General features: G+C 71.1%; 59 protein-coding genes, 2 tRNA genes and 1 other RNA gene (1 of these 62 cut by a window edge). 31 read left to right on the top strand and 31 right to left on the bottom strand.

What is annotated here, in order from left to right; genetic code table 11:
- On the top strand, positions 1–253 hold the 3' end of the coding sequence (locus KME80_RS23150) for a GNAT family N-acetyltransferase (protein WP_219508207.1). It extends 404 nt beyond the left edge of the window; 253 of the gene's 657 nt are visible here — the last part of the coding sequence; its start codon lies off the left edge, out of view; it ends in the stop codon at positions 251–253.
- Between the two features lie 171 nt (positions 254–424).
- Positions 425–3,394 carry an AfsR/SARP family transcriptional regulator gene (locus KME80_RS23145; RefSeq protein WP_219508206.1) on the top strand — a complete coding sequence of 990 codons (2,970 nt, stop codon included), beginning with the start codon at positions 425–427 and terminating at the stop codon, positions 3,392–3,394.
- 305 nt (positions 3,395–3,699) lie between these two features.
- Here KME80_RS23145 and KME80_RS23140 read toward each other — a convergent pair whose 3' ends face one another.
- Positions 3,700–5,097: a DUF7059 domain-containing protein gene (locus KME80_RS23140; protein WP_219508205.1), complete on the bottom strand. Its 1,398-nt coding sequence runs from the start codon at positions 5,095–5,097 to the stop codon at positions 3,700–3,702.
- 152 nt (positions 5,098–5,249) lie between these two features.
- On the opposite strand from KME80_RS23140, the gene KME80_RS23135 reads away from it, so the two are divergent.
- Positions 5,250–5,594 (top strand): hypothetical protein, encoded by a 345-nt coding sequence (locus tag KME80_RS23135; protein ID WP_308125894.1) that lies wholly within the window; start codon positions 5,250–5,252, stop codon positions 5,592–5,594.
- Here the strand turns inward: KME80_RS23135 and KME80_RS23130 are convergent.
- The gene (locus KME80_RS23130; protein WP_219508204.1) at positions 5,548–6,138 is read right to left on the bottom strand and encodes a TetR/AcrR family transcriptional regulator; all 591 of its coding nucleotides are present in this window, start codon (positions 6,136–6,138) and stop codon (positions 5,548–5,550) included. The genes KME80_RS23135 and KME80_RS23130 overlap by 47 nt on opposite strands.
- Entirely contained in the window at positions 6,135–6,656 is a 522-nt protein-coding gene (locus tag KME80_RS23125; protein WP_219508203.1) for a GNAT family N-acetyltransferase, read from the bottom strand. The genes KME80_RS23130 and KME80_RS23125 overlap by 4 nt, the downstream gene beginning before the upstream one ends.
- Positions 6,657–6,716: 60 nt before the next feature.
- Between KME80_RS23125 and KME80_RS23120 the strand changes: the two genes are divergently transcribed.
- From KME80_RS23120 to KME80_RS23105, 4 genes are all read left to right on the top strand, one after another.
- Positions 6,717–7,163 (top strand): winged helix-turn-helix transcriptional regulator, encoded by a 447-nt coding sequence (locus KME80_RS23120; protein WP_219508202.1) that lies wholly within the window; start codon positions 6,717–6,719, stop codon positions 7,161–7,163.
- Positions 7,164–7,192: 29 nt separating this feature from the next.
- Positions 7,193–7,990: an SURF1 family cytochrome oxidase biogenesis protein gene (locus KME80_RS23115; RefSeq protein ID WP_219508201.1), complete on the top strand. Its 798-nt coding sequence runs from the start codon at positions 7,193–7,195 to the stop codon at positions 7,988–7,990.
- Between the two features lie 10 nt (positions 7,991–8,000).
- A complete protein-coding gene (locus tag KME80_RS23110; RefSeq protein ID WP_219508200.1) occupies positions 8,001–8,744 on the top strand; it encodes a tyrosine-protein phosphatase in 744 nt (247 codons plus the stop codon).
- 134 nt (positions 8,745–8,878) lie between these two features.
- Positions 8,879–10,075 carry an amidohydrolase family protein gene (locus tag KME80_RS23105; protein ID WP_219508199.1) on the top strand — a complete coding sequence of 399 codons (1,197 nt, stop codon included), beginning with the start codon at positions 8,879–8,881 and terminating at the stop codon, positions 10,073–10,075.
- On the opposite strand, the gene KME80_RS23100 is transcribed toward KME80_RS23105, so the two are convergent.
- Genes KME80_RS23100 through KME80_RS23085 form a run of 4 tightly spaced genes read right to left on the bottom strand, consistent with a single transcriptional unit; the run spans position 10,072 to position 13,596 of the window.
- Positions 10,072–10,431: a YkvA family protein gene (locus tag KME80_RS23100; RefSeq protein WP_246645511.1), complete on the bottom strand. Its 360-nt coding sequence runs from the start codon at positions 10,429–10,431 to the stop codon at positions 10,072–10,074. The genes KME80_RS23105 and KME80_RS23100 overlap by 4 nt on opposite strands.
- A 58-nt stretch (positions 10,432–10,489) precedes the next feature.
- On the bottom strand, positions 10,490–11,905 hold the full coding sequence (locus KME80_RS23095) for an amidase (RefSeq protein ID WP_219508198.1): 1,416 nt from the start codon (positions 11,903–11,905) through the stop codon (positions 10,490–10,492).
- Positions 11,906–11,910: 5 nt separating this feature from the next.
- Positions 11,911–12,870, bottom strand: coding sequence for an LLM class F420-dependent oxidoreductase (locus KME80_RS23090; RefSeq protein ID WP_219508197.1), 960 nt, complete (start codon positions 12,868–12,870; stop codon positions 11,911–11,913).
- A 57-nt stretch (positions 12,871–12,927) separates the two neighbouring features.
- The gene (locus KME80_RS23085; RefSeq protein WP_308125893.1) at positions 12,928–13,596 is read right to left on the bottom strand and encodes a TetR/AcrR family transcriptional regulator; all 669 of its coding nucleotides are present in this window, start codon (positions 13,594–13,596) and stop codon (positions 12,928–12,930) included.
- A 224-nt stretch (positions 13,597–13,820) separates the two neighbouring features.
- Here KME80_RS23085 and KME80_RS23080 point away from each other — a divergent pair, with 224 nt between their 5' ends.
- Complete coding sequence (locus KME80_RS23080; RefSeq protein ID WP_219508196.1) at positions 13,821–14,837, top strand: hypothetical protein; 1,017 nt, start codon at positions 13,821–13,823, stop codon at positions 14,835–14,837.
- 54 nt (positions 14,838–14,891) lie between these two features.
- Here the strand turns inward: KME80_RS23080 and KME80_RS23075 are convergent, their stop codons facing one another.
- The 5 genes from KME80_RS23075 to KME80_RS23055 form a co-directional block, all read right to left on the bottom strand.
- Positions 14,892–15,950: an aspartate-semialdehyde dehydrogenase gene (locus KME80_RS23075; protein WP_219508195.1), complete on the bottom strand. Its 1,059-nt coding sequence runs from the start codon at positions 15,948–15,950 to the stop codon at positions 14,892–14,894.
- Positions 15,947–17,221 (bottom strand): aspartate kinase, encoded by a 1,275-nt coding sequence (locus KME80_RS23070; RefSeq protein WP_219508194.1) that lies wholly within the window; start codon positions 17,219–17,221, stop codon positions 15,947–15,949. Before KME80_RS23070 ends, KME80_RS23075 begins: the two co-directional genes overlap by 4 nt.
- An 86-nt stretch (positions 17,222–17,307) precedes the next feature.
- A complete protein-coding gene (locus tag KME80_RS23065; protein WP_219508193.1) occupies positions 17,308–17,838 on the bottom strand; it encodes a DUF5063 domain-containing protein in 531 nt (176 codons plus the stop codon).
- Positions 17,831–18,430 carry a recombination mediator RecR gene (gene recR / locus KME80_RS23060; protein WP_219508192.1) on the bottom strand — a complete coding sequence of 200 codons (600 nt, stop codon included), beginning with the start codon at positions 18,428–18,430 and terminating at the stop codon, positions 17,831–17,833. The genes KME80_RS23065 and recR overlap by 8 nt, the downstream gene beginning before the upstream one ends.
- 3 nt (positions 18,431–18,433) lie before the next feature.
- A complete protein-coding gene (locus tag KME80_RS23055; RefSeq protein WP_219508191.1) occupies positions 18,434–18,784 on the bottom strand; it encodes a YbaB/EbfC family nucleoid-associated protein in 351 nt (116 codons plus the stop codon).
- A gap of 326 nt (positions 18,785–19,110) precedes the next feature.
- On the opposite strand from KME80_RS23055, the gene KME80_RS23050 reads away from it, so the two are divergent.
- Positions 19,111–20,541 carry a GAF domain-containing protein gene (locus KME80_RS23050; RefSeq protein WP_219508190.1) on the top strand — a complete coding sequence of 477 codons (1,431 nt, stop codon included), beginning with the start codon at positions 19,111–19,113 and terminating at the stop codon, positions 20,539–20,541.
- 100 nt (positions 20,542–20,641) lie between these two features.
- Here the strand turns inward: KME80_RS23050 and KME80_RS23045 are convergent, their stop codons facing one another.
- The gene (locus KME80_RS23045) at positions 20,642–23,311 is read right to left on the bottom strand and encodes a DNA polymerase III subunit gamma and tau (protein WP_246645510.1); all 2,670 of its coding nucleotides are present in this window, start codon (positions 23,309–23,311) and stop codon (positions 20,642–20,644) included.
- Between the two features lie 31 nt (positions 23,312–23,342).
- An RNA gene (gene ffs / locus KME80_RS23040) (signal recognition particle sRNA small type) lies at positions 23,343–23,438 on the bottom strand.
- A 94-nt stretch (positions 23,439–23,532) separates the two neighbouring features.
- Here ffs and KME80_RS23035 point away from each other — a divergent pair.
- A tRNA-Ser gene (locus KME80_RS23035) sits at positions 23,533–23,620 on the top strand.
- Between the two features lie 145 nt (positions 23,621–23,765).
- Here KME80_RS23035 and KME80_RS23030 read toward each other — a convergent pair.
- Positions 23,766–24,365, bottom strand: a complete 600-nt coding sequence (locus KME80_RS23030) for a WD40 repeat domain-containing protein (RefSeq protein WP_219508189.1) — start codon at positions 24,363–24,365, stop codon at positions 23,766–23,768.
- 582 nt (positions 24,366–24,947) lie between these two features.
- On the opposite strand from KME80_RS23030, the gene KME80_RS23025 reads away from it, so the two are divergent.
- Complete coding sequence (locus tag KME80_RS23025; protein ID WP_219508188.1) at positions 24,948–25,301, top strand: cupin domain-containing protein; 354 nt, start codon at positions 24,948–24,950, stop codon at positions 25,299–25,301.
- Positions 25,302–25,304: 3 nt separating this feature from the next.
- Here KME80_RS23025 and KME80_RS23020 read toward each other — a convergent pair whose 3' ends face one another.
- Positions 25,305–26,351 carry a serine hydrolase domain-containing protein gene (locus KME80_RS23020; RefSeq protein WP_219508187.1) on the bottom strand — a complete coding sequence of 349 codons (1,047 nt, stop codon included), beginning with the start codon at positions 26,349–26,351 and terminating at the stop codon, positions 25,305–25,307.
- An 88-nt stretch (positions 26,352–26,439) separates the two neighbouring features.
- On the opposite strand from KME80_RS23020, the gene KME80_RS23015 reads away from it, so the two are divergent.
- Genes KME80_RS23015 through KME80_RS23005 form a run of 3 tightly spaced genes read left to right on the top strand, consistent with a single transcriptional unit; the run spans position 26,440 to position 28,106 of the window.
- Positions 26,440–26,976 carry a PadR family transcriptional regulator gene (locus tag KME80_RS23015; protein ID WP_219508186.1) on the top strand — a complete coding sequence of 179 codons (537 nt, stop codon included), beginning with the start codon at positions 26,440–26,442 and terminating at the stop codon, positions 26,974–26,976.
- A gap of 48 nt (positions 26,977–27,024) precedes the next feature.
- The gene (locus KME80_RS23010) at positions 27,025–27,516 is read left to right on the top strand and encodes a SigE family RNA polymerase sigma factor (RefSeq protein WP_219508185.1); all 492 of its coding nucleotides are present in this window, start codon (positions 27,025–27,027) and stop codon (positions 27,514–27,516) included.
- Complete coding sequence (locus tag KME80_RS23005; protein WP_219508184.1) at positions 27,450–28,106, top strand: hypothetical protein; 657 nt, start codon at positions 27,450–27,452, stop codon at positions 28,104–28,106. The genes KME80_RS23010 and KME80_RS23005 overlap by 67 nt, the downstream gene beginning before the upstream one ends.
- A gap of 15 nt (positions 28,107–28,121) precedes the next feature.
- On the opposite strand, the gene KME80_RS23000 is transcribed toward KME80_RS23005, so the two are convergent.
- On the bottom strand, positions 28,122–28,820 hold the full coding sequence (locus KME80_RS23000) for a DUF4097 family beta strand repeat-containing protein (RefSeq protein WP_219508183.1): 699 nt from the start codon (positions 28,818–28,820) through the stop codon (positions 28,122–28,124).
- Positions 28,821–28,889: 69 nt separating this feature from the next.
- Complete coding sequence (locus tag KME80_RS22995; protein ID WP_281427126.1) at positions 28,890–29,489, bottom strand: LysE family translocator; 600 nt, start codon at positions 29,487–29,489, stop codon at positions 28,890–28,892.
- Between the two features lie 103 nt (positions 29,490–29,592).
- Here KME80_RS22995 and ypfJ point away from each other — a divergent pair, with 103 nt between their 5' ends.
- Together ypfJ and KME80_RS22985 are read left to right on the top strand one after the other, a co-directional pair.
- Positions 29,593–30,429: a KPN_02809 family neutral zinc metallopeptidase gene (gene ypfJ / locus KME80_RS22990; protein ID WP_219508181.1), complete on the top strand. Its 837-nt coding sequence runs from the start codon at positions 29,593–29,595 to the stop codon at positions 30,427–30,429.
- A gap of 48 nt (positions 30,430–30,477) precedes the next feature.
- A complete protein-coding gene (locus KME80_RS22985; protein ID WP_219508180.1) occupies positions 30,478–30,774 on the top strand; it encodes a type II toxin-antitoxin system VapB family antitoxin in 297 nt (98 codons plus the stop codon).
- 80 nt (positions 30,775–30,854) lie between these two features.
- Here KME80_RS22985 and KME80_RS22980 read toward each other — a convergent pair.
- The 4 genes from KME80_RS22980 to KME80_RS22965 all read right to left on the bottom strand — a co-directional run bounded on the left by KME80_RS22980 (position 30,855) and on the right by KME80_RS22965 (position 32,411).
- Positions 30,855–30,941, bottom strand: a tRNA-Ser gene (locus KME80_RS22980).
- 10 nt (positions 30,942–30,951) lie between these two features.
- Entirely contained in the window at positions 30,952–31,407 is a 456-nt protein-coding gene (gene tadA, locus KME80_RS22975) for a tRNA adenosine(34) deaminase TadA (RefSeq protein WP_219508179.1), read from the bottom strand.
- Positions 31,404–31,880 carry a tRNA adenosine deaminase-associated protein gene (locus KME80_RS22970; protein WP_219508178.1) on the bottom strand — a complete coding sequence of 159 codons (477 nt, stop codon included), beginning with the start codon at positions 31,878–31,880 and terminating at the stop codon, positions 31,404–31,406. The genes tadA and KME80_RS22970 overlap by 4 nt, the downstream gene beginning before the upstream one ends.
- A gap of 15 nt (positions 31,881–31,895) precedes the next feature.
- Positions 31,896–32,411 (bottom strand): tRNA adenosine deaminase-associated protein, encoded by a 516-nt coding sequence (locus tag KME80_RS22965; protein ID WP_219508177.1) that lies wholly within the window; start codon positions 32,409–32,411, stop codon positions 31,896–31,898.
- Positions 32,412–32,569: 158 nt separating this feature from the next.
- On the opposite strand from KME80_RS22965, the gene upp reads away from it, so the two are divergent.
- The 5 genes from upp (at position 32,570) to KME80_RS22940 (ending at position 36,562) form a co-directional block, all read left to right on the top strand.
- Positions 32,570–33,208, top strand: coding sequence for a uracil phosphoribosyltransferase (gene upp / locus KME80_RS22960; RefSeq protein WP_219508176.1), 639 nt, complete (start codon positions 32,570–32,572; stop codon positions 33,206–33,208).
- A 126-nt stretch (positions 33,209–33,334) separates the two neighbouring features.
- Positions 33,335–33,553, top strand: coding sequence for a hypothetical protein (locus tag KME80_RS22955; protein WP_219508175.1), 219 nt, complete (start codon positions 33,335–33,337; stop codon positions 33,551–33,553).
- A gap of 253 nt (positions 33,554–33,806) precedes the next feature.
- Complete coding sequence (locus KME80_RS22950; RefSeq protein WP_219508174.1) at positions 33,807–34,340, top strand: PH domain-containing protein; 534 nt, start codon at positions 33,807–33,809, stop codon at positions 34,338–34,340.
- A 96-nt stretch (positions 34,341–34,436) separates the two neighbouring features.
- The gene (locus KME80_RS22945; RefSeq protein ID WP_219508173.1) at positions 34,437–35,780 is read left to right on the top strand and encodes a helix-turn-helix domain-containing protein; all 1,344 of its coding nucleotides are present in this window, start codon (positions 34,437–34,439) and stop codon (positions 35,778–35,780) included.
- A 101-nt stretch (positions 35,781–35,881) separates the two neighbouring features.
- A complete protein-coding gene (locus tag KME80_RS22940) occupies positions 35,882–36,562 on the top strand; it encodes a FadR/GntR family transcriptional regulator (RefSeq protein WP_219508172.1) in 681 nt (226 codons plus the stop codon).
- Between the two features lie 4 nt (positions 36,563–36,566).
- Here KME80_RS22940 and KME80_RS22935 read toward each other — a convergent pair whose 3' ends face one another.
- Positions 36,567–37,403, bottom strand: a complete 837-nt coding sequence (locus tag KME80_RS22935) for an SDR family oxidoreductase (RefSeq protein ID WP_219508171.1) — start codon at positions 37,401–37,403, stop codon at positions 36,567–36,569.
- Between the two features lie 106 nt (positions 37,404–37,509).
- Here KME80_RS22935 and KME80_RS22930 point away from each other — a divergent pair, with 106 nt between their 5' ends.
- Positions 37,510–37,950 (top strand): MarR family winged helix-turn-helix transcriptional regulator, encoded by a 441-nt coding sequence (locus KME80_RS22930; RefSeq protein ID WP_219508170.1) that lies wholly within the window; start codon positions 37,510–37,512, stop codon positions 37,948–37,950.
- On the opposite strand, the gene dnaN is transcribed toward KME80_RS22930, so the two are convergent.
- The 3 genes from dnaN to KME80_RS22915 form a co-directional block, all read right to left on the bottom strand.
- Positions 37,936–39,033 (bottom strand): DNA polymerase III subunit beta, encoded by a 1,098-nt coding sequence (gene dnaN / locus KME80_RS22925; RefSeq protein WP_219508169.1) that lies wholly within the window; start codon positions 39,031–39,033, stop codon positions 37,936–37,938. The genes KME80_RS22930 and dnaN overlap by 15 nt on opposite strands.
- Before the next feature lie 66 nt (positions 39,034–39,099).
- A complete protein-coding gene (locus KME80_RS22920) occupies positions 39,100–39,750 on the bottom strand; it encodes a response regulator (protein WP_219508168.1) in 651 nt (216 codons plus the stop codon).
- A 3-nt stretch (positions 39,751–39,753) separates the two neighbouring features.
- Positions 39,754–41,181: a sensor histidine kinase gene (locus KME80_RS22915; RefSeq protein ID WP_219508167.1), complete on the bottom strand. Its 1,428-nt coding sequence runs from the start codon at positions 41,179–41,181 to the stop codon at positions 39,754–39,756.
- A gap of 109 nt (positions 41,182–41,290) precedes the next feature.
- Here KME80_RS22915 and KME80_RS22910 point away from each other — a divergent pair, with 109 nt between their 5' ends.
- Positions 41,291–42,196 (top strand): ABC transporter ATP-binding protein, encoded by a 906-nt coding sequence (locus tag KME80_RS22910; protein WP_219508166.1) that lies wholly within the window; start codon positions 41,291–41,293, stop codon positions 42,194–42,196.
- Positions 42,193–42,927: an ABC transporter permease gene (locus KME80_RS22905; RefSeq protein ID WP_219508165.1), complete on the top strand. Its 735-nt coding sequence runs from the start codon at positions 42,193–42,195 to the stop codon at positions 42,925–42,927. The genes KME80_RS22910 and KME80_RS22905 overlap by 4 nt, the downstream gene beginning before the upstream one ends.
- A 2-nt stretch (positions 42,928–42,929) precedes the next feature.
- Here the strand turns inward: KME80_RS22905 and KME80_RS22900 are convergent, their stop codons facing one another.
- Entirely contained in the window at positions 42,930–43,823 is an 894-nt protein-coding gene (locus KME80_RS22900) for an SMP-30/gluconolactonase/LRE family protein (protein WP_219508164.1), read from the bottom strand.
- 49 nt (positions 43,824–43,872) lie between these two features.
- Here KME80_RS22900 and KME80_RS22895 point away from each other — a divergent pair, with 49 nt between their 5' ends.
- From KME80_RS22895 to KME80_RS22875, 5 genes are all read left to right on the top strand, one after another.
- Positions 43,873–44,310, top strand: coding sequence for an Lrp/AsnC family transcriptional regulator (locus tag KME80_RS22895; protein ID WP_219508163.1), 438 nt, complete (start codon positions 43,873–43,875; stop codon positions 44,308–44,310).
- A 9-nt stretch (positions 44,311–44,319) separates the two neighbouring features.
- On the top strand, positions 44,320–45,039 hold the full coding sequence (locus KME80_RS22890; RefSeq protein ID WP_219508162.1) for a metallophosphoesterase: 720 nt from the start codon (positions 44,320–44,322) through the stop codon (positions 45,037–45,039).
- A gap of 10 nt (positions 45,040–45,049) precedes the next feature.
- Entirely contained in the window at positions 45,050–45,529 is a 480-nt protein-coding gene (gene soxR, locus KME80_RS22885) for a redox-sensitive transcriptional activator SoxR (RefSeq protein WP_219508161.1), read from the top strand.
- Positions 45,530–45,644: 115 nt separating this feature from the next.
- Complete coding sequence (locus KME80_RS22880) at positions 45,645–46,148, top strand: SigE family RNA polymerase sigma factor (protein ID WP_219508160.1); 504 nt, start codon at positions 45,645–45,647, stop codon at positions 46,146–46,148.
- Positions 46,149–46,152: 4 nt separating this feature from the next.
- Entirely contained in the window at positions 46,153–47,184 is a 1,032-nt protein-coding gene (locus tag KME80_RS22875; RefSeq protein ID WP_219508159.1) for a hypothetical protein, read from the top strand.
- A 13-nt stretch (positions 47,185–47,197) separates the two neighbouring features.
- Here the strand turns inward: KME80_RS22875 and dnaB are convergent, their stop codons facing one another.
- On the bottom strand, positions 47,198–49,402 hold the full coding sequence (gene dnaB, locus KME80_RS22870) for a replicative DNA helicase (protein ID WP_219508158.1): 2,205 nt from the start codon (positions 49,400–49,402) through the stop codon (positions 47,198–47,200).
- A gap of 281 nt (positions 49,403–49,683) precedes the next feature.
- Here dnaB and KME80_RS22865 point away from each other — a divergent pair, with 281 nt between their 5' ends.
- Both KME80_RS22865 and KME80_RS22860 read left to right on the top strand, forming a co-directional pair.
- Entirely contained in the window at positions 49,684–50,985 is a 1,302-nt protein-coding gene (locus KME80_RS22865; RefSeq protein ID WP_219508157.1) for an MATE family efflux transporter, read from the top strand.
- 67 nt (positions 50,986–51,052) lie between these two features.
- The gene (locus tag KME80_RS22860; RefSeq protein WP_246645505.1) at positions 51,053–52,534 is read left to right on the top strand and encodes an APC family permease; all 1,482 of its coding nucleotides are present in this window, start codon (positions 51,053–51,055) and stop codon (positions 52,532–52,534) included.
- Here KME80_RS22860 and KME80_RS22855 read toward each other — a convergent pair.
- The 3 genes from KME80_RS22855 to KME80_RS22845 are packed head-to-tail and all read right to left on the bottom strand — an operon-like array spanning position 52,531 to position 54,982.
- Complete coding sequence (locus tag KME80_RS22855; RefSeq protein ID WP_219508155.1) at positions 52,531–53,274, bottom strand: amino acid ABC transporter ATP-binding protein; 744 nt, start codon at positions 53,272–53,274, stop codon at positions 52,531–52,533. The two genes, KME80_RS22860 and KME80_RS22855, sit on opposite strands and share 4 nt — an antisense overlap.
- On the bottom strand, positions 53,271–54,155 hold the full coding sequence (locus tag KME80_RS22850; protein ID WP_308125892.1) for an amino acid ABC transporter permease: 885 nt from the start codon (positions 54,153–54,155) through the stop codon (positions 53,271–53,273). The genes KME80_RS22855 and KME80_RS22850 overlap by 4 nt, the downstream gene beginning before the upstream one ends.
- The gene (locus KME80_RS22845; RefSeq protein ID WP_219508154.1) at positions 54,116–54,982 is read right to left on the bottom strand and encodes an ABC transporter substrate-binding protein; all 867 of its coding nucleotides are present in this window, start codon (positions 54,980–54,982) and stop codon (positions 54,116–54,118) included. The genes KME80_RS22850 and KME80_RS22845 overlap by 40 nt, the downstream gene beginning before the upstream one ends.
- Positions 54,983–55,129: the final 147 nt, after the last annotated feature.

Below are 55,129 nucleotides of genomic sequence, written 5' to 3'. Positions count from 1 at the left end.
CTCGCACGCCTTCGAGACCTGGCAGGTCCACCGCATCACGCTCAAGGCCGACGTGAGGAACGTCCGATCCCGGGCCGCCATCGAGGCCCTCGGCGCACACTTCGACGGGGTGCGGCGAGCGGAAAGCCGAGGCGCCGACGACACGGTCCGAGATACGGCGTTCTACTCGATCCTGATCTCCGAATGGCCGGCCGTGCGAGAACGGCTGCTCCACAGGCTCGGTCTGGTCGAGACGGCAGTCGAAGCAGCATAGGAAAATCCGTTGAAGGCCCCGCCCGGAATGGGCGGGGCCTGTGTCGTAAAGGCCGTGTCGTCAAAAGGCGGCCAACGCTTCGGTTAACGAATGCCCGCATTCCTAGGTGCTCGGCGTCATTGGATCTATCATTTGGTAACAAATCGTTCCATTGATGTGGGGACAGGCGGCATGGCTGGTCAGGACATCGAAGGCGGGCTGCGGTTCGCCGTACTGGGTCCCGTCCGCGCGTGGCGCGATGGTCAGGAGCTCGACCTCGGCACGCCGCTGCAGCGCTCCATTCTCGGCATGCTGCTCCTGCGGGAAGGCCGCGCGGTCACCCCGGCCGAGATGATCGACGCCGTGTGGGGCGAGGAAGCGCCGCCCAGGGCCCTCGGCGCGCTGCGCACGTACGTGTCCCGGCTGCGCACGGTGCTGGAGCCCGACAGGCCCGCCCGCTCACGTCCCGAGCTGCTCACCTCCGTCGGCAGGGGCTACGCGCTGCGACTGCCCGGCGACGCGCTGGACCTGACCCGGTTCGAGCGCGGCATGGCCGAGGCCGAGAGCGCCCGCAGGTCCGGCCGGCTGTCCGCCGCCGCCACCGGCCTGCGGGCCGCGCTCGCCCTGTTCGAGGGCGAACCGCTCGCCGGGGCCGTCGGCCCGTACGCCGAGCACCAGCGCGACCGGCTGATCGAGCGCCGCATCAGCGCCATCGAGACGCTCATGGACATGGACCTGGAGCTGGGCAACCACGCCGCGGTCGTGTCGGAGCTGATCGCGCTGACCGCCGACCACCCGCTGCGCGAGCGCCTGCGCGCCCAGCTCATGCTGGCCTACTACCGGTGCGGGCGGCAGGGTGACGCGCTGGCCGTGTTCACCGAGACGCGCGACGCGCTGGTCGAGGAGCTCGGCATCGAGCCCGGCCACGAGCTGACCTCGCTGCACCAGCGCATCCTGGCCGCCGACCCCACGCTCGCTGCCGCCGAGGTGGCCCCCGACGAGCCGCCCGCCGAGGAGGAGCACGCGCCCGAGCTGCCCCGCCCGGCGCAGCTCCCGGCCGCCGTGAACGACTTCACCGGCCGCAAGGAGATCGCCCGGCGGCTGCGTACGCTGCTGTCGGCCCAGTCGCCCGCCGAGGGCGTGCCCGTCGCCGCGATCTGCGGCATCGGCGGCGTCGGCAAGACCGCGCTGGCGGTGCACGTGGCGCACGCGACCGGCGACCTGTTCCCCGACGGCCAGCTCTACGCCGACCTGCGCGGCTACACCGACGAGGCGACCGCGCCCGAATCGGCGCTCGGCGCGTTCCTGCGCGCGCTCGGCATCCCGACCGACGTCATCCCCGAAGGACTGGCCGAACGCTCGGCGCTGTACCGGTCCATCCTCGCCGACCGGCGCATCCTCGTCCTGCTTGACAACGCCCGCGACGCCCGGCAGGTCAGCCCGCTGCTGCCCGGCTCGCCCGGCTGCGCGGCCATCGTCACCAGCCGGGTCAAGCTGGCCGACCTGCCGTCGGCCAAGCTCATCGACCTCGACGTGATGGAGCCGGACGAGGCGCTGTCGCTGTTCGCCTCGGTCGCCGGGCCGGAACGGGTCGCCGCCGAGCACGCCGCCGCCATGGACGTGGTCGCCGCCTGCGGCTTCCTGCCGCTCGCCGTGCGCATCGTGGCCGCCAGGCTCGCCGCCCGGCCCTCGTGGACCGTCGCCTCCCTGGTGCCCAGGCTGGCCGACGAGCAGCGCAGGCTCGACGAGCTGCGCGTCGGCGACCTGGCGGTCGAGGCCACCTTCGCGCTCGGCTACGGCCAGCTCGAAGCCGCCCAGGCCCGCGCCTTCCGGCTGCTGTCGCTGCCCAACGGGCCGGACATCTCGGCGGGCGCCGCAGCCGCCGTGCTCTCGACGACGGTGATCGAGGCCGAGGACGTGCTGGAGTCGCTGGTCGACGCCAGCCTGCTGGAGGCCCCGGCGCCCGGCCGCTACCGCTTCCACGACCTGCTCAAGCTGTTCGCCAGGCGGGCGCTGGAGAAGAGCGAACGCCCCCAAGCCCGCACGATGGCGCTGCGGCGGCTGCTCGGCTTCTACCTGGCCTCCGCCCAGTCGGCCCACCGGCTGGCCTACGAGGGCAGCATGATCTCCGACAACCTGGTGGTGGTCGGCAGCGGGCGCACGTTCGGCACCGCCGACGAGGCCGTCGCCTGGCTGATCGCCGAGGGCGACTCGCTGTTCGCCGCGATCAACCAGGCCGCCGCGTCCTCGCGCACCGGCGAGCAGCTCCTGCCCGCCGGCGACCTGCTCGTGGCCATGGAGCCGCTGCTGGAGTCGGGCACCCACACCCGCGAGTTCGACCTCGGCACCCGCGCCGTGCTCGCCACCGCGCTGCGGCTCGGCGACCAGGCCGGCGAGCTGCGCGCCCGCTACGTGCTCGGCCGCGTGCTGTTCGCCGGCAACCGGCTGCCGGAGGCGGAGGAGCAGTTCGAGATCGTCCACACGCTGTCGGTCGAGCGCAAGGAGAAGGTCGTCACCGGCGAGGTGCTGAACGCGCTCGCCGTCGTCGTCGGCCGGCAGCGCCGCCACACCGAGGCGCTCGCCTGGTTCGACGCCGCCATGCGCTTCTACCGGGAGAACGGCGTGCCCGCCGGCGAGGGGCTGGTGCTCAGCTACTCCGCCCGCGACCACCTCGGCCTGGGCCGCCCCGACGACGCGATCGCCGCGGCCGAGAAGGGCCTGGCCATCTTCACCGAGATCGGCAGCGGAGCCGGCACCGCCAGGGCCCGCTACCACCTCGGCATCGTGCTGTCGCGCGTCGGCAGGCTCACCGAGGCCGTGCACCACCACGCCGAGTGCCTGGCCTTCTTCCGCGCCAGCAAGCAGCGGGTGTGGGAGCAGCGAGTCTGCTCCCGGCTGGCCGAGACGTTCATCGCCGCCGAGCGCTACCCCGACGCCGTACGCCACGCCGAGCAGGCGCTGGTCGTGTCGCGGGAGATCGGCCACCCGTTCGGGGAGGCCCTGTCGCTGGCGGTGCTGGGCAAGGCGCTGCGCGGGCTGGGCAGCGTCTCCAGGAGCGTCGACTGCCTACGCCAGGCCTTCGCCATCTTCACCAGGCTGGGCGCGCCCGAGGCCGGGGACATCAAGGTCCTCCTCGACAGCGCTCAGGTCGTCGAGTCCTGAGTACAGCTCGTCGTCCAGACGTGTCATCCACACATGGTTAAACAAGGCTGTCCCTTTGGAGTCACGACCCCCGTGGCCGATGAGATACGCGGCCCGGCCGGCCATCTGACCGCCACGCGTCGCTAGGGGGCCCGGTTATCCGGATGCTCCGCGTAGCGGCTAGCCGCCTCACATCGACGACCGGCCGGACCCGACACGGTCCTCGAACCCCCCAGGTCCGTGTCGTAGTCAGAAGCTTCCACCGGCGGCGTCAACAACCGATCAACGGCGAATCAAAGGCGCTGAGCCTGGGCAACCGAAAAGGCCTAGAGCAGGAAGTAGCCCTCCGCGATGAGGGGGCGGATGGCGTCGGCGTCCGGGATCTCGCCGTCGCCGACCAGCTCGGCGATGACGTTGAGCAGCGGCCCCAGCGCCAGCTCCCCGTCGCAGACCCCGGCGAGCGCCGCCTCGACGGTGCCGACCTCCCTGCTGCGGCGCAGCCCGGTCGTCTGGCGGAGCACGATGCGCATCGGGTCCTCGGCCCCCGGCAGCCCCACCCGCTCGTCGAGCAGCCCGTCGGCGGTGCGCAGCAGCGCGGACCCGAGGTCGCGGACCCGGTGGGCGGCGCCGATCGCGTCGAGCACGTCGTCGACGTAGCCGCCGACGGGCAGCGTGACCTGGTGGGTGAGCTCCTCCAGGCGTACGACCGGGTCCAGGGTGCCGGAGCTGCGCATGCTGATCCAGCCGAACCCGATCCCCTCGACCTTGTGCTCCTCGAACCAGGCGAGCCACCGGTCGTAGTGCTCGGTGTAGCCGGGGGTGCCCTGCTCGGCGGCGTCCTTGAGCCACAGCTCCACGTATTCGGCGGGGTCCTGCGCGTCGCGCTGCACCACCCAGGCGTCGCACCCGGTCTCGCCGAGCCAGCCGCCGACGCGGTCGCGCCAGTCCTCGCCTTCGACGTGCAGCCAGCTGGCCAGGTAGTGGGCCTGGCCGCCGGGGTTGAGGTGCCGGGGCGTGTCCCGTACGAGATCGCGGCAGAAGCCGTCGCCGTCGCCGCCGGTCTCGCGGTAGGTCAGCCGGCCGCCGGGCGAGATGACGAACGGCGGGTTGGAGACGATCAGGTCGAACCGCTCGCCCGCCACGGGCTCGTACAGGGAGCCGGTGCGGGCCTCGACGCCGGTCAGGCCGGAGAGCTGCCAGCTCAGCCGGGCGAGCTCGACGGCGCGCGGGTTGACGTCGGTGGCGGTGACGTGGCCGGCCCGCCCGGCCAGCGAGAGCACCTGGACGCCGCAGCCGGTGCCGAGGTCGAGAGCGCGGCCGACGGGGCGGCGGGTGACGAGCTGGGCGAGGTTGGCGGAGGCGCCGCCCGCGCCGACCACGTGGTCGGGGCGCAGCGCCGGGTCGCCGGGCCGCACCTTGCGGTCGGAGACGACGTAGCCGCCGGTCTCCCAGGGCTGGAGGTGGACGGTCGCGCGGGCCTGCGAGCCGGAGACGGCGATCAGGCCGGACTCCAGCACGGACGGGTGCAGCGCGCTCGTCTCCACGGGGGCACCCAGCCACCACAGGCGGATCAGCGTGCCCAGCGGGTCGCCGGCGGCGGTGGCGCGCAGGGCCGGCACGAGCTCCTCGCGGGCCAGCGCCGTGGCCGCCATGTCGCCCAGCCGGTCGCGGACGCCGTCGATCGTGTAGCCGGTCTCCAGGAGGTGCTCACGCAGTCGTTCCACGAGACCATCCTTTCACCGCAGATCACAACGGAACCTCCGATACCGTCAGTGATCATACTGTTACCGAGACATCCAAGTTTTCCGCAAGCTGGGAACAAGTGGGGCGCGATACTTCTGGGGAGCCGCTGTGCCGTTCGACGAGGAGCGGATTCGTGCTGATCCCCTGCCTGACCTGCCAGTCCCGTTTCGCGCCGGACGAATACTTCGCGGCCTGCTCGGGCTACAACCGGTGGCTGGACCTGGTCTCGTGGACGTGCCCGCGCTGCGGCAACCACGACGACATGCGGGTGCTTCCCGGCGAGCTCGGCTTCGGCTACCGGCACCGGGGCCGGTTCGCGGTGCACGATCGCGTACGGGTGCCCGGCCTGCGCAGGCAGCGCGGTGAGCTGCGGCTGGACATCTCGCTCGACCGGTCGAGCTGGCGGGTGCCCGCCCGGCTGGGGCCGCCGGTCAGGGCTGGCGCAGGCTCTGCCAGGCGGCCTCGCCGAGCCCCCTGATCTCCTCGTCGGTGGGGGTGTGGGCGCCCGCGAACCACAGCCGGCACATCTCCTGCGCGGGCCCGAGCCACAGCACGTAGCACATGGTCGGGTGGACGGGCTGGAGCAGGCCGTTCTTCATGTGCGGCCGCCACCAGTCGGAGACCTGGCGGAAGAAGCCGCGCCTGGCCTCGGCGACCTCGGCGCCGCCCGGCTCGTGCTTGCGCGGCGGGCGCTCGCTGACCAGGATGCGGGCCCGTTCGGGGTGCTCTCCGGCCCAGCGCATGTGGAACGCGACGATCGCCTCGATCCCGGCACGGGCGTCGTCGTGCCCGACCAGCTCGGCGAGGAACTCGCTCTGGTAGGAGGCCAGGATCTCGCCGTAGAGCACGCCGAAGACGTGCTCTTTGCTGGCGAAGTGGTGGTAGAAGCTTCCGACGCTCACGCCGCTCTCCTCGCGGAGGCTGGCCAGGGTCGTGGCGGAGACGCCGTCCTGGCTGAAACGGCGGAGCGCGCCCTCGATGATCCGGGTCCGTCCGTCGCGTCCGTTCTTGACACTCTTCACGCTGTCAATGGTGAGCCACCAGAACGTTGTTCCGCAAATACTCCCGCCTGTTGGATCATAGCGGTCACTTCGACCGCGCCGGACGCGACCTTCATGCCGGCCTCCGGCCAGATCCTGCGGATCATCCGCAGCGCCCGCCTGTTCTCCCCCAGCACGTCCATGCCCACGGTGGTGGCGCCCCGCACGGCGGCTCTGATCAGGAGCGTGCCGAGGAGCCTGGGGCCGAGCCCGAAGCCCTGCCACTGGTCGGTGACGACCACGGCGATCTCCACGTCGGCGGTGCCTCCCCGGTAGCTCATGGCGTGGCCGACGATCTCGTCGCCGTGCAGCGCGACCAGGGCGTCACGGCGCTCGTCCACCTCGACCATCGTGCGCACGAGGCTCGCGGAGGGCCGGGTGACGCCGGTGAAGAAGCGCAGCGTCTGCGTCTGCGGCGACAGCCCGGCCAGGAAGCGCCGGACGCGCTCGTCGTCGTCGGCCCGCGCCGGGCGGATCAGCGGCTCCTGAGTTCGGATCACAGACCCAGCCTGCCCTCAACGATCTGAGTCTGTCAACTGAACTCAGGTATGATGTGCACCATGAACGTGCCTTTCCGGGTGGCCAACTGCTCCATCGAGCGGACCCTGGACATCGTCGGGGAGAAGTGGACCTTCCTGGTGCTGCGTGAGGCGTTCCGGGGCGTACGCCGCTTCGCCGACATGCAGGCGTTCACCGGCGCCCCCCGCCAGGTGCTCAGCGCCCGGCTGACCCGGCTGGTGGACGAGGGCCTGCTGCGCAAGGAGCCCTACCGCGAGCCCGGCCAGCGCCAGCGCGACGAGTACCGGCTCACCGACAAGGGGCGCGACCTCTATCCGCTGCTGGTCGCGCTCATGCACTGGGGCGACAAGTATCTGGCGGGCGAGGAGGGCCCGCCCGTCCTGCTGACCCACCGCGACTGCGGCGCACCCGTCGAGCAACACCTGCGCTGCGCCGACGGCCACGAGGTGGGCGGCCCGCGCGAGGTCACGGCGGTGCCGGGCGCCTGACCACCGGCATCGGTGCCTACCCTTGTAGCGTGTACCGGTTCCTGCTCACGCCCCGTTGGATCGCGCTCCACGTCGTCGTGCTGCTCGTGATCCCCGCTTTCGTGTTCCTGGGCCGGTGGCAGTTCGGGCGCTTCGAGGAGCGCTCGGCCAACAGCGACCTGGTCACCGCCAACATCGAGGCAGCCCCGGTGCCGCTCGGCACCCTGGCCCGGCCGGGCGAGCCGGTCAAGGAGTCCGACCGGTTCAGGAAGGTCGTGGTCAGCGGCACGTACGACGCCGGGCACGGCCTGGTCGTGCGCCGCAGGCCGCAGGACGGGCGCAACGGCTACTACGTCCTGACCCCGCTGGTGATCGGCCAGGGCCAGGCGGTGCTCGTCAACCGGGGCTGGGTGAAGGCCGGGGCGACCGCCGACACCCCGCCGGACGTGCCCCCGCCGCCGCCGGGTGAGGTAAGTGTCACCGGGCGGCTACGTACCGGCGAGACCGAGGCCAACAGCGGGATCCGCGAGCGCTCCGGGCTGCCGCCCGGCCAGGTCCTGCTCATCGACCCGGCCAAGATCGGCAAGGCGCTGCCGTACCGGCTCGTGGGCGGTTTCGTGGAGCTGGTCGAGCAGAAGCCCGCGCCCGCGGCGGCGCCCGAGCCGGTGCCGGCCCCCGACGTGGGCGCCGGAGGCGGCCTCAACCTGGCCTACGGCGTGCAGTGGTGGCTGTTCATCGGCATCGCGATCGGCGGCTGGGTGCTGCTGATCCGCCGCGAGCTGGCCGACCGCAAGGCGCAGGAGGCCCGCGCCGCCGATGACCAGCAGGCGGAAATGTCCGCGAACTAAGGTGGTGAGCGTGAGCCGCCACATCAAGTTCGCAAATATCCACAACTTCCGCGACATAGGTGGATATGCCACCAAGGACGGCCGGACCGTCCGCTGGCAGCGGCTCTACCGGGCCGACTCCCTCGGCTGGCTGGCCGGACCCGACCTGGAGACGTTCCGCGCGCTGGGCGTGCGCACCGTCATCGACCTGCGCCACCCCTTCGAGGTCGACAGGCACGGGCGCGTCCCCGACGAGCACGGCCTGGCCTACCACAACCTGCCGATCGAGGGCCGGCGCTGGCAGTTCGCCACCTTCGACGAGGCGGAGGGCGTCCCCCGCTTCCTGGCCGACCGCTACCTGGAGGTCACCGAGGACGGCGTGGACAACCTGCGCACCGCCCTGGAGACGGTCTGCCGCGCCGACAGCGCCCCCGCCGTGATCCACTGCGCCGCCGGCAAGGACCGCACCGGCCTGCTCACGGCGATGATCCTGGCCGTGGCGGGCGTGGCCGACGACGACATCGTGGCCGACTACGAGCTGACCGGCCTGGCCACCGAGCGGTTCATCGCCGACTGGCGGGCCCGCCACCCGGACGAGGAGCTGTGGCCCGGCTTCGGCCTGGCCCCCGCCGAGGCCATGCGGCTGTTCCTCGCCGACCTGGCGGACAGGCACGGCTCGGTGGAGTCGTACGTGACCGGCGTGGTCGGCCTCTCCCCCGACGCCGTCGGCGAACTACGCGCCCATCTCCTGACTGAACCCGGCCCGCGCGGGTAGCGGCGGGGCCCCGGGATCGCCAGCCGTCCCCCTCCCGGCGATCCCGGGTCCGAACGGCCCTCGGATATGCCCGGATACCCAACGGATACGTCGCAGCTTGTTCGACGTTATCCCGCCGTCGTACGGTTACCTGCGTGACTACGCCGCTGCTTCCCGATCCAGAGCCGAGGCGGCGCGACTACGTGATCATCTCCGCCGACGATCATCTGATCGAGCCCCCTGACCTTTTCGAGGACAGGCTGCCGGAGAAATACGCCGACGTCGCGCCCAAGGTCGTGGAGACCGAGGCCGGTCACCAGGTCTGGCGCTACGGCGGCGCCACCTACCCGTGCGCCGGCCTCGACGTGGGCGCCGGGCTGCCCCGCGAGCAGTGGACCCTGGACCCGGTCAGGTTCGAGACCATGCGCCCCGGCTGCCACGACATCGAGGCCCGCGTCCAGGACATGGACGTGGCCGGCGTCTGGGCCGCGCTGTGCTTCCCCGGCATGCTGGCCGGCCAGTCGGGCATGCCGTTCGCCAGGACGCGCGACCAGGAGCTCGGCCTCGCGCTGGTCAAGGCCTACAACGACTGGCACATCGACGTCTGGGCGGGCACCTACCCGGAGCGGATCATCGGCCTGCAGCTCCCCTGGCTGCCCGACCCCGACGTGGCCGCCAAGGAGATCCGCGCCAACGCCGCCCGGGGCTTCAAGGCGGTGGTGTTCCCCGAGTTCCCGACCCGGCTGCGGCTGCCGTCGATTCACACCGGCCACTGGGACCCGTTCTTCGCCGCCTGCGAGGAGACCGGCACGGTCGTCTGCCTCCACATAGGCGAGTCGAGCTGGTCGCCGGTGCCGTCGCCCGACACCCCCATCGAGGCGATCACCACGCTGCTGCCGACCAGCGCCATGTTCGCCTGCGCCGACTGGCTGTGGTCCGGGCTGCCGCTGCGCTTCCCCAACCTGCGCATCCTCATCGCCGAGGGCGGGGTGGGCTGGCTGCCGGTGCTCGCCGAGCGGGCCGACTACGCCCTCGACCACCCGGTGGCCGGCGAGGCGCAGTGGGACGGCGGGCTCAAGCCCAGCGAGGTGCTGCGCCGCAACTTCTTCTTCGGCACACTCGACGACCACGCGCTGTCGGGGGTGCGCCTCGCGGTCGGCCTCGACCACGTGCTGCAGGAGAGCGGCTATCCGCACTCCGACTCCACCTGGCCCGACACGCAGAAGTCGGTCGCGCGCAACCTCGGCGCGCTGCCGCCCGCCGACATCGCCAGGGTCGCCTACGGCAACGCGGCCCGGCTGTTCGGGCACCCGCTGCCGTCACGCGCGTGGCTGAGGATGGAGGAGATCTAGCCTTCCTGCGGGGCCGGCTCCACCCGGCCGGTGATGATCCGGCGCTCCCAGTCGACGTAGCGTCCGCTCTCGCCGAGCAGTGACGCCATCAGCCACAGGAACACGCCGAAGTCGTCGGCCACGCCGATCAGCATGAGGAAGTCGGGCACGACGTCGATCGGCGAGACCAGGTAGACGACGCCGAGCGCCATCATGGTGAGCCTGCCCTTGCCCAGCCCGTCGTACCGGCCCCGGAGCGCGGCGCCGAGCATGCGGGGGATCGCCCGCAGCCGCGGCATGAGGCCGGGCGTGCCGGGCTTGGTGACGTCCCGGTACGCCCGATAGGCCGCCGCGGCCTTCGCTGCTTTCGCCATCATGTGTTTCCCCTTACCCCGTCTCTCACGACATAACGTGTTACCGGGGGCAAGGAGTTCCTCACAGCGCGGGATGCTCGAACGGCCTGGCGGCCTCGATCTGCGCCGCGACCCTGATGAGCAGGTCCTCCCGCCCGGCCGCGGCCACGAGCTGGACGCCCACGGGCAGCCCGTCGCGGGTGCGGTGCAGCGGCAGCGAGACGGCCGGCTGGCCGGTGGCGTTGACGGGCGAGGTGAAGGCCACGACGTGCGCAGTCCTGCCGAACGCGGTGCTCAGGTCCTCCGGCGGGATCCAGCCGAGCGGGAACGGCGCCACGCCAACCGACGGCATGAGCAGCAAATCGTGCCCGGCGGCCCACCAGGCGGCCATCCGCCTGCGGAAGCCGTCGATCCACTGCGCGGCCAGCAGGTGGGCCGCCGCGCTGCGTCCCCGGGCCGTGGCCACCATGGCGGCGTTGCGCGGCTCCAGCTCGTCCAGCTCGACGGCCCTGCCCCTGGCCGGGCCCAGGCTCTCGACGAGCGCGGCCAGGTTGTCGGCCACGATGGCGCCGAAGTGCAGGGGGAAGTCCGGCTCGCCCAGCGCCTCGGGGCAGCCGGGCGCCACGTCGTGCCCGAGCGCCGACAGCAGCGCCGCCGCCCCCGTCACGGCCTCGACCAGCTCGGGGACCTCCGGCACGTCGCCTCTCGGGTGCGCGGTGACGTACCCGATCCGCAGCCGTCCCGGGTCGGCTCCGGCCTCCTCGGCGAGCGGGCGCGGCAGCGGCGGGGCGGCGTACGGGTCGCCGGGCACGTACCCGGAGACCAGGTCGAGCGCGGCGGCGGTGTCGCGCACGGTCCTGGTCACGAACCCCGGGCAGGAGAAGCCGTTCCAGCCCTCACCCTGCGCGGGCCCGAGGCTGACGCGCCCGCGCGTGGGCTTGAGGCCCACCAGGCCGCAGAACGAGGCGGGGATGCGGATCGACCCGCCGCCGTCGCTGGCCGTCGCGAGCGCGACCATCCCGGCCGCCACGGCCGCCGCCGAGCCGCCGCTCGACCCGCCCGCTGAGTACGCGGGGTCGTGCGGGTTGCGGGTGGGGCCGAACGCGACGGGCTCGGTGCTGATCGTGCTGCCGAACTCGGGCGTGTTCGTCCGGCCCAGGATCAGGAAGCCGGCCTCGCGTAACCGGGTCACGCCGTGCCCGTCCCGGTCGATCCGCAGGCCGTCGCAGACCCGCGAGCCTGCGCTGTACGGCTCGCCGGCCTGCTGCCAGCCCAGGTCCTTGAGCAGGATGGGGACGCCGCGGAAGGGCGCGTGCTCCGGCAGGTCGTCGGCCTCGGCGAGGGCCCGCTCGAAGCGCGGGTGCACGACCGCGTTCAGCTCGCCGTCGCGGGCCTCGATGCGGGCGATGGCGGCCTCGGCGAGCTCGCGCGGCGACACCAGCCGCTCGCGCACCGCCCGGGCCTGGCCGACCGCGTCCAGCCGCAGGATGTCGTCCATGCGCCTCAGCCCTTCGGAGCCAGGTCGCGGACGGCCTGGGTGATGGAGACCTCGCCGCCCGGGATCGGGGCGAGCACGGGTGTGTTGAGGCCGTTCGCGACGTACTCCTCGATCCGCGCCCGGCAGGTCGCCGCGTCGCCGTGCACGATCAGCGCGTCGACGACCTCGTCGGGGATGGCCTGGAGCGCGGACTTGCGGTCGCCCGCCGCCCACGCCTCGTGCAGCGGCCGCAGCACCTCGCCGCGTCCCAGCCAGTCGTGGAAGGCCGCGTACGCGGGCACCGTGAGGTAGGAGGCCAGCATCCACCGGGCCTGCTCGCGTACGCGGTCGGTGTCCTCGCTCACGCAGACGAACAGCCGGGCGATCAGCTCCGTCTCAGGCCCGATCTCGGCGCGCACCTTGCGCACGTCGTCGGGCGAGAGCCAGTTGGTGATCGCGCCGTCGGCCTCCTCGGCCGCCAGCTTCAGCATCCGCGGCCGCAGCGCGGCCAGCACGATCTTCGGCGGCGTCTTCGGCGCCCGCTCCAGCTTGAACCCCTTGACCTGGAACGTCTCGTACGTCTCCGACACCTTCTCGCCGGTCAGCGCCTGCTTCAGGAAGCGCAGCGTGTCGCGGGTGCGCGCGTAGGGCTTGGCGAACTCGACGGCGTTCCAGCGCTCCACGATCGCCGGGGACGACGAGCCGATGCCGAGCACGAACCGCTCCGGCGCCAGGTCCGCCAGCGTGGCCGCCGACATGGCCAGCAGCGCCGGGCCGCGGGTGGAGACGGGCACGATGGCGCTGCCCAGCCGCACCCCGGGCGCCCACTGCGAGGCCAGGGCCAGCGGCGTGAACCCGTCCGTGCCGTTGACCTCGGCCGACCACAGGTCGGTGTAGCCGAGCGCGGGCAGCTCCTCGATCAGCTCCCGCGAACGGGCCAGCGAACGGTCGTAGAAGGGGATGGTCATGCCCCAGTTCTGGGTCATCGCGCGCCTCCGGGATCCGGGTGTGCCCTGACCATACCAACCGGTCTGTAGCCTCGACTACGCCCTGAGCTCGTGCACCGCGGCGATGAAGTCCTTGGTGATCCCGCGCAGCCCCGGCAGGTGCGACAGCCCGACCAGCCGGTCCACCAGCGGCACCGTCACCTCGATCAGCCGATACGTGCGCGCGCACCCCGGCGAGGTGTCGTGCACCCAGAACAGCACCATGCCCATCGACAGCAGCCACAGCAGCTCGGGCAGCTCCTCGCGCAGCTCGGCGTTCATCCGGTCCCGCGCCCCCTCGACCACCTGCCGGTAGATCCCGATGGACGCCTCCCTGGCCGGCGAGGACTGCTCGCTGAACGGGCTCAGCGGGTTCGTCGGCTCGGCCGCGTGCTTGTAGAACTTCACCGCGAACTCGTGGTACGGCTCCGAGACGCGCACCCACTCGCGCAGCACCCCGCTCAGCCGCCCGGCCAGCGTGAACTCGGTGGCCAGCAGCTCACGGCAGGCCTGCTCGTGCTCGGCCTGGGCGCGGTCGTAGTACGCCTGGATCAACGCCTCCTTGCTGGCGAAGTAGTAGTAGGCGTTGCCCACGGACACCCCGGCCTCGGCGGCGATGGCGCGCATCGTCGTCGCTTCGAAGCCGCGCTCCCGGAACAGTCGCAAGGCCGTCTCGACGATGACCTCTCGAGTGCTCTCCGATCCTCGGTTTCGGGCTTCGGACACGTTCGTCACTTTACGGCTTATTTCCGGGTTAGGTCATGAAGCCGCACGGTGATCGCCGCCACAAGGCAAAGATCCCGGTGGGACAGGGGTTATCCGGTGTGAAGGGTGGGATTGATGATTCCAGCGGAAGGGCTATTCCGCGAAAAGGCATCGACATGTGGATACGTAGGACAGTGCGGCTCCTCGTGGTCGCGCTCTTTGGTATCGAGATCACCATCATCGCGATGGCGTCTGCGGCCTCGGCCGCCCCCAGGACGCCGGCGGACGAGCCACGCCAGGCTCCGGACCCGGTCATCCGGGTGTACGAAGCCGGTGACATGTACAACGCCCCTCGCTGGTACGCCATGCTCGAGAAGACCGCGACGAGCCTGGAACGGGCTTACCACGCCCAACTCGGCCCCGTCCACGGGCTGGCGGGGCTCCGCGCGCACCACCCGGAGACCCGCGAGCACGCCGATCCGGGCGCGCTCACCCATATGCGCGAACCCACCGACCCGCGCGAGCTCTCCCACCTGCGGGAGCACGAAGAACCGCGGGAGCACGGGGAATCGCGAGAGCTGCGGGACCCCGCAGAGCCGGGAGAGCACGGAGAGCTGCGGGAACCCCGCGAGCTCCGGCGGCCCGGCAGCCGGCCCGGCGACTTCCAGGAGCCCAGCGGCCACCCCGGCGACTTCCGGGAGCCGGGCGACGAGCGCGAGTTCCGCGAGCTCTACCTGAGGCGCTTCGACGCCGGCCAGGCCGAGCGGCCCGAATCACGGGCCCGCGAGAGCAAGGGCGGCAAGGCGGAGGCCAGGCGGCACCGCCGTCCCGCGGTGGACCTGCACCGGGCCCGGCCCAGGCACGCCACCGTGCACCTGTCGCACGCGCACGCCTCGGACTGGCTCAAGGACGCCGGCCTGCGCTGGAAGTCGACGGGCAACTGCACCAGCAAGCACCTGCGCCACTGCACGTCGCTCGACTCGGTGCGCACCCGGACCGTCGCCAAGGCCGTGGAGCTGAAGCGGCGCAGCCGGTGCCCGATCACGGTGACGGGCGGCACCGAGGCGGGCCACGCCTCGGGCCGGTTCAGCCACGGGAACGGCTACAAGCTCGACATCTCACACAACCAGTGCATCGACCGGTACATCACGAAGAATCATCACCGGACCGGTGTGCGGAGTGACGGCGCCACCCTCTACCGCTCCCCGTCGGGCGACATCTTCGCCGACGAAGGCGACCACTGGGACATCCTGTTCCGGTGACAGGGCCGGCTCCGTCCACCACCCGGTGGACGGAGCCCGGACTTCAGAAACCCGTCAGAACTCGGACGCGACCAGCTCGGCGATCTCCGCCGCGTTCAGCGCGGCGCCCTTGCGCAGGTTGTCACCGCACACGAACAGATCCAGCGTGTTGGGGAAGTCGACCGCCTGACGCACCCGGCCCACATAGGTCGGGTCGGTGCCCACCACGTCGGCGGGGGTCGGGTAGACCCCGTTGGCCGGGTCGTCCATGAGAACCACCGTCGGCGCGGCGCCCAGCACCCGGTGCGCGTCGGCGACCGTGATCTCGCGCGCGAACCGCGCGTGCACGGCCAGCGAGTGCGTGGTGATCACCGGCACCCTGACGCAGGTCGCCGAGACCTTGAGGTCGGGGATGCCGAGGATCTTGCGCGACTCGTTGCGCAGCTTGAGCTCCTCGGAGGCCCACCCGCCGTCCTTGTACGAGCCCGCCCACGGCACCACGTTGAACGCGATCGGCGCCGGGAACGGCGAGTCGTCGGGCAGCTTGTTGGCCAGCGCCTTGCGCACGTCACCGGCCGTCTGGCCGATCGACCGGTCGCCGGCCAGCGCCTCGACCTCGTCGTAGAGCCGGGCCGAGCCTGCCACGCCCGCGCCGGAGACCGCCTGGTAGGAGGCGACGACCAGCTCGGTCAGCGTGTATTCGGCGTGCAGCGCGCCCATGGCCGCCATCATCGACAGCGTCGTGCAGTTGGGCGTCGAGATGATGTTGCGCGGCCGCTCGCGCGCGTCGAGCGGGTTGACCTCGGGCACCACCAGCGGGACGTCCGGCTCCATGCGGAACGTGCCCGACTTGTCGATCGCGATCGCGCCGCGCTCGGCCGCGATCGGCACCCACACGGCCGACACCTCGTCGGGCACGTCGAAGATGGCGATGTCGATGCCGTCGAACACCTCGGGGGCCAGCGCCTGCACGACGACGTCCTCGCCGCGCACCTGGAGCACCTTGCCGGCCGAGCGCGGCGACGCCACCAGGCGCACCTCGCCCCAGATGTCGTCACGCGAGGAGACGATGTCCCGCATGACGGTGCCTACGGCTCCGGTGGCCCCGATCAGGGCGAGATTGGGCCTGCTCATCGTCCTGAACCTCCATACACAACGGCTTCGACCTGGTCGGAGTCGAGATCGAAGGCACGGTGGGCGGCCGCCACGGCCGCGTCGACACCGTCCTGCTCGACGATCACGGAAATGCGGATCTCCGACGTGGAGATCATCTCGATGTTGACCCCCGCGTCGGCGAGAGCCGCGAAGAACGTCGCCGTGACGCCGGGGTGCGAGCGCATGCCCGCGCCGATCAGCGACACCTTCCCGATCTGGTCGTCGAAGAGCAGCGACTCGTAGCCGATCTCACTCTGGATCTTCTTCAGCGCCGTCAGCGCCGTCTGGCTGTCGGCCGTGGGCAGCGTGAAGGAGATGTCGGTGCGACCGGTCGCAGCGGCCGAGACGTTCTGCACGATCATGTCGATGTTGATCTCGGCGTTGGCCAGAGTTTTGAAGATCGTGGCAGCCTCACCGACCTTGTCGGGCACCCCGACAACAGTGATCTTGGCCTCGCTCCGGTCGTGCGCGACGCCGGAGATGATCGGCTGCTCCATCTCGGTTCCTTCGTGGTAAGGGTCGGAGACGACCCACGTGCCTTCCCTGTTACTGAACGAGCTGCGTACGTGAATCGGCAGGTTGAAGCGGCGAGCATACTCGACGCAGCGCAGGTGCAGGATTTTCGCGCCGCAGGCCGCCATCTCCATCATCTCGTCGTAGGAGATCCTGGGGATCTGCCGCGCGGCCGGCACGATCCGCGGGTCGGCGGTGAAGATCCCGTCGACGTCGGTGTAGATCTCGCAGACGTCGGCCTCCAGGGCCGCCGCCAGCGCGACCGCCGTCGTGTCGGAGCCGCCGCGGCCCAGCGTCGTGATGTCCTTCGACTCCTGCGAGACACCCTGGAAACCGGCCACGATCGCGATGTGGCCCTGGTCGAGAGCCTCCTGTATGCGGCTCGGCGTCACGTCTATGATGCGCGCCTTGCCGTGCGTCGAGTCGGTGATCACACCCGCCTGCGAGCCCGTGAACGAGCGGGCCTCGTGCCCCAGGTTGGCGATCGCCATCGCCAGCAGCGCCATGGAGATGCGCTCGCCGGAGGTCAGCAGCATGTCGAGCTCGCGGCCCGGAGGCAGCGGCGACACCTGCTGAGCCAGGTCGAGCAGCTCGTCCGTCGTGTCACCCATGGCGGAGACGATGACGACCACGTTGTTGCCGGCTTTTTTCGTCGCGACGATCCGCTGCGCGACCCGCTTGATGCAGGACGCGTCGGCGACGGACGAACCACCGTACTTTTGCACAACGAGCGCCACGAGAGTCTCCCGGTCTGGACTGTGAGGTGCCAGTCTACTTGGGGGCTCTCATGCCACTGATGGCTCAACCACTATGTGGACACCCGTCAGACGGTGGTGGCCTCCTCCGCCACGTCGAGCCGCGAATGCGCGGCCAGAGCCTGCAACGCCCGCATGGCCGCGCCCGCGTGGTTGCCCCAGGTGTTGAAGTAGGAATACTGCCACCACCACAGCGCCTCGGCCGGCCGCCCGGCCTGATAGTGACGCAGCCCGTGGATGAGGTCGGCCGCCACCGCCGTCAGGTCGTCGGAGAGCCTGTACGGCGTGACCCCCGTGTCCTTGTACGGGTCGAACACCTCGGCGTAGTCGTCGACCGGGCCGAGCCTCTCGGCCAGCGCCGTGCGCACCCCGTCGATGTCGGGGTCCTCGCTCAGCGGCGGCTCGTAGTTGCCCGACAGGATCACGTCGCGGTTCGCGCCGAGCTTGGCCCCGGCCAGGCTCACCTGCGCGACCTCGACCAGCAGCAGCGACCAGATGGCGTCGCCGCCCTCGCCGCCCGCCACTCTCGCCAGGCCGTCCACATAGTTGCTCGCGTGTCCGGCGATCTCCTCCGCCAGGATGCTCCACTCGTCAGACATCCAGCAGCCTCCGTCCTTCGAACGCGCGGCCCAAGGTCACCTCGTCGGCGTACTCGAGGTCACCGCCCACAGGCAGACCGCTGGCCAGTCGTGTCACTTTCACACCCATCGGCTTCACCAGACGGGCGAGATAGGTCGCCGTCGCCTCACCCTCGAGATTGGGATCGGTGGCGAGGATGAGCTCGGTCACCCGGCCGTCGGCCAGCCGGGTCATGAGCTCACGGATGCGCAGGTCGTCGGGGCCGACGCCGTCGATCGGGCTGATCGCGCCGCCGAGCACGTGATAGGTGCCGCGGAACTCGCGCGTCTTCTCGATCGCGACGACGTCCTTCGACTCCTCGACCACGCAGATCACATGCGTGTCGCGGCGCGCGTCACGGCAGATGCGGCACTCCTCCTCGGAGGCCACGTTGCCGCACACCCGGCAGAACCGGACCTTCTCCTTGACCTCCAGGAGCGCGTGCGCCAGCCGCTTGACGTCGGCCGGATCGGCCGCCAGCAGGTGGAAGGCGATCCGCTGCGCGCTCTTGGGACCGACGCCAGGAAGCAGACCCAGCTCGTCGATCAGGTTCTGGACGACCCCTTCGTACATCGTCTAGAACCCCGGCAACTGGCCGAGGCCGCCGCCACCGAGCCCCTGGGCCAGCGGGCCCAGCTTCTCCTGCTGCAGGTCGGAGGCCGCCCTGATGGCGTCGCGCACGGCGGCGATCACCAGGTCGGCGATCGTGTCGGCCGTGTCCTGCGGGTCCGCGGCGTCGATCACGCTCGGATTGATCTTGAGCTCGAGCAGCTCGCCCGAGCCGTTGACGACGGCCGTGACCATCCCGCCACCGGCCGAGCCCTCGATCTGCGCATCGTTGAGCTCCTGCTGGGCGCTCACAAGCTGCTGCTGCATGAGCTGGGCCTGCTCCAGCAGCTGCTGCAGGTTGACATCCCCTGGGTTCACCGTCGTGCGCTCCTCGTGGCTCCGCGTTCTTGACTGCCACGAGCCTACGGTGTTTGGGCGCGGTCATGTACTGGCAGGCATGCAGGTGTTTCGCGCTCCGGCCTCATTCTGGCCGGATCCCGGCCCCCCTCCAGTGTCCGGGACCCGGCCATCACACCGGCCGGAGCGGCCGCACCATGCCGGTGCGTCGAGAGGAACGGTAGACGTCACCACGTTGCACACAGGTTGCGATCGTTCAATCACCCTAAGCAATCCCTCGAACGGGTTGCGCCGGAAGCCCTGTACAACGGATGCTCGCCTTGGGGGCCGATTACATGGAGTGGCCGATGAGTTACGCTCACTTGAACGCATACTCCCGCCGCCTGCGCGCGGCACACGACAGCCTCAGCGCCGACGAGGTGACCCCCGCCGAGCCCCGCGGCATGATCGGCGCCTCCTGGAGGCGCTCCCTCGACGCCGGCATCGACCTCGACGCCACCGCCGCCCCGCTGGCCTTCGACAGCGCCACCATCAAGGACGTGCGCGCCTCGCACCCGCTCCAGCCGCTGCTCTCGCTCCTCGCCCAGACCCTGGGCCGATCCGCCGACGAGAGCGAGAACATCGTCCTCGTCACCGACTCCGACGGCCGGGTGCTGTGGCGCGAGGGCCACGCCGCCACCCTGCGCCGCGCCGACCAGGTCGGCCTCGCCACCGGCCACCACTGGGGCGAGGGCATCGTCGGCACCAACGGCATCGGCACCGCCCTGGCCCTGCGCCGCCCCGTGCACGTCTACTCCGAGGAACACCTCATGCGCGTGCTGCACGTCTGGTCGTGCAGCGCCGCCCCGATCATCGACCCGGACTCCGGCCAGATCCTCGGCTGCGTCGACGTCAGCGGCACCGCGCCCAGCCTCCACCCCGCCACGGTCGCCCTCGTCGGCGCCGCGGCCAAGCTCGCCGAGACCCAGCTCGCGCTGCGCATGCACGAACGCGACGACGCGCTGCGCCGCCGCTACGAGGGCCTGCGCGCCCGCTCCACCATCCTGCTCTCCCCCACCGGCCGCGTCATCGCCGGCGACCCCTCCGGCCGCCTCGGCTCCCGCGTCCCGCTCCCCACCACCGGAGACCGCATGATCCTGCGCGACGGCCGCGTCGCCGTCCTGGAGCCCTTCTCGGGCGGCTACCTCCTGCGCGCCACCCCGACCGTCACCGCCTCCCCGCTCGGGCTCACCCTGCTCGGCGACGGCCCGCCGACCGCCGTCGTCAACGGCCGCAAGCTGCCGCTGTCCCTGCGGCACGCCGAGATCCTCGCCCTCCTCGCCCTCCACCCGCGCGGCCTCTCGGCCGACCAGCTCTCCTTCCACCTGTACGGGGACGCGGGCAACCCCGTCACCATCAGGGCCGAGGTGCACCGGCTGCGCGCCCAGCTCGGCGCCATCGTCGAGGCGAAGCCGTACCGGCTGACCTCGCCCGTCGACGCCGACTTCCTGGAGCTGCGCCGCCTGCTGTCGGCCGGCGACCCGGCGGCGCTAGCCCGCGCCTACGCCGGGCCGCTGCTGCCGCGCTCGGAGTCACCCGAGATCCGCCGCGCCCGCGACGAGCTGGAGGTCCAGGTCCGCACCACGCTGCTGCGCCACGGCACTCCCCAGGACCTGTGGGCCTACGCCCAGACGGAGAGCGGCCGTGACGACCACCAGGTCCTCGAACGCATCACCCGCGGCCTCCCGGCCTGCGATCCCCGCGCGGCCGCAGCCCACGCCCGCCTCCGCGCCCCCTGATCCTTCGCCACCCGCTACTGACAGGTAACCGCGACACCGTCAGAATCCGCGCCCGCCACCGGGTTCGCGCCCGCCGCGGACGGCGGCCTTCCGACGGGGGTCAGGTGTGGTCGATCTCGCCGATCACCTGGGCGCCGAGCTCGCGCTGGAGGAGCGCCATGCCCGAGACGGCGTCCACGTCGGCGTCCGCGTCGTTCAGCGGGTCGACGTCGTCCGTCTCCAGGCTCTTGTCCCGCCGGGGCACCGCGTCCGGCCACCCGGACGCCGCCCCCGCCCGGCCGCCGCCGGCACGAGCGCCGGTCCGGGGACCCGCCTGCGCGGCCGCCCTGGCCGCCGAACGGGCCGCCGCCAGCCCGGCGCCCACCGCGCCGCCCCCGGACCGTCCGGGAGCCGTCTGGGTGGGGTCGGGCGTGGGAGGCGAGCCGAGCCCCGGGTCGTCGGGCGCCGTCGGCCACGACTCGTCCGTCGTCTGAGGGCCGCCCGCCGCCCCGCCGGGCCCCTGCGCGCCGTCCTGTGCCGCCTGGGCGCCCGCCGCGTCGTGCGGACCGCCCGCGGCGCCTCCCCGGCCGTCCGCGTCCCCGTACGAGCTCGTGGCAGCCCCGTGCGGCCCCGCAGCGCCCGCGTGCGACCCTGCGGGGCCGCCGGGGCGTGATCCCGCGCCTCCCTCGGGACGCGCGCCCGCAGGCCCGGACGGCGGCCCGGAAGGGCCGCCCGTGCGCCCTTCGGCGCCGCCCACGTGGGAGCCGCCCTGCTGCCCGTCCGCCGCGTCACCGCCGGATGCGCCCTGCGCCCCGGACGGACCGCCGGGATGAGAACCCGATCCGCCCCCGGGATGCGACCCCGACGCCCCGCCGGGATGGGACCCGGAAGCGCCGCCCGGGTGCGACCCCGGCGCATGCCCCTGAGGCCCGCCGGAATGCGAGCCGCCCGGGTGGGAGCCGCCCGGCTGAGGACCGCGCGGGGCCGCCTGCGGGCCGCCGCCCACCACGGCCTCCACGCGCCAGGTGCCGCCCAGCACGTCGCCCAGCGCGCCGGCCACCACGGCGTCCTTGCCGCCGCCGGTGAAGTTCTTCATCGCGCCGACCTGGGTGAAGCCGAGAGTGACCAGGTTGCCCTCGACGCCGACCACCTGGGCGTTGGTGCTCACGTTCGCCCACACGACGATGCTGCGCTGCTTGAGCGCGGCCAGGACCGCGGGCCACTGCTGCTGTATCGCCCCCGCCCCGCCGGCGACGGGCCCCCCGGAAGCGCCGCCGGACACGGGCCCGGCGCCGCTCTGCGCGGGAGCCGCCGGTGCGGCAGCGGCCGGGGGCGCGGCGCCGGGGCGTACGGTCTCGGGCCAGTCGTCGCCGGAGGGCCGCGCCACGCGCCCCTCCCCCGGACCGGCCTCCTGCGCCGCCGCCTCGCCCGAGCCACTTCCCTGCGACGTGCCACCGGCAGGGGCGCCACCGCCGGGGCCGCCTGTCGTGTAGGACGCCGCGCCCTGGGCGGGAACCGCCACCCCGCCCTGCACGGCCTCACGCACCGGCCCACCGTGCCCCGCCGCGCCGTGACCCGTACCGTCGGATTGCGGGAGCGGAGGGGCGGACGCGCGGGCGGCCATCTGGGCGACGGCGCCGCCGCGTTCGAGGCGTTCGAGGCGGGCGAGCAGGGCGGTCTCGTCCTGCGAGACGGCCGGGAGCAGGACGCGGGCGCACATCAGCTCCAGCAGGAGCCGCGGCGAGGTCGCGCCGCGCATCTCCGTGAGCCCGGCGTTGAAGATCTCGGCGGCCCGGGTGAGCTCGGCGGGCCCCATGGACGCGGCCTGCTCGACGAGACGCTCCAGCTCGTCGGCGGGCCGGTCGAGCAGCCCGCTGGTGGCGGCCTCGGGGACGTTGGCCAGGATGACCAGGTCGCGGAAGCGCTCCAGCAGGTCGGAGGCGAAGCGGCGCGGGTCGTGGCCGCCCTCGATGACCCGGCTGACCGTCTGGAACACCCGGCCGCCGTCACGCTCGGCGAACGCGGCCACGACGTCGTCGAGCAGGTCGCCGTCGGTGTAGCCGAGCAGCGACACGGCCTTGGCGTACGTGATGCCGTCGTCCTCGGCCCCGGCGAGGAGCTGGTCGAGGATCGACAGCGAGTCACGCGCCGACCCGGCGCCGGCGCGGACGACGAGCGGCAACGCGGCCGGCTCGTACGGGACGCTCTCGGAGGTGAGGATCTCCTCCATCAGCGCGCGCAGCGTCGCGGGCGGCATCAGCCGGAACGGGTAGTGGTGGGTACGCGACTTGATGGTGCCGATGACCTTTTCCGGCTCGGTCGTCGCGAAGATGAACTTCAGGTGCGGCGGCGGCTCCTCGACGAGCTTGAGCAGCGCGTTGAAACCCTCGCGGGTCACCATGTGCGCCTCGTCGATGATGTAGATCTTGTAGCGCGCGGAGACCGGCGCGAAGAAGGCCCGCTCGCGCAGGTCGCGGGCGTCGTCGACGCCACCGTGGGAGGCCGCGTCGATCTCGATCACGTCGAGGTGACCGGGACCCGTCGGAGCCAGCGCGACACAGGACTCGCAGGTGCCGCACGGGTCGGGCGTCGGGCCCTTCTCGCAGTTGAGCGAGCGGGCCAGGATGCGGGCGCTGGAGGTCTTGCCGCAGCCGCGCGGGCCGCTGAAGAGGTAGGCGTGGTTGACTCGGCCGGTGCGCAGCGCCTGCCGCAGCGGGTCTGTGACGTGTTCCTGACCCTTGACCTCGGCGAAGGTCCCGGGCCGGTACTTGCGGTAAAGCGCAAGGCTCATGCGACCATCCCGCCTGCGAGGGGCTCCTAACGAAGAGAACCCCTCGCACACCCGCCAGAGCCCGCTTATCCTTGCTGCCTTCCGGCCCTGGGGAGGTTCACAGGATGACGCCGCGCGAGGGGTCCACCGACAGTCTAGCGGGATGCGGCAGTGCTCGCTCCACGCTCGCTCCGGGGAAATGGTGGTCTTCACACGTCCGGAAGTCCGGTAAGCTCGTCGGCGGAGGATTCGCCTAGTGGCCGAGGGCGCACGCTTGGAAAGCGTGTAAAGGGCAACCTTTCGGGGGTTCAAATCCCCCATCCTCCGCCAGCCCAGAAGGGGTGTGCCGTGATCACGGCACACCCCTTCTGGCTTTCCTGCAGCCATCAACCGGCTTTGGCCACCGATGCCGTCATTGACGTGCTGGTACCGGCATCAACAGGACAGTGGAGTCGACTGTCCCTGCGCGCTGACATCAAGACCCCAGGCTCCAGACGCGTATCGCCTTGTCCCGGCCACCGGTGATCAGGACAGGAGTCCCGTCGCTGCGCTTGCCCATCGCCACGGTGAAGATCGTGCCGGAATGAGCGGTGAAGGGCTCTCCCACCACACTTCCTGTGTCGAGATCCCAGACCGACACGTTGCCGGAGTCATCGCCGTAGCCGAGAACGGTGGAGCCGTCACGGCGCTGCCCCACCGCCATGCCGGCGAACGCGGTGGCAGGAATCCGGATGGACTTCCCGACAGACTTTCCCGTGTTCAGGTTGTACACCCAGATCTTGCCATCCGGCACGTCTTCATCCAGAAGGGGATAGTCGGTGTTCGCGGAGACGGCGACGGGTGTGCCGTCTCGGCGCTTCCCGATCGCCAAGGCTCGGGCCTGGCACTCGTGACAGCTGAAGAGGTACGTGCTGAGCTTCTTTCCCGTCTCCATACTCCAGATGCGCGTACGGCCCTCAGTGTTGCCGGTGACGACGACAGGGGTGCCGTCGCTGCGCCTTCCTGTCGCCAAGTTCGACGTGGTGGTGGGAAACGGCTCGGAGAACGACCTCTTGATGTGCTTGCCGGTGTTCAAGTTCCACAGGCCGACGACTGACCTGGCTCCCCCCTGCGGTGGCGGCTATGACGGGCGTGCCGTCCCGGAGTCTCTCCGTTGCCACGCCCCACATGATGTCGCGTGAGGACACGATGGGCTTCCCGAGCGTTTCCCGCTGTCCAGGTCCCAGATCCGTACGGTGCTGTCCTCTTCGCCGCCGGAGACGATGACCGGCGTGCCGTCGCTGCGCTTGTCGACGGCCAAGGCCAGCACAGGACCGGTGTGCCCCTTGAGGGTGTCACCGATCCGAGTGCCCAAGGGCGAGGCGCCGGCCGGACGGACGACCTCGGATGCCGCGCTTCCCGCCGTCAAGGGCAGCGAGCCAACGGTCAACAGCAAACCCAACCGACAACCAGGGGCCTGGCACCCACCGGACGTACCTCGTTCCATTCGATCAACGGCCGGGATCAGACTAGTGCCGCATACAGGAGGTTCAGCGAGGTCGGCGTCAGGGCTGACGCCGCAGCTAGAGGCTCCCCTCCAGTGGATTGGTCCGCCGAAAGGACCAATCTGCCTGGATTGGCTCTGTAGCCGGCCCGTCCTCACGGCGAGGATCGTGGCATGAGCACACGACATGACGCTGCGCCCCGGCTTGCCGCGGTCTCGGTGGCCGAGGCCGCCGCCGCGCTCCCCGGCCCCTTCGAGCAGCACCAGCTGGCCGCGGTGAACGACACCACGGTCGTCCGCCTGGCCCGGCTGGAGGGCGAGTTCCCGTGGCACCACCACGACGAGGACGAGCTCTTCCTGTGCTGGGACGGCAGCTTCGAGATCCAGTTGGAGGAGCAGGACCCGGTGGTGCTGAAGGCGGGCGAGCTGTTCGTCGTCCCCCGGGGCATGCGGCACCGTCCCGTCGCCGAGGAGACCGCCCACGTCCTGCTCGTCGAGCACCCGGACACCAAGCAGTACGGGAGCTGACGGTCAGGTTCGCCAGATGCTCAGGCAGCGGGCCATGATCCGGAACGGGACGGCCCTGCCTTCCAGCTGGTCGACGGTGCCGGCCAGGTGGAGGTCGAGCTCCGGGCAGTGGAAGAGCCAGGTGCCGGTGACCCCCGAATGGCCCACGAGCGTGGCGGGGTGGCGGCTCGGCGCGGCCAGGCGGCCCACTGTGAAGAACATGGTGCCCAGCCCGTACGTGAGCACGGGGACGTTGCGCAGGCGGTTGCGCCGCTCGGTGAGGAGGTCCACCGTGCGCGGGTCCTTGAAGAGCTCGCCCTTGAGCAGCGCCTGCTGGAAGGTGAGAAGGTCGCCGGTGGTGCTGGTCAGGTCGTTGGACGATCTCACCAGGCCGGGCAGATCCACGCGGCGGCGCCGGGCGTAGAGGGGCACGGGACGGTCCGGGAGCCCGGTGCTCGTCAGGCCCAGCGGTCCGGTGACGCGGTCGGCGAGCAGATCGGCGAACGACCGGCCGGTGACCGTCTCCACGATGCGGATGAGCAGCTGGAAGCCGGTGTCGGAGTAGCGGGCCTTCTGCCTGGGGGCGGTGAGGTCCTGGGGCGCGAAGTGCGGGCCCTGCCGCCGGGCCATCTCGATCGCCTCCTCGAACGTCCAGGAGACGTCCTCTCCGGCGGCCAGGTGCTTGAAGAGGCTGGGGCCGTCGCCTCGGTACTCGAAGAAGTCGGGCAGCCCGGAGGTGTGGCTGGCCAGGTGGCGCACGGTGATCTCAGGGGTGCGGTCGACGCCGTCGAGGACGTGGAGCCGGTCGGTGATCTCCGTGGGCAGGTAGGCGGTGATGGGCGCGTCCAGGGCGAGCTCGCCGCGTTCGTGGGCCTGGAGGACCAGCGTGATGATGAACCGCTTGGTCACGCTGGCGACGAAGAACGGCGTGTCGGGGCCCGGTAAGCCGGCGGCGCCGGACCAGCGCCGGTCCCCTCGGGCGACGGCGAGGTTGACGTGGTGGAGGCCGCGCCGGGCGGCGAGCTTGTCCAGCAGGCGGTTCATGCGGGCGTCGATGTCGGCGGGAACCATGAGCGCGACCCCTTATCTCTCGTAGACATCTCTCATAGACATATCTATTAGACATGTCTATGAGAGTCAACCGGGCTAGACTCGGCCGGTGGCCCACGTGATCCTCGGTCTGCTCCTGATCATCCCGATGAGCTTCTACGACCTCATCAAGGCGTTCGAGAGTGGAGTCGCGCTCTTCTACAGCGCCAGCTCAGGCAGCATCAAACGCGCCCTCGACGGCCTGCTCGCCCGGGGGCTCATCGAGGTGGCCAGCGTCGAGGGCGGCCGCGGGCGCAAGGTGTACCGCGTGACCGACGCCGGCCGCGAGGAGTTCCGCACCTGGATGACGGCGGACCCGGCAGGGCCGGACCTGGAGACCGCGGCGCTGGCCAGGCTCTACTTCCTCGGCCTGGTCGAGCAGCCCGAACGCCTGCCGGTGATGCGCCGCATCACGGCGCGCATCGAGGCGGAGCTCGCCACCCTCACGGACCTCGACGAGCGCCTCGACGCCCTCAACGTCCCCGATGAGCACCGCGACCTGGCCACCCACCAGCGCGCCGCGCTCTCCTACGGCATCGCCTCGGGCCGGTTCATGCTCGACTGGTTCCGCGACCACGCCGAACGACTGAGCCGCGACACGCCATAGATCCGCCGCCTCCGCCGCATCTATGCGGGTGAGACCAGAGGAGGCCTCTTGCATTCCGACCACCAGAGCGAGTTCGCCGAGTTCGTGTCGGCTCGCTCGGACAGCCTCATCCGGCTGGCCTATGTCGTGACCGGCAACCAGCACGCGGCCGAGGACCTGCTGCAGACCGCTCTCGCGAAGACCGCCGGCCGCTGGCGCAAGATCCGCTCCGCGCCCGAGGCGTACGTGCGGCGGGTGATGTACCACGAGCAGGTCAGCCGGTGGCGCAGTCCGCGCTGGGGCCGGGAGCACACGACGGCGGCCCTCCCCGACCGGCCGCAGACCGAGCGGCCCGACGAGATCGAGACCCGCATCACCATGCAGGAGGCGCTGCGCGCGCTGCCCGCGCGCAAACGCGCGGTGCTGGTGCTGCGTTACTACGAGGACCTGCCCGAGTCGGAGGTCGCCAAGATCATGGGCTGCTCGGTCGGGACGTGCGCAGCCAGACCCACCAGGCCGTCGCGAAGCTGCCGGCCAGCACCCCCGAGCAGGCGCGGATGATCCGCGACTGCATGCCCGAGGGCGGCCCGGTGCACGGCATGGACCCCGGCCGCCGGCTGCCCGAGCTGGGCGGCGTCGAGGACTTCCGGGTGCTGGCGCGCTTCACCGACGGCGAGGGGTCGACGGCGCTGCTCGGCAGCACGGCCGGGTTCGTCTTCTGCACGCCCGTGCCGAAGGGCGAACTGGGCGAGCCGGCGGCGTTCACGTACTGGGGTTACAAGGCTCCCGGCGGCCTGTCCGCCGGGCTGACGGGCGACCTCACCGTGGACGCGTACGTGGTGCAGACGGACGAACGCGCCATCCGCAGCGAACGGCCGCGGAGCGGGTACTTCCGGGTCGTGGCCGGTCGGGTCGGGCCGGGCGTGCGGCGGGTGGCGATCGAGTGGTCCCCCGGGCGGCAGGCCGACGCGGTGGTGGCGAACGGGTTCTTCGTCGGGCGCGTGCCCGCGACGCACCGCCCCGACCGGCGCGGCCGCCTGGACGCGCGGGGGAAGCCGCTCCAGGTCATCGACACCCCGCCCGTCACCGTGACCGCCTACGACGAGGCGGGCGCGACGGCCGGGCAGGTGCGGGACGTCACCCTCCAGTGAACGGGCCCTGACCGTTTACGCGGCCCGGACCTCGACGTCGCCGGAGTCGGTGACCATGCGGATCGTCCGGGCCGCCGACGGGTCGTGCGTGGCGCCGACGTCCTTGTTGCCGGAGTCGGACTTGGCGGTGATGTTGTACGACCCGTCCGGCACGCGGATCAGCGCGTTGCCGGAGTCGGACTTCGTCTCCACGCTGTCCGGGGCGCCGGCGAAGGCCAGGTCGATGCCGCCGGAGTCGGTCCTGGCCGCGACCTGCTTGCCGGTGAGCCCGGTGGCCTCGATGGCGCCGGAGTCGCTGGTCACCTCCACCTGCCCGGACAGGCCGCGCAGCGTCACCTCGCCCGAGTCGCTGCCGGCCTTGACGCGCAGCCCGCGCGGGATCTCGACCTTGTAGCCGACCTCGCAGCTCAGGTTGCCCACCCAGCCGCTCGGACAGGTGAACTTGAGCACGAGCGTGCCGTCGTGGACCCCGTGGGTGGGGGTGGGCTTGCTCTTGTTCCAGGTGAGGTGCTCGGTGACGTGCACGCCCTGCCGATCGGACTCGACCACCTCGATCTCGCCCGAGTCGGCCTCGACCTGAAGCGCGGTCACCGTGCCGGTGACGTCGTAGGACACCGTGTCCTCGTGCTGCGGGCCGCCCACGACCCCGCAGCCCACCGTCATCGCGGCCAGCCCCAGCAGGGCCGCGATCGCGCCCGTTCTCTTCAGGTTCATGACGTCGATTGTTCTCGATCGCGCCGGGGCGAACCTCCGGTGAGTCCCTGAGACTTCCCCTGAGTACGCCTAGGCGGCGGTCAGGGCCTTGGACCGGTCGGTGGCCATGCGGATGGCGATGATGCCCAGGACGGTGCCGGTCACGTACCTCTGCACGCGGACCCAGAGCGGGCGGCGGCCCAGGAACACGGCGAGGCTGCCCGCGGTGACCACGATCAGCGCGTTGACCAGGGTGCCGACGGCGATCTGGGCCGAGCCGAGCACGAGGCTCTGGAGCAGGATGTGGCCCTGGGCCGGGTCGATGAACTGCGGGAGCAGCGACAGGTAGAGGATCGCGATCTTGGGGTTGAGCAGGCAGGTGAACAGCCCCATCGCGAACAGCCGCCGCGGCGCCTCGACGGGCAGCTCGCGGGCCTCGAAGGCGGAGGTGCCGCCGGGCTTGACCGCGTTCCAGGCCAGCCAGAGCAGGTAGGCGGCGCCGGCGAGCTTCAGCGCGGTGTAGGCGGCGGGCACGTACGCGAAGACGGCGGTCAGGCCGAGGCAGGTGGCGGCCAGGTAGGTGGAGAACCCGACGAAGACGCCCCCGAGGGAGATGAGGCCGGCGCGGCGGCCTTGGGAGATCGACCGGGAGACCAGATAGATCATGTTCGGTCCCGGGGTCAGCACCATTCCCAGAGAAATCAGCGCGATTCCTACGATTCCGGTCGACATAGTCGCATGTTACCCAGGACGGCTTTCTGGGAAGCGGACCAGCCCCAGGAAAGGGGCGCGCATGGATTTCAGGGACGACGTCAACCTCGACGCCTCGCAGGTGCAGGACGCCGGCGGCCGAGGCGGCGGCGGCCGGTTCCCCGGCGGCCCCGGCGGCATGGTCATCGGCGGCGGCGGCATCGTCACGCTGATCGCGTTCGTCTTGTTCGCCCTGCTCGGCAACGTCGGCGGCGAGCCCGAGCCCGCCCAGCGGCAGCCGCCCGCCAACCTCGCCGAGCAGTGCCGCACCGGCAGGGACGCCGACCAGAGTGAGAAGTGCCAGGTCGTCGGCGTGGTCAACAGCATCCAGGACTACTGGAAGAAGGAGCTGCCCGAATACACGACGGCCAAGACCGTCCTCTACACGGGCGGCGTCCGCACGGCCTGCGGGGCGGCCGACTCCTCCGTCGGGCCGTTCTACTGCCCCGGCGACCAGCGCGTCTACCTGGACCTGAGCTTCTTCGACCAGCTGCGCACCCAGTTCGGCGCGCAGGGCGGCCCGTTCGCGCAGGCGTACGTGATCGCCCACGAGTACGGCCACCACGTGCAGAACCTGCTCGGCGCGCTGGAAGGCGGCGGTTCGGTGGCCACCGAGCTCCAGGCCGACTGCTACGCCGGCGTGTGGGCCAGGAACGCCTACGAGGGCGGCTTCTACGAGCAGCGGTTCACCGACGCCGACATCGCCCAGGCGCTCGACGCGGCGGCGGCCGTGGGCGACGACCGGATCCAGCGGCGCAGCGGCGGCCGGGTCGACCCGGAGTCGTTCACCCACGGCAGTTCGCAACAGCGCGTGGCGGCTTTCCAGGTCGGCTACAAGACCGGCCAGCCCGGCCGATGCGCCCCCTCCGACCTGCTGTGACGACCGTCGAGAGCGCATGTATTCGAAATCTCTCCTAAAATGAGGGGGGTGATCTTCAAGCTGGTCGGCGATGGACGGCCTTATCCCGAACATGGTTTGTCCAACCGCGAGTGGGCGCAGATACCGCCGCGGCAGGTCCGGCTCGACTCTTTGATCACCACGAAGGCCATGCTGGACCTGCATTCGCTGCTGGCCGCCGACTCCACCTTCTACGGCGACCTGTTCCCGCACGTGGTGCAGTGGCAGGGCGATCTCTATCTGGAGGACGGCCTGCACCGGGCGCTGCGCGCGGCGCTGCACCAGCGATCGATCCTGCACGCCAGGGTGCTCGAACTGCCGAGCTGAAAAAGGGCCGCGAATCCGCGGCCCTTTTTCGTGTGCGCAAATGCGAAGAGCCTCCCCGCGGGGAGGCTCTTCGTCGTGAGCGGTGGTGGTGGGATTTGAACCCACGGATGAGTTGCCCCATCACACGCTTTCGAGGCGTGCGCCCTCGGCCACTAGGCGACACCACCGCCGACGAGCTTACCGGATCCGCCGAGTGCCGAAGAACTTCTTAAGGATCTCGGAGCTCTCCCCGGCCAGGACTCCCATGACGACCTCGGGCCGATGGTTGAGCCGGCGGTCGCGGACCACGTCCCAGAGGGACCCGGCGGCCCCGCCCTTCTCGTCGACGGCCCCGTACACGATCCTGTCGACGCGGGACAGGACGGCGGCGCCGGCGCACATCGTGCAGGGTTCGAGCGTGACGACGAGCGTGCAGCCGGTCAGGCGCCAGCTCCCGAGCAGGCGGCCGGCGGCGCGCAGCGCGAGCACCTCGGCGTGCGCGGTGGGGTCGGCGCTCGCCTCGCGGTCGTTGCCGGCCTCGGCGAGGACCTCGCCCCGCGGGCCGAGCACGACGGCGCCGACGGGGACCTCGCCGCGGGCGCCGGCCGCGGCGGCCTGGGCGAGGGCCAGGCGCATCGCGGCCTCGTGGCTCATCTCAGCCGGTCGAGCTCGTCGGCGAACGACAGCTTCTCGGCGAGCACGGAGAGGATGTCGGCGGGCAGCATGCCCTCCTCCATGCTCAGCTCCAGCAGCTCCTCGGAGCTGACGCCGAGGTCGGACAGGAGCTCGAAGTCGCCGGCGGGGCGGACGCCGAGCTCGTTGCCCTCCTTGTCGGGCACGACGCCGGCGAACTCGGCGAACAGCTCGCCCAGGTGGTCGGCGGGCACCGCGTGGGCGTCGGAGAGGAAGACCCGGGGCTCGTCGTCGTCGCGGTAGCGGACGATGGCGAACCACTCGTCCTCCACCTCGACACAGAGCAGCGCCAGCTCGTCGCCGGCCAGGCCGAGCGCCTCGGTCACGGCGTCGCCCAGGTCGTCGACGATCTCGGCGTCACGCAGGTCGACCTCGGCGCCACTCCAGCCGCCGGCGGTCTTGACGAAGGCCGCAGAGAAGGTGTTGGCCGCCATGTGCGCTCCAGGGGGTCAGTCGAAGACCGATTCGATGGCACGCTCGAACGGCTCGGAGAAGCCCAGCCGTGCGGCGACGCTCGACAGCACCTCGTCGGGCAGCAGGTCGACGTCGCCGGACAGGATGCCCAGCTCCATCTCGTCGAGCCCGAGGTCGGCGAAGATCGACAGGTCACCGGCGGGCAGCGCGGTGTCCTCGTCCTGCAGGATCTCGTCGAGCTCCTCCTCGTCGGGCACGGGCACGTCGAGGTAGTCGAGAACCTGCCTGGCCAGCGGGAAGTCCCAGGACGCGGCGATGTCGGAGAGGAAGACATCGACCCGATCGCCGAGCACGCGCAGCGCCACGAAGAACTCATCCCCCACGGCGACCAGGCCAATCGTGCCGCTCTCGCTCGGCTGCTGGCGCAGGGCCTTGATCAGGCCCTGGAGGTCGGACGTGAGCGCGACCGGCAGCAGCTCGGCGTCCCAGCACTCGTCCTCGCGGTAGACCACGATGGCGAAATCGAGCGCGTCTTCGTCTGTCATCGCCATCGCCATCCCCCACAGCCGGCCCTGTCGGACCATAGCCTCTAGCCGGTTTCCAATCGTTCCAGAACCGGCCTGCCGTCGTGTGCCGCTCCGACCAAATTGTGATCAAAACCAAGACCACAACGTGCCGGTACGTGTCACACAAGATAGCGTTGTCCCTTATGGAAACCCTCGTCGTCGACCATCCGCTCGTGGCGCACAAGCTCACCACGCTGCGCGATGTCCGCACCGACTCTCCCACCTTCCGCAGGCTCGCGGACGAGCTGGTGACGCTGCTCGCGTACGAGGCCACCCGCGACGTCCGCGTCACCGACGTGACCGTCCAGACCCCGGTAGCCACGGCCAAGGGCGTCCGGCTGGCCAAGCCGGCGCCGCTCGTCGTCCCGATCCTGCGTGCCGGGCTCGGCATGCTGGAGGGCATGACGCGGCTGCTGCCGACGGCCGAGGTCGGCTTCCTCGGCATGATCCGCAACGAGTCGACGCTGCAGGCCGAGACGTACGCGACGCGGCTGCCCGACGACCTGTCCGGGCGGCAGTGCTACGTGGTCGACCCGATGCTGGCCACGGGCGGCACGCTGGCCGCCGCGGTGCAGTTCCTGTTCGACCGGGGGGCCGTGGACGTCACGGCGCTGTGCCTGCTGGCCGCCCCCGAGGGCCTGGCGTACATGGACAAGGTGTTCGCCAGCTCCGGCAAGCCCGTCCGGGTCGTCACGGCAGCGCTCGACGAGCGGCTGAACGAGAACGGCTACATCGTCCCCGGACTGGGTGACGCGGGCGACCGCCTCTACGGAGTCGTCTGAACGACCCACGCGCCGCGACCTCTTCGTTACATACTGTACTTGTGTGGGTACGTAGAGTGAGGAAGGCAACTTCCGCAGGGCGTGGGGGAGCACGATGAGCGTTATTCAGACCGCCGGGGTGGCGTCGTGAGCACCGAGGCGGATCCGAGCCCGTACTCGGAGGTGGAGACGGCCCTGTGCGAGGAGTTCGCGGGCGTCCACTCCTCCGCGACGGTGACGCGCTGCGTCGAGGCCGCTCATTACGGGGCGCTGGAGGTCACCGGCTATGCCCACCCCAGCCTCGTCGAGCGGATCGCCCGCAAACACCTCCACGTCCTCGCTCTGGTGGCCAGTGACCGAGGCTAGGCAAGATCATAACTAGCTCGCCAAGAGCACCTTTACCCCGGCAACAGGGTGGGTAATGTATACGGCGGGTGTAGTGGGTAAGTGGTACGGAGGCGACAGTGCAGGTCAAAAAAGTCCTCACATACGGTGGTATCGCGTTTGTCGCGTACTACCTGTTCGCGCGACCAGCGGACGCCGCTGACGCGGTCAGAGGGGCGTTCGACACCGTGTTCAACGCGGCCGACTCGCTGGCTCAATTCGTGAACAACCTCGCATGAGACTTGTGACCCACGGGGACTCTGCTCCGTCGTCGGTCAACCGTTACCTACTCCCCCACGAACAACAGGTCATCATGGTGCGGCGTCACCCAGCCGTGCTGCTCCGTCCGGTCGCCGAGGTCTTCGGCGGCCTGATCATCGCCGGACTGCTCAGCCGATTCTTCGGCGGCGGCGAGGGGGGCGGCACGGCCCTCGTCGTCGTGTGGTGGCTCTGGCTGCTGCTGCTGATCCGTTTCGTATGGAAAGTCGCGGAGTGGTCGGTCGATTACTTTGTGGTGACCTCGAAACGGATGCTCTTGACCACCGGCCTGATCACGCGCAAAGTGGCGATGATGCCGTTGGCGAAAGTCACCGACATGAGCTTCCAGCGATCTCTGCTTGGGCGCATGCTCGGCTACGGAGAGTTCATCCTGGAGTCCGCCGGCCAGGACCAGGCACTGTCCAACGTGGAGTACATTCCGTATCCGGAGACCTTGTACCTGGAGGTCTGCCAGATGCTATTTCCCGGCAAGGATGACGGAGACGATTAATCTCCAGGTGGGGAATTCTTCACCCGGGGATACCAGATTCGGCTACTTCGTGCAATCATTGCGTGTTGTTGACCCTTCCCCGCCTTGAGAGATGAGATGCCGAGTCAGGGAACCATCGGTGACCGCGTCCGAGGATTGCGGCTGAACAGGCGGATGTCGCAGGCCCAGCTGGCCGGACCCGACCTGTCGGACAGTTACGTCTCGCTGATCGAGTCGGGCAAGCGCACGCCGACTCCCGTCGTCGCCCGTCTCCTGGCCGAGAGGCTGGGATGCACCACCGAGTTCCTCCTGCATGGGATCGAGCCTCGGCAACGGATCGACACCGAGCTCGGGCTCCGTCATGCCGAGCTGGAGCTGCAGCACGGTGACCCGGTGGTGGCCGCCGAGCGCTACACGGAGATCGTCAAAGCGGCCGACGAGGAAAACGCCATGCTCACGGCGCAGGCCCGCTTCGGCAGGGCCCGTGCGCTGGAGGCGCAGGGCCGGCTCGGGCAGGCCGTCGAGGCCTTCGAGCGGCTGCGCCGGGAGGCCGCCGCGCATCCCGAGCGCCTGGCCGACCTGCCGCTGACGATCGCGCTGAGCCGCTGCTACCAGCGGGCCGGCGACCGGCTGCGCGCCCGTGACCTGGCCGTCCGCGCGCTGGAGCAGGCCGAGCGCATGTCCATCACGCAGGGCGAGATCGCCGTCGACCTGGCCGCCGTGCTGGTCGAGGCGCGCGGCGACCGCGAAGGCCACTCCGCCGAGCTGGATTACGTCAAGAAGGTGCTCGATCTCAGCGAGGCGCCCGATGATGTGGACCGTTCCGGAGAGGTGCGCTCGCTCTGGCAGGCGAGCAACGCGGCGGCCGCGGGCGAGGACTCCGCGCTGGCCGTCCGGCTCGCCGACGACGCCATCAACGCCGGCCGTCAGCGACGGCTCGCGCTGCAGCTCGCCCGTACGGCGATGCACTGGGCGCGGCTGGCCACGGCGCCGATCGACGAGGCCGAGCGCCTGGTCGAGCAGGCGGCGCGGACGTTCGGCGCCCACCCGGGCAACGAGCGCGAGCACGGCGAGAGCCTGATCGCGCACGCGCGGGTCCGGCTGCGGGCCAACGACCTGGTGCGGGCCGGCGAGCTCGCGTCGCAGGCGCTCGGCCTGCTGCGTGACGTCCCGGGCACGGCCACGGCGGAGGCGCACCTGCTGCACGCCACGGTCGCGATCGGTCTGGGCGGCGACCCGTCGGCGCACCTGGGGGCGGCCCACACGCTGCTCGCCGGGCGCAACCGGCAGCCGTTCGGCTCCGACCGGCCCGCCGCGCGCTGCTGGCGTGAGCTGGGCGACCTTTACGGCCAGGTGGCGGACCGAGCACAGCAGACCGCCGCTTATCGTAAGGCGCTGGAAGCCGCCGGGGTCCGTTCCATGCTGGCCGGGCTGACCGCCGATTCCACAGTTTCCCGCTGAACCTACCCTCCGGGGGCTCCAGCATTTAGCGGCTGGAATACACTAGGGTTTCCCAGTCATTGACTCATAGGATGATTGGTTTCCCCCGGAGGAGGCGGACTGTGAGTCTGCGTACGGCGCAGCGGGCTTCGCTCGTCGACCAGGTGATCGACCAGCTCAAGGAACAGATCACCTCAGGGTCGTGGCCGATGAACGGCAAGATCCCGACCGAGACCGTGCTCGCCGAGCAACTCGGAGTCGGGCGCAACACCGTTCGGGAGGCCGTACGCGCGCTCACCCACGCCGGTCTCCTGGAGTGCCGGCAGGGCGACGGCACCTACGTACGGGCGACCAGCGAGCTCTCGGGGGCCATGCTCAGGCGCCTGCGGCAGGCCGAGCAGCTGGAGATCTTCGAGGTGCGCCGCGCGCTGGAGGTCGAGTCGGCCCGGCTGGCCGCCACCCGCCGCACCGACGAGGACATCCGGCTCATCGAGGCCGCGCTGGCCGAGCGTGACCGGGCCTGGGAGCTGGACGACCCCGACCGGTTCGTCGAGGCCGACCTGGCCTTCCACATGGCGGTCGCGCACGCCACCCACAACCTGGTGCTCATCGACCTCTACGAGGACTTCTCCGCGGCGCTGCGGGCCAGCATCACCGCGGCGGGCACCTCGCTCAACAAGAGCTACATCCCGCATGACGCGATCGCCCGCGCCATCGCCGCCGGCGACGTCAGCGCCGCCGAGCGGGCCGGGCACGCCTGCATGGAGCACATCCTCATCGCCCTGACGGAGTCGGAGCCGTAGGAGCTCAGGGCCTGAGCCTGTCGGCGTGGTCGGCGGCGAACTCCTCGAAGGAGCGCGCCGGACGGCCGACGACGCCGGCGAAGTCCTCGGTGGTGTAGTCGCCCCAGCCGCTCGCGTAGGCGCGAGCGTATTCGGTGTTGACCGCCGCGTCCCATTCGCGCAGCCCGGCGCCCAGCATCGCCTCGTAGGCGCCTTCCGGGGTGACCGGCTCGTAGCCGATGGGCGTGCCGTAGACGGGGGTCAGCCGGGAGGCGGCCTCGCGCAGCGAGATGCTCTCCGGCCCGGTGAGCGTGTAGGTCCTGCCCCGGTGCGCCGACGGGTCCGCCAGCACGCGGGCGCCGAACTCGGCGATGTCGCGCACGTCGATCAGGCCAATTCTGCCCTCGCCGGTGGACCCGTACAGGGTCGTGCCGTTGATCGAGCCGAAGAGGTTCTGCATGAAGAACGCCGGGCGGATGATCGTCCAGTCGAGCCCGGAGGCGGTCAGCTCCACGTCGGACAGGGCGTGCAGGCGGCCGTTGCGGGTGGGGGCGTCATGGGAGGCGCCGATGGCCGACATGCGGACCACGTGGCGCACGCCCGCCTGACGGGCGGCCCAGACGGCGTTCATGCTGGCGTGGGGCGCCTGCGGGCCCATCGCGGTGAGCAGCCAGAGCGTGTCGACGCCCTTGAACGCGGGCTCCAGGGTGTCGGGCCGGTCCAGGTCGCCGGCCACCGCCTCGACGCCGTCAGGCGCTTTGGCCAGATCGCGGACGAGCACGCGGACGTCGTCGGTGCCGGGCAGGGCGCGCAGCAGGGCACTGGAGACGGTGCCGGTCGCGCCAGTGATCAAGATCGTCATGTCGGCTCTCTCTCATCAGGCGGAACCGGTGCGTCCCGCTCATACAGCCAACGTATAGTAAGAAATAATGATGGTCAAGTTTGGTGACTAATAGGAGGATGTGGCCGTGCGCCGCAGTGACAACAAGCAAGCCGACCCCGACATCGGGGTCCTGAGCAGCCGCGTGCTCTTCCGGCTGCAGCGAGAGCTCTTCTCCACCCTTGCCGAGCAGGGGCATCCGCGGCTGAGGCCGCGCCACGGGGCCGTGCTGGCCTACCTGAACGAGGAAGGCAGCCGGGCCACCGACCTGGCCGCCCTGTCGGGGCAGCACAAGCAGGTCGTCGGCACGCTCGTGGACGAGCTCGTCGAGCTCGGCTACGTGGAGCGGCAACCCGACCCGGCCGACCGCCGGGCCAAGCTCATCGTGCCCACCCGCAAGGGGCTCGACGAGATGGCCCGCTCCGACGCGATCGTGGCCGCCATCGAGGACCGCTACGCCAAGGCCGTCGGCGAGGAGACCTACGCCGAGTTCAAGAGGGTCTTCAGGCTGATCTCAGCTCAGCCGTAGCGACATCACCAGGTAGCGGAAGGCGGGCTCGGCGTCACCGGGCACGTCCTGGATCAGGGCGGGCCTGGTCGGCGACTCCATGTTGATGCGCGCCAGGTCGGTCTCGATGCCGACGAGCCCGTCGAGGATGAACTGCGACTGGAAGGCGATCTGGATGTCGTCGCCGCGCAGCTCGCACTCGACCACCTCCGAGCCCCGGCCGATGTCGCCGCCGCCCGCCTGGATGCGCACCTGGCCCTGGCTGAACGACAGGCGGATCGCCGTGTTGCGCTCGGCCACCAGCGCCACCCGCTTGATGGCCGCCACGAACGGCGCCACCGGCACGTCGGCCCGGATCGACCAGTCGGCGGTCAGCCGGGTGCGGTAGTCGATGAACTGCTCGTCGAGCAGCCGCACCGTGGTGCTGCGCCCGACGCTCTCGAAGCCCGCCACGCCGTCGCCGAACGCGACCGACACCTCGCCGCCGCGCAGCGACTTGGCCACCTCGACCAGCACGCGGGCCGGCACCATGGCCGAGACCGAGGCGGTGGGGCTGGCCGGACGCCAGGCGAACTCGCGGGCCGCGATGCGATAGCGGTCGGTGGCCGCCATCGTGACGAGGTCGCCGTCGACGTCGACCCTGATGCCGGTCAGCATCGGCAGCGTGTCGTCGCGGCTGGAGGCCGGGGCCACCTGGCCGACGGCCGAGGCGAACACGCCGCCGCCGATCGCGCCGATGGCGGGCGGCATCGCGGGCAGGCTCGGGAAGTCCTCGACGGGCATGGTGATCAACCCGAACTCGGCGCTGCCGCAGGTGAGCACCGCCTCCTGGCCCTCGGTGACCAGCTCGACGTCGTCGGCGGGCAGGCTCCTGCTGATCTCGGCGAGCAGCCGGCCGGGGATCAGCACACTGCCGGACTCGGCCACGTCGGCGTCGACCAGGGCGCGCGCCGACACGTCGTAGTCGAACGCGGACAGGCTCAGCTCCTCGCCCGCCTCCAGCAGGAGCCCGGAGAGCACGGGCGTCACGGGCCGGCTGGGCAGGACCCTGGCCGCCCACGCGACCGCGTCGGCCAGCACGTCACGGTTAACCCGGATTTTCACCTGATCCACCCTTTCTTCGCGGCCTGCCCTCTAGAAAATAGCCGAGCCTACCGACAAAGAATCCCGCTAGCGGCTGTTGAGGTAGGCGAGAACGGCCAGGACCCGGCGGTTGTCGTCGTCGGAGGGGGCCAGGCCGAGCTTGGCGAAGATGCCCGCGGTGTGCTTGGCCACCGCGCTCTCGCTGAGGAACAGCCGCTGCGAGATGGCCGCGTTGGAGCGCCCCTCGGCCATCGCTTCGAGCACGTCGCGCTCGCGCGGGGTGAGCGTGGCCAGCGGCTCGTGGGTGGCGTTGCTGGCCAGCAGCTTGGCGATCACCTCGGGGTCCATGGCCGTGCCGCCCCCGGCCACCCGGCGCACCGCGTCGACGAACTGCTCGGCGTTGAACACCCGGTCCTTCAGCAGGTAGCCGATCGCGCCGGAGCCGTCGGCCAGCAGCTCGCGGGCGTAGAGCTGCTCGACGTGCTGGGAGAGCACGAGGATCGGCAGCCCGGGCACCTGCTTGCGGGCGGCCAGCGCGGCCTGCAGGCCCTCGTCGGTGTTGGTCGGCGGCAGCCGCACGTCGACGATGGACACGTCAGGGCGCAGCTCCAGCAGCCCCCTGAGCAGCTCCGGGCCGGTCTCCACGGCGGCCACGACCTCGAAGCCGTGCGCTTGCAGCAGGTGGACCAGGCCGTCCCTGAGGAGATAGAGGTCTTCGGCGACGAGTACGCGGTTCATCACTCAGAACCATAGGTTGGTCGGCGTCGCGTTGCACATCCACAGGTCACGGTTGTGGTTGGCGGGGATGGCGACCGCGGCCACGTACATCATGGTGCCGAGCACGACCATGAACGCGATGACCGGCCACTGGTAGGGCTCCGGCAGGTGCAGCGCCAGGAACCAGGTCTTCTCCTCGACTCCGAAGATCTTGAAGATGGCCGTCACGATCCCCTGCGGGAACAGCGGGCACCAGGCCGTCGCCCACAGGGTGACCACGGTGATCATCTTCCAGCGCGGCAGCTTGGGCAGGTCGCCCGCCCAGTATTCGGGCAGCACCCGGGGCAGCTCCATCGTCACCGTGGTCGGCCCGCCGGGCGGGCTGTGCAGCGCCATGACGCCGTCGAAGGCCGCCAGCCGCCGTTCGATGCCGGTCAGGCCGCTGCCCTTGGCGGGATCGGCGCCGCCCCAGCCGTCGTCGCTCACCGTGATGCGCAGGCTCGGGCCGTTGGTGCTGATGTCGACCGTGGCCCGGGTCGCGCCGCCGTGGCGGGCGGCGTTGGACAGCAGCTCGCTCACGGCGAAGTAGGCGGCGGCCTCCACGGGAGCCTCCGGCCGGTGCGGCAGGTCCACCTCCACCGTCACCTTGAGCGCGCTGTCCATCGCCAGCGCCCGCACGGCGTCGCCGAGGCCGCGCTCGGCCAGCACCGGCGGGTGGATGCCGCGGATGACCCGGCGCAGCTCGGTCAGCGTCTCGGCGGAGGCGTCGCGGGCCTTGGCCAGCAGCGCCTTGGCGGCGGCCGGGTCGGTGTCGACCAGGTTCTCGACGGCGCCCAGCGTCATGCCGATCGCCACCAGCCTGGCCTGGGTGCCGTCGTGCAGGTCGCGTTCGATGCGGCGCATCTCGGCGGCCTGCGTGTCGACGGCCAGGTTGCGCACCCGGCTCAGGTGGCTGACCTGGCTGGCCAGCCTGCTGGCCGCGGTCGGGCCCAGCAGCAGCTCGCACCAGAGCCCGTACAGCCGGAGCCCGCGCTCGGGCATCAGCAGCAGCAACGGGACCAAGGCCACCTTGACCAGCGGGTCGAGCAGCAGCCACAGCGCGTCGCGGAAGGTCGCCCGGTCGGTGAGCATCCACTTCCACCGGTCGTTCCAGGCGGGCACCCGGGGCGACTTGTACAGGGTCCGGCCGTGGCGGTACATGCCGTCGGACTGCGGCTGCGGAGGCGGCGGCGGGGGCAGGTAGGGCGCCTCGATCTCGATGCCGGACGAGGTGCGCACCAGCTTCCTGGTGAGCCCGGTCACCCCTCTGATCATCCGGACCGCCGGCGGGAACAGGAACACCATGCCCAGGCCGAACGTCGCCATGACCGTGAGGAACGCGGCCACGATCACGACCAGTTCGTAAGCGGCCAGCGTCAGCAACGCCAGGACGATCCCGTACTTCCGGAGCATGTCACCAGTGTGCGTGATCCAGGCGCACTCTCACATTGCACCTAGGTACACCCTTGCCCGGCAACCAACCGCATTCCCGGTGACCTGCGCGAACTCTAGCGTCGAAGCCATGAACGTCATCGAGGTCGAGAACCTCCACAAGCGCTACCCCAACCACGTGGCGGTGCACGACGTGTCGTTCGAGGTGTCGGAGGGCGAGATCTTCGGCATCCTCGGCCCGAACGGCGCCGGCAAGACCACCACCGTCGAGTGCGTCTCCGGGCTGCGCGTCCCCGACGGCGGCGCCATCCGCGTCGCCGGCATCGACCCGCACCGCGAGCGCGACCACCTGCGCCGGGTGCTCGGCGCGCAGCTCCAGAGCTCCGCGCTGCCGGAGAAGATCAAGGTCTGGGAGGCGCTGGACCTGTACGCGTCCTTCTACCCCGACCCGGCCGACTGGCGGGAGCTGCTGGAACGCGTCGGGCTCGGCGCCAAGAAGGACGCCATGTTCGGCAAGCTCTCCGGCGGCCAGCGCCAGCGCCTGTCGGTCGCCCTCGCGCTCGTCGGCAAGCCGCGCATCGCGGTGCTGGACGAGCTCACCACCGGGCTCGACCCGCAGGCCCGCCGCGACACCTGGGAGCTGGTCGAGCAGGTGCGCGACTCCGGCGTGACGATCGTGCTGGTCACGCACTTCATGGAGGAGGCCGAGCGGCTCTGCGACCGCATCGCGCTCATCGACGCCGGTCGCGTGGTGGCCGTCGACTCCCCCGCCGGGCTGATCGAGCGGGTGGGCGGCGAGCAGCGGCTGCGGTTCCGGCCGTCGGCCCCCGTCTCGGACGCGGTGCTGCTGGCCCTGCCCGAGGTCACCGACGTCAGCAGGAGCGGCCAGCAGATGGTCGTGACCGGCAAGGGCAACCTCGCGCACGCGGTCACGATGGCCCTGGCCGACCAGCAGGTCATCCCCGGCGACCTGCGGATCGAGCAGGCCACGCTGGACGACGCGTTCCTCGCTCTCACCGGAAGGAAGCTGGCATGAAGAAGATCCTCCTGATGGAGACCAAGCTCCACCTGCGCGACTGGCCGATCCTGGCGTTCGGCCTCGTGCTGCCCATCGGGCTGCTGCTGGGCCTGGGGCAGATCCCGGACCTCGGCAAGCCCGACCCGAACCTCGGCGGGGCCCGGTTCGTCGACGCGCAACTGCCCGCGCAGATGATCCTGCTCGCCCTGATGACGATGTCCTTCACCGCCCTTCCCGGCGTGCTGACCGCCTACCGCGAGCAGGGCGTGCTGCGCAGGATGTCGACGACGCCGGTGCACCCAGGGCGGCTGCTCGGCGCGCAACTGGTGATCAACCTGGCCGTCGCCGCGATCGCCGCCGTCCTGGTGATCGTGCTCGGGGCGCTGGTGCTCGGCTCCCACGTGCCGGCGAACCTGATCGGGTTCGTCCTGGTCTTCCTGCTCGGGGCGGCGGCGATGCTGGCCCTCGGGCTGGTGATCGCCTCCGTCGCGCCCAGCAGCAAGGCCGCCCCGGGCATCGGCTCGGTCGTCATGTTCCCGCTGCTGTTCCTGGCCGGGATGTGGCTCCCGCGCGAGATCATGCCCGACGCCCTGCGCACGATCAGCGACTACTCGGTGGTCGGCCCGTTCGTCAACGCGATGCGCGACACCTGGGCGGGCGACTGGCCGCAGCTCCCCCACCTGGCCGTGATGCTGGTCGGGCTGGCGCTGTTCGGCGGGCTGGCCGTGAAGCTGTTCAAGTGGGAGTGAGCTCAGGCCCACACCGGGCGGGCGCCGGTGACGTTGAGGTAGAGCGAGTAGAGCGAGGAGGTGGCGGCGATGAACAGCCGGTTGCGCTTGAGGCCGCCGAACACCAGGTTGGCCACGTCCTCCGGCACGTGCAGCCGGCCGAGCGCGGCGCCGTCGGGCGCGTAGCAGTGCACGGCCTTGCCGGCGGCGGCCCACACCCGGCCCTGGTCGTCCAGGCGCATCCCGTCGTAACGGCCGCCGCCCTCGGCGAACACCTCGCCGCCGGTGAGCGTGCCGTCCTCGCGCACGTCGAACACCCGCAGGTGGCCCCTGCGGGTGTCTGCCACGTACAGCCGCGTCTCGTCCAGTGAGAAGGCCAGGCCGTTGGGCCGTTCGAAGTCGCCGGCCACGATCCGCACCTCGCCCGTGACGGGGTCCACCCGGTAGACGTGGCAGCCGTCGATCTCCTGCTCGGCCCTGACCCCCTCGTAGTCGCTGGTGATACCGTAGTTGGGGTCGGTGAACCAGAGCGAGCCGTCGGAGCGCACCACTGCGTCGTTGGGGCTGTTGAGCCGCCTGCCCTGCCACCGTTCGGCCAGCACCGTGATCGAGCCGTCGTGCTCGGTGCGGACCACCCGGCGCTCGCCCTGACGGCACGAGATCAGCCGGCCCTCGCGGTCCAGCGTGTTGCCGTTGGTGTAGCCGGCGGGCTGACGGAACGGGCCGACCGCGCCGCTCATCTCGTCCCAGCGCAGCATCCGGTCGTTGGGGATGTCGCTCCATGCCAGGTAGCGGCCCGCCGGGACGTACACCGGGCCCTCGGCCCAGCGGGAGCCGGTGTGCAGCCGTTCGAGCCAGGAGTCGCCGCCCACGGTGGCGAACCGCTCGTCGAGCACCTCGAATTCGGTGGGGATCATGCTGAATGTCCTTCGGTCAAAGCCGGAAATTTCCTAATAGCATATGGCTATGGATGACATTGACAAGACGCTGATCCGTCTCCTCCAGGATGACGCCACCCAGTCGTACGCGATCCTGGGCAAAGCGGTCGGGCTCTCGGCCGGGGCCGCGCACGAGCGCGTGCGCAAGCTGCGCGAGCGCGGCGTGATCCGGCGCACCACCATCGAGGTCGACCCCGAGGCCGTCGGCCTCGGCGTGGTCGCGTACGTGCTGGTCGACGGCGCCACGTGGATGGGCGGCAGCGCCGACCGGCTGGCCGCGATCGCCGCCGTCGAGGAGGCCCACGTGATCGCCGGTCCCGCCTCGGTGCTCCTCAAGCTCCGTACGGCGACCACCAAGGACCTCCAGGACGCGCTGCGCCGGGTGTTCGAGGTGGACGGCGTCACCAGCACGCAGTCGATCGTGGTGCTGGAGACCTTCTTCGAGCGCCCGATCCCCATCGCGTAAGGTGCACGGATGACGGTCTTCGCGCACATCAGCGACATCCACATCGGCGGCTCCGACGCGAGCGTGACGCGGGCCGAGGCCGTCATGCGCCACCTCGCCACGCTCGAGATCGACGCCGTCGTGGTCACCGGGGACGTCGCCGACCACGCGCTCGCCGAGGAGTACGAGGTGGCCGCCGGGATCCTGCGGGCCGACGTGCCGCTGGCCGTGTGTCCCGGCAACCACGACTCCGTCCCCGAGTTCGAGAAGCGGATCGGGCCCGCCGACCAGGCGATCCGGCTCGACGGGCTGACGATCGCGCTCGCCGACTCCAGCGTCCCCGGCCGCCCGTACGGGTTCCTCGCCGACGAGACGCTGGCCCGGCTCGACGCCGTCCTGTCGGAACGGCCCGGGGTCCCCGCCATGGTCGGCATGCACCACCCGCCCGTCGAGCTCGGCATCCCGTACGTGGACGAGATCCGGCTGCGGGAGCCGGAGCGGCTCGAAGAACTGCTGCGCGCCCACCCGAACGTCGTCGCGGTGCTCGCCGGCCACGCCCACACCGGCGCGACGGCCAGGTTCGCCGGGCTGCCCGTGGCCGTCGCCCCCGGCGTGGTCTCCACCTGCCTCACCCAGGTCGAGACGGACGCCGCCTTCCCCGTCACCTACGACCTGCCGCCCGGCTTCGCCCTGCACTTCTTCGACGGCGAACGGCTGGTGACCCACTTCCGCCCGGTCATCCTCAAGTAGCCTTGAGGTTGTGACCAACGTGGCATGGAACTCCAAGGAGCTGACCGTCGGCCAGCTCGCCGAGCGCAGCGGCGTCGCCGTGTCGGCCCTGCACTTCTACGAGACCAAGGGCCTGATCTCCAGCCGCCGCACCGCCGGCAACCAGCGCCGCTACACCCGCGACACCCTGCGCCGGGTCGCGTTCGTACGGCTGTCGCAGCGGCTCGGCATCCCGCTCAAGACCATCGCCGACGCCCTCGCCGAGCTGCCCGAGGAGCGCACCCCCACCCGCGACGACTGGGCGCGGCTGTCGGCCGCCTGGCGCAGGGAGCTCGACGACCGCATCGTCCAGCTCCAGCGGCTGCGTGACGACCTCACCGACTGCATCGGCTGCGGCTGCCTGTCGCTCGACCGGTGCGCGCTCGCCAACGCCCACGACCGCCTCGGTGAGGAGGGCCCCGGCGCCCGCCGCATCGACACCCGCATCTGCCCTCCGGCCTCCTGCCGCTGACCCCCGCCCCCAGGCAACCTTTCCGCGCCCCGGCCGCTGCCCCTCTCCCCCAGGCAACCTTTCCGCGCCCCGGCCGCGTAGTACCGGTGATTGTCACTGAGGAAAGGCTCGGGGGATGGCGGATCGATCGGAGTACGACGCGTTCGTCGCGGCGGCATGGCATCGGTTGCTCCGCACCGCCTATCTGCTGACCAGGGACTGGGCCGTGGCCGAGGACCTGGTGCAGACGGCGTTGATGAAGGTCTGGGTGGTCTGGCCGCGCGTTCGCGAGGAGCATGAGGCGTACGTACGCAAGATCATCGTGAACGAGCACGTGTCATGGTGGCGGCGGCGCTGGAGACAGGCCGAGATCACCACCGGCGCGCCGCCCGACCGGGCGCAGGACTCCGACCGCATGGATCAGGCGGACGAGCGCCGGCTCGTCTGGGAGCTCCTGGGCCGGCTGCCGGCCCGCCAGCGGGCCGTGGTGGTGCTGCGCTTCTTCGAGGACATGACCGAGGTCCAGACCGCCAGGACGCTGGGCTGCAGCGTGGGGACGGTCAAGAGCCAGACGAGCAGGGCGCTGGCCAAGCTGCGCGTCGACGCATCGTTCGCGGCCGCGTACGCGAGGAAGGGGTAAGGGCGTGCCCATCGACCACAGGGACCTGTACGAGCTGCTGGAGGAGCGCAGCCGTCCGGCGCTGGACCGTCCGATCCCGTGGGAGCGGCTGCGCGCCCGCGCGCCGGCGGCGCGACGCCGCCGCGCCGCCGTCGTCGCGGTCGCGGGCGTCGTGGCGGCGTCGGTCGTGGCGTCGGTCGCGGTGGGCTGGAGCCTGCTCGGCGTACGCCCGGCGCCCGAGAAGGAGGGCACGATCACCGCCAGTGCCCCGAAGCAGCTCCCGGCCCGGTTCGAGGCGGCGGACGGGACCGTCTACCGCCGTCTCGCCACGGTCACGCTGGACGCGCCGGCCGCCAGGACGGTGTCGGCGAAGGTGCCGGTGAGCGGGAAACCGCTGGCCGTCATGGCCGACTGCCCGCCGAGCACGCCGTTCTACGTGCCCACGGTCACCGCCAAGGTGGCGGGGACGCGCCGGTGGTTCCCCCTGACGTTCGACGGCCTGCACGGCTCGTGCGAGCAGAACCGGCCGGCCGACCTCGCGCCGCTGCCCGGCGGCGCGCGTGAGGTCACGTTCACGATGACGATGGGCAAGGCCGCCAAGGACGTGCCGGGCCGGCCGGGCAGGTGGCGGTTCGGCATCTACGAGTGGACGCCGCCCGCGTCCCCGGCTCCCGCGCCGACGGAGACGCCGCCCGCGACGATCGGCGACCGGTACCGGCTCCTCACCGCGAGGACGGTCACCTGGCCCGACAGTCACGGCGTGACGCTCACGCTCCCGCCCACGGACCGGCCGCTCACGGTGGTCGCCTACTGCACGGGCGCGATCGCCGGCCGGGTGCACGCGGAGACCAGCGTCAACGGCCGTCCCCCCAAGGGCGCCGCCAGGTGCTGGGAGCCGCCTTCGGGCGGCACGTTCAGCGTCGGCGAGCTCGGCACGGTGCGGCCCGGCGCCGACGGCAAGGTGACCGTCCGGCTCAGGGTCTCGGCCGGCGGCGCCACCGCGTACGAGCGCCGCCCCGGCACGCTGACCCTGGCCGTCTACCAGACGACGGAGTGAGCCGCCGGGCGGCCTAGTGCTGGGCCATGTCGACGAAGCGGCTGTAGTGGCCCTGGAAGGCGACCGTCACCGTCGCCGTGGGGCCGTTACGGTGCTTGGCCACGATCAGGTCGGCCTCACCGGCGCGCGGGGACTCGCGCTCGTAGGCGTCCTCGCGGTGCAGCAGGATGACCATGTCGGCGTCCTGCTCGATCGATCCACTTTCGCGCAGGTCGCTCACCTGGGGGCGCTTGTCGGTGCGCTGCTCGGGGCCACGGTTGAGCTGGGAGATCGCGATGACCGGGACCTCCAGCTCCTTGGCCAGCAGCTTGATCGCACGGGAGATCTCCGAGACCTCGTTCTGGCGGCTCTCGGTCTTCTTCGGCGAGCTCATCAGCTGCAGGTAGTCGATGACGACGAAGCGCAGGTCGTTGCGCTGTTTGAGGCGGCGGCACTTGGCCCGGATCTCCATCATCGACATGTTGGGCGAGTCGTCGATGAACAGCGGCGCCTCGGCGACCTCGCTCATGCGGCGGGCCAGGCGGGTCCAGTCGTCGTCGCCCATCATGCCCGAGCGCATGGCGTGGAGGGCGACGCGGGCCTCGGCCGACAGCAGACGCATGGTGATCTCGTTGCGGGACATCTCCAGGGAGAAGATGACCGTGGTCATGCCGTGCTTGATGGCGGCCGAGCGGGCGAAGTCGAGGCCGAGCGTGCTGTTGTGGGTGGGCACGCAGGCGCGGCTCGCCAGGTAGAGGTGGTCGGCGTTGTCGACCTCGACGCAGCGTACGGGGCGGGTCTCGACCGGGCGGACGGCGACGATCTCGTGGGACGGCCGGCCCGCGGCGCCGGGCTGGCGGCCGGGCAGGCGGAAGACGCGCTCGGCGGTGGCGAACCCGATCGTGTAGCGGGCGGAGGGCACGCCGGCGCGGCCCCTGATGGGCTCGGTGGTGATCGTGGCGTGGTAGCCGAGGGTCAGCGCGAGCTCGCGCACGTCGTGGGCGAGGCGCCGGTCGGTGGCGGCGAACTGGACCCACCCGGCGCTGTTGACGTGGCCGTCGGCGTCGAGCAGGCCCGCCAGCAGGTCACGCCGCTGCCGCTCGGAGCCGCGCAGGTAGGCGGCGGGAACGCGGTCGGCGGCGAGCAGGCCGAGCGCGGCCAGGCCCTTGTGCAGCTCGTCGGAGCGCAGCACCTCGGCGAGCGCCGGGTCGCTCACGCCCGCGCCGGCCCGGTCGCCGAGCCAGAGGCCCAGCAGGTAGGGGTCGAGCGGGAGCTCCTGCTCGTCGAGGCGGAAGGCGGCGGGCAGCGCCACGTCGTGGCCGGGGGCGAGCTCCTCGGTGGTGCGCAGGACGCCGTCGGCGGTGCGCCACTGGTGCAGGGCGTCGGCGACGATGACCGTGCCGTCGGCGAACTCCACCTCGTGACAGGGCCGGTCGTGCAGCACCTCGGTCGCGGCGACGACCCGGGTCGGCCTCCCGTCGGCGCCGATGAGCAGGTCGCCGACCTCGACCTGGCCCATCGTGGTCCAGCCGGTCGGGGTGGGCAGCGGGGTGTCGAGGGCGAGCGCCTTGCCGATGGCCGGGCGGGCCGCGACGACGATCATCTGGCCGGGGTGCAGGCCGTTGGTGAGCTGGTCCAGGTCCTGGAAGCCGGTGGGCACGCCGACCATCTGGCCGCCGCGGCTGCCGATGGCCTCCAGCTCGTCGAGGGCGCCGGGCATGATGTCGGCCAGCGCCGCGTAGTCCTCGGAGGTGCGCCGCTCGGTGACCTTGTAGATCTCCGCCTGGGCGCGGTCGACCAGGTCGTCGACCTCTTCGTTCTGGCCGCCGTAGCCGAAGGAGACGATGCGGGTGCCGGCCTCGATGAGCCGCCGCAGGATCGCCTGCTCACGGACGATCTTCGCGTAGTAGCCGGCGTTGGCGGCGGTGGGGACGACGGCCGTCAGCGTGTGGAGGTAGGCGGCGCCGCCGACGCGGGCCATCTCGCCGCGCTTCTGCAGCTCGTCGAAGACCGTGACGGCGTCGGCGGGCTCGCCCCGGCCGTAGAGGTCGGTGATGACCTCGTAGATCATCTGGTGGGCGGGCCGGTAGAAGTCGTCGGAACGGATGATCTCGACTACGTCGGCGATCGCGTCCTTCGACAGCAGCATGCCGCCGAGGACGGACTGCTCCGCCTCGATGTTGCTCGGCGGGGTGCGCTCGAAGCCCGGCCCTGCGCCGACCTCTTCGTCAATGCTCACCGCGCCCCCTCGAGACTTGCAGGCGGTCGCACCACCCCCACTTGTAGTCGACCGGGGTGACAGTTTCGCGGCTCTGCGCCCTGACGGCAACGCGGCCTGTGGAAAACCCTGTGGTCAAGCTGTGTACGAACCGCCCCAGGGTGTGAAATGCCTGTGGACGGAGCTGGGGATAACTGTGGAAAAGATCCTTCACACCTATTCTGACCTGCGAAGACAGTATCCACCGGCTGTGGAGGAAAGAAAGTTGGCCCGACACGCGGAGTAAGGGGCATACTGTACAGATGCCCATTACCCGACAGGACCGGGAAATCCTCCGGCTTGCCGTGCCCGCGTTCGGCGCGCTGGTCGCCGAGCCGCTCTTCCTGCTCGCCGACTACGCCATCGTGGGCCACGGGCTGGGCACCCAGGCGGTCGGCGCGCTGGGCGTCGCCGGCGCCGTCCTGACGACACTCGTCAACCTGTGCGTCTTCCTCGCCTACGGCACCACCGCGTCCGTCGCGCGGCAGACCGGCGCCGGCAACCACGACCGGGCCATGCGCAGCGGCGTCGACGGCATCTGGCTCGCGCTGGCCATCGGCGCGGCGCTCATCGTCACCTGCTGGCCGCTCGCCCCGGCCATCGTCGACCTGTTCGGCGCAAGCCCCGAGCAGTCCCAGGAAGCCGTCACGTACCTGCGCATCAGCCTTTTGGGCACCCCCGGCATGCTCGTCGTGCTCGCGGGCACCGGCGTGCTGCGCGGTCTCCAGGACACCGTCACGCCGCTCGTGGTGGCCATCGGCTCGTTCGCGCTCAACGCGATCCTGAACGCCTGGTTCGTGCTCGGCCTCGGCTGGGGCATCGCCGGCTCCGCCTGGGGCACCGTGCTCGCGCAGACGCTCGGCGCCGTCGTGTACGTGACCGTCGTCGTCAAGGGCGCGCGGCGGCTGGGCACGCCGCTGCGCCCCGACCCGGCCGGGATCGGGCAGGCGGGCACCGCCGGGTTCGCCCTGCTCATCAGGACCGTCTGCCTGCGCATCGTGCTCCTGGTCGCCACCGTCATCGCCACCCGGATGGGCCAGGCCGAGCTCGCCGCGTACGCCATCGCCACACAGGTGTGGACGATGCTGGCCTTCGCGCTCGACGCCATCGCCATCGCCGGGCAGGCCATCACCGGGCGGGCGCTCGGCGCCGGCGACGTGGCCGCCACCAGGGCCGCCACCCGGCGCATGGTGGTGTGGGGCGTCTGGTCCGGCGCGGCCCTCGCGCTGGTCGTCGTCGCGGCACGGCCGCTGCTGCCCGGCCTGTTCGACGCCGATCCACAGGTCACCGCCGAGCTGCTGGCCGTGCTCTGGCCTGTCGCGCTGTTCCAGCCGATCTGCGGCGTGGTGTTCGTCCTCGACGGCGTCCTCATCGGCGCGGGCGACCAGCGCTACCTCGCCTGGGCGGGCGTGTGGACGACGCTGGCGTACCTGCCTGCCGCCTTCCTCGCCGCCGGATTCGGCATCGTTGCACTTTGGTGCGCGCTCGGCCTGTGGATGATTGCACGTTTGATCACGCTGACCCTCCGGGCCTCCGGCACCGCCTGGCTGGTGACCGGGGCGTGACCGTACCGTGCTTGCTGTTGCCTGAGTGGTGATGCACTGTGGGCGAGTCACACGAGCGGGGTGTGTCTTGTCCACAATCACACGACGTCTGCCACCGGCCGAGGCCACCGGGTTACGCACCGGCGCCCGGCACAGGCTGGCCCAGGTCTACCGGACCGGCGACCTCGTCGTGCTCGGCCTCGGCGTGATGATCGGCGCCGGCATCTTCAGCATCGCCGGCCAGCAGGCCGCCACCGTGGCCGGGCCCGGCGTCATCCTCTCCTTCATGATCGCGGGCATCGCCTGCCTGCTGGCCTGCCTCTGCTACGCCGAACTGTCGTCCACCATGCCGGCCTCCGGCAGCGCCTACACGTTCACGTACGTCATCTTCGGCGAGGTGTGGGCGTGGGTCATCGGCTGCGCGCTGATCCTGGAGCTGCAGCTCGCCGCCGCCGTGGTGGCCCGCGCGTGGGGCCGGATCGCCGTCGGCGCCATCGCCAACACCGGGGTACGCGTCCCGTACCCGGAGCTGGTCGAGGACGGGCTCGTGCTGCTCATCCTGGTGCTGCTCACCGCCGTCGTCGCGATGGGCGCCCGGATCGGGCTGCGCGCCCTGTGGATCATGGTGTCGGCCAAGCTGCTGGCCATCGGCGCCGTCGTCGTCGTGGGCGTCCTCCACGTCGACCCCGCCAACTACGCCGGCTTCTACGCCGAGCCGCAGCCCGCCGCCACCCCGTCGGCGACCGTGCTGGAGCTGTTCACCGGGCAGGGGCAGGTGTTCGGCTGGTTCGGGGTGTTCGCCGCGGCGCCCGCCATCGCCTTCGCCTACATCGGCTTCGACATCGTCGCCACCGCCGCCGAGGAGACCGTCAACCCGCGCACCGTCGTGCCCAAGGGCATGATCCGCGGACTCGTCGTCGCCACCGTCATCTACATCGCCGTGGCGGCCGTCATGGTCGGCATGGTGCCGCACACCGGCATCGCCGTCGCCGCGCCCCTCACCAGCGCCTTCCAGGCCGCCGGGATCGACTGGATGGTCCACGTCATCGACGCCGGAGCCGTGCTCGGGCTGACCACGGTGATCCTCGTGCTGATCGTGGGGCAGACGCGGGTGCTGTTCTCCATGGCCCGCGACGGGCTCATCCCCCGCCGGCTCGCCGTCATCAGCCGCGCCTACCACACGCCCTCCCGCGTCACCCTCGTCATCGGCGCCACCGCGATCCTGCTGGCCGAGTTCGTGCCCGTGCTCACCATGCAGGAGCTGGTCGTGATGGGGACGCTGTTCGCGTTCCTGTTCGTCGCGGCCGGGGTGATCACCATGCGGCGCGGCATGCCGGAGCTCGAACGCGGCTTCCGGGTGCCGCTCTCCCCGCTGCTGCCCGTCCTGTCGCTGCTGGCCACCCTCTGGCTCATGGTGAACCTCAGAGTGCAGACCTGGGCGTGGTTCGCCCTGTGGATGGCCTTCGGGCTGCTCGTCTACCTCGCGTACGGCCGCCGCCACAGCCTGCTGGCAGGCGGCGAGCGGCCACCCCCGCCCCTGCCCCACGGGCGCGGCCGGCACCGGCGCTAAAGCCGCCCCGACTCCCGCACACCCTGGAGGAACGCCCGGGTGCGCTCGTGGTGCGGATCGTCGAACAACTGCTCCGGCGGCCCCTTCTCCAGCAGCACGCCGCCGTCCAGGAAGCACACCGTGTCGGAGATCTCCCGGCAGAACGACATCTCGTGCGTCGTCAGCAGCATCGTCATGCCCGACTCCTTCAGCTCACGGATGATGCCGAGCACCTCCCGCACCAGCTCCGGGTCCAGCGCCGACGTCACCTCGTCCAGCAGGATCAGCTTCGGCCGCGTCGCCAGCGCCCGCACCACCGCCACCCGCTGCTGCTGCCCTCCCGAGAGCTGGTCAGGGTACGCGCCCGCCTTGTCCGCCAGCCCGAACCTGGACAGCAGGTCACGCGCCTCCTCCTCAGCCCGCTCCTTCGGCACCCCGTGCACCTGACGCGGCGCCAGCGTGATGTTCGCCAGCACCGTCATGTGCGGGAACAGGTTGTACGCCTGGAACACGATGCCGAGCTGCTTGCGCACCCCGTCGACGTCCACGCGCGGATCGGTGATCTCCTCACCGTCCAGCCGGATCACGCCGTCGTCGACCGTCTCCAGCAGGTTCGCGCAGCGCAGCAGCGTCGACTTGCCCGACCCGGACGCCCCGATCAGCGTCACCACCTCGTGCGCGTGCACCTCCAGATCGACGCCGCGCAGCACGCTGTGGTCGCCGAAGTGCTTCCACACTCCTTCGATGCTGAGCAGGCTCACGCGCCCCGCCTCCTTCGTGTCCGCTCGGCCAGATGGTCGGTGAACCGCGCCATCGGGATCGTCAGCAGGATGAACAGCAGCGCCGCCACCAGGTAGGGGGTGTAGTTGAAGTTGTCCAACGTGTGGATCTGCGCCTGCCGCAGCGCCTCCAGGGCCCCGATCGTCGCCACCAGCGCAGTGTCCTTCTGCAGCGAGATGAAGTCGTTCAGCAGCGGCGGCACGACCGTGCGGGTCGCCTGCGGCAGCACCACGAACCGCATCGCCTTGGCCTGGCTCAGGCCCAGCGACCTGGCCGCGGCCATCTGACTGGGGTGGACCGAGTCGATGCCGGCCCGGAACACCTCCGCCACGTACGCGCCGTAGGACAACGTCAGGGCGATGATGCCCAGCGTCGCGGGGTCGCTCGGGATGCCCTGCAACCGGAGCGCGGGCAGCCCGAACCCGACCAGGTAGATGACCAGCAGCGTCGGCACGCCCCTGAACACGTCCACGTAGAGCGTGGCCAGCGCGCGGATCGGGAGGAACGCCGGCGACTTGACGTTCCTGGCCAGCGCCACCAACAGGCCCACCACCAGGACCAGCGGCTCGGTGATCAGAAAGATCTTGATGTTGAGCAGGAACCCCTCGGCCACGTCCGGGAGCGACTCGCGGAACACCTCGGCGTTGAAGAACGCCGCCTGCACCCTCGTCCAGCCGGGCGCGTTGGTGGCGATCGTCGCCAGCAGCACCACGAACACGACCACCGAGGCGGTGGCGATCGAGGCGTTCCGCCGGCCCTGTGACCGGCGGAACCGCTCGCGCTCCTGCTGCCGTTCGCTCTTGACCCAGGTGGGGCCGGCGGTCACTTCAGCTCCGGCGCGCCCGCCGCCGAGCTCAGCCACTCCTGCTCGATCCTGGCCAGCTCACCCTTGGACTTGAGCGTCTCGACGGCCTTGTCGACGCACGACTTGATCGCGCTGCCCTTCTCCATGACCAGGCCGAACTCCTCGGGCGCGCCGCCCGTCGAGCTGAACTGGCCCACGATCTTGGAGCCCTCGACCTGCGCGGCCGTCACGTAGAAGGCCGTGGGCAGGTCCACCACGATGGCGTCGACCTGCTCGTTCTTGAGCGCGCTGACGGCGTCGCCCTGGTCGTTGTAGACGCTGGGCTCCTTGGCCGGCTTGATGACCTCCTGCACCGCCGCCAGCGAGGTGGTGCCGACCTGGACGCCGAACTTGGCGTCCTTGAGCTCGGCCAGCGTCTTGGCCCCGGCGTACTTGCCGTCGCCCGCGGTGACGACAGCCTGCTTGACCGTGTAGTAGCCCTTGCTGAAGTCGACCGCCTGGGCGCGCTCCGGGCTGATCGACACCTGGTTGATGTCGAAGTCGAACTGCTTGGCCCCCGGGGCGAACGCCGAGTCGAACTTGACCGTGGTCCACTGCACCTCGTCCCGGTCGAAGCCGAGCTCGCCGGCCACCGCGAACGCGACCGCGCTCTCGAAGCCCTGGCCGTTGCTCGGGTCGTCGTCCTTGAACCACGGCTCGAAGGCGGGCTTGTCGGTCCCGATCGTCAGCTTGCCGGCGTTGACGAGCTTGAGCTGGTCCTTGGTGCACGCGGTGGACACCGTCGGGGCCGGGGCGGCCGTGTCGGCGGTGTTGTCGACGGGCGCACAGGCTACGGCCGCCGCCGCGAGCGCGCCGAGCGCGAGCAGCATCGAGGGACGGGCCATGGCGGAGCCTCCAGGGGGAAACGCGAAGAAAAGAACGAAAAGGGATTCTACGCTGCGCGCCAACCGCCCCCACCTGCGGTCCGGCTGGCGAGACGGCGACGGGCCCCTCCCCGGAACGGGAGGGGGCCGCCGGGGAAGCGGGGGAGG

The organism is Nonomuraea ceibae, assembly GCF_019396325.1.
In the GTDB taxonomy this organism is placed as follows: Bacteria; Actinomycetota; Actinomycetes; order Streptosporangiales; family Streptosporangiaceae; genus Nonomuraea; species Nonomuraea ceibae.
The sequence above is the reverse complement of the archived record's forward strand: the minus strand, read 5'-3'. Positions and strand labels throughout refer to the sequence as shown.

Coding starts and splice junctions, on each gene's coding strand:
- KME80_RS23145 (WP_219508206.1), top strand. CDS start 425: ATGGCTGGTCAGGACATCGAAGGCGGGCTGCGGTTCGCCGTACTGGGT.
- KME80_RS23120 (WP_219508202.1), top strand. CDS start 6,717: ATGAACGTGCCTTTCCGGGTGGCCAACTGCTCCATCGAGCGGACCCTG.
- KME80_RS23100 (WP_246645511.1), bottom strand. CDS start 10,431: ATGATGGCGAAAGCAGCGAAGGCCGCGGCGGCCTATCGGGCGTACCGG.
- KME80_RS23095 (WP_219508198.1), bottom strand. CDS start 11,905: ATGGACGACATCCTGCGGCTGGACGCGGTCGGCCAGGCCCGGGCGGTG.
- KME80_RS23090 (WP_219508197.1), bottom strand. CDS start 12,870: ATGACCCAGAACTGGGGCATGACCATCCCCTTCTACGACCGTTCGCTG.
- KME80_RS23080 (WP_219508196.1), top strand. CDS start 13,821: ATGGCGTCTGCGGCCTCGGCCGCCCCCAGGACGCCGGCGGACGAGCCA.
- KME80_RS23075 (WP_219508195.1), bottom strand. CDS start 15,950: ATGAGCAGGCCCAATCTCGCCCTGATCGGGGCCACCGGAGCCGTAGGC.
- KME80_RS23065 (WP_219508193.1), bottom strand. CDS start 17,838: ATGTCTGACGAGTGGAGCATCCTGGCGGAGGAGATCGCCGGACACGCG.
- recR (WP_219508192.1), bottom strand. CDS start 18,430: ATGTACGAAGGGGTCGTCCAGAACCTGATCGACGAGCTGGGTCTGCTT.
- KME80_RS23050 (WP_219508190.1), top strand. CDS start 19,111: ATGAGTTACGCTCACTTGAACGCATACTCCCGCCGCCTGCGCGCGGCA.
- KME80_RS23045 (WP_246645510.1), bottom strand. CDS start 23,311: ATGAGCCTTGCGCTTTACCGCAAGTACCGGCCCGGGACCTTCGCCGAG.
- KME80_RS23025 (WP_219508188.1), top strand. CDS start 24,948: ATGAGCACACGACATGACGCTGCGCCCCGGCTTGCCGCGGTCTCGGTG.
- KME80_RS23020 (WP_219508187.1), bottom strand. CDS start 26,351: ATGGTTCCCGCCGACATCGACGCCCGCATGAACCGCCTGCTGGACAAG.
- KME80_RS23000 (WP_219508183.1), bottom strand. CDS start 28,820: ATGAACCTGAAGAGAACGGGCGCGATCGCGGCCCTGCTGGGGCTGGCC.
- KME80_RS22995 (WP_281427126.1), bottom strand. CDS start 29,489: ATGGTGCTGACCCCGGGACCGAACATGATCTATCTGGTCTCCCGGTCG.
- ypfJ (WP_219508181.1), top strand. CDS start 29,593: ATGGATTTCAGGGACGACGTCAACCTCGACGCCTCGCAGGTGCAGGAC.
- tadA (WP_219508179.1), bottom strand. CDS start 31,407: ATGAGCCACGAGGCCGCGATGCGCCTGGCCCTCGCCCAGGCCGCCGCG.
- KME80_RS22970 (WP_219508178.1), bottom strand. CDS start 31,880: ATGGCGGCCAACACCTTCTCTGCGGCCTTCGTCAAGACCGCCGGCGGC.
- KME80_RS22965 (WP_219508177.1), bottom strand. CDS start 32,411: ATGGCGATGACAGACGAAGACGCGCTCGATTTCGCCATCGTGGTCTAC.
- upp (WP_219508176.1), top strand. CDS start 32,570: ATGGAAACCCTCGTCGTCGACCATCCGCTCGTGGCGCACAAGCTCACC.
- KME80_RS22950 (WP_219508174.1), top strand. CDS start 33,807: ATGAGACTTGTGACCCACGGGGACTCTGCTCCGTCGTCGGTCAACCGT.
- KME80_RS22945 (WP_219508173.1), top strand. CDS start 34,437: ATGCCGAGTCAGGGAACCATCGGTGACCGCGTCCGAGGATTGCGGCTG.
- KME80_RS22935 (WP_219508171.1), bottom strand. CDS start 37,403: ATGACGATCTTGATCACTGGCGCGACCGGCACCGTCTCCAGTGCCCTG.
- KME80_RS22920 (WP_219508168.1), bottom strand. CDS start 39,750: ATGAACCGCGTACTCGTCGCCGAAGACCTCTATCTCCTCAGGGACGGC.
- KME80_RS22915 (WP_219508167.1), bottom strand. CDS start 41,181: ATGCTCCGGAAGTACGGGATCGTCCTGGCGTTGCTGACGCTGGCCGCT.
- KME80_RS22910 (WP_219508166.1), top strand. CDS start 41,291: ATGAACGTCATCGAGGTCGAGAACCTCCACAAGCGCTACCCCAACCAC.
- KME80_RS22905 (WP_219508165.1), top strand. CDS start 42,193: ATGAAGAAGATCCTCCTGATGGAGACCAAGCTCCACCTGCGCGACTGG.
- KME80_RS22900 (WP_219508164.1), bottom strand. CDS start 43,823: ATGATCCCCACCGAATTCGAGGTGCTCGACGAGCGGTTCGCCACCGTG.
- KME80_RS22895 (WP_219508163.1), top strand. CDS start 43,873: ATGGATGACATTGACAAGACGCTGATCCGTCTCCTCCAGGATGACGCC.
- KME80_RS22890 (WP_219508162.1), top strand. CDS start 44,320: ATGACGGTCTTCGCGCACATCAGCGACATCCACATCGGCGGCTCCGAC.
- KME80_RS22880 (WP_219508160.1), top strand. CDS start 45,645: ATGGCGGATCGATCGGAGTACGACGCGTTCGTCGCGGCGGCATGGCAT.
- KME80_RS22865 (WP_219508157.1), top strand. CDS start 49,684: ATGCCCATTACCCGACAGGACCGGGAAATCCTCCGGCTTGCCGTGCCC.
- KME80_RS22845 (WP_219508154.1), bottom strand. CDS start 54,982: ATGGCCCGTCCCTCGATGCTGCTCGCGCTCGGCGCGCTCGCGGCGGCG.